Below are 57,671 nucleotides of genomic sequence, written 5' to 3' on the forward strand. Positions count from 1 at the left end.
GTTGTTCGTGTCATGGGCGAAAACGGTCAAGAAGCAACGGGCTCAATGGGTGATGACACCCCATTTGCCGTGCTGTCTGAAGGGCACCGTTCATTATTTGATTACTTCCGTCAAAAGTTTGCACAAGTAACCAATCCACCGATTGATCCTCTGCGTGAGAATCATGTTATGTCACTTGCCACGTGTATTGGTAGTGAGCAAAACGTGTTCAATGAAACCACGGGTCATGCGAAACGTCTGCAATTTGAAACACCGATTTTGATGTACGCAGACATGAAACAGCTGTTAAGTGCTGACCAAGCGCATTACAGCTACTGCAAAATTGATATTACTTACACAGCCGAAGAAGGCCTTGAAAAAGCGATCACACGTATTTGTGACGAAGCGCAAGAAAAAGCCGCATCAGGGTGTGTGATGTTAGTCTTGAGTGACCGTAACTTTAGTGAAACGCACCTACCCATTCCTGCTGCAATGGCGGTAGGCTCAATTCAAAAACGATTAGTTGATAATAACTTACGTTGTGAATCAAACATCATTATTGAATCAGGTAGCGTGCGAGATGCTCATCAATTTGCTGTGTTATTAGGCTTTGGTGCGACGGCGATTTACCCTTATTTGGCCTATGAATCGCTGGTTGCAATGAGCGATAAAAAAATTATCAACAAGAGCTATTGTGAAGTCACGTTGGCGTATCGTAATGCGATCAACAAAGGCCTTTACAAAATCATGTCGAAAATGGGGATCAGTACGGTTGCCTCATATCGTTGCTCGATGCTGTTTGAAGCGGTTGGTTTGTCAGAAGCGGTTATTGAAACCTGTTTCAATGGTGTAGCAAGCCGTATTAAAGGCGCGTGTTTTACTGACTTTGATGATGATCAACGTAAGCTTCATAAGCTCGCATTTAGTAAGCGCAAGTTATTAAGCCATGGTGGTTTATTAAAGTATGTTCACGGTGGTGAATATCATGCTTACAACCCTGATGTGATCCAAACCCTGCAAAAAGCAGTGCGTTCGGGTGAGTACAGTGATTACGTTGCCTACGCTGATTTAGTTAATAACCGCCCAATCACAAATTTACGTGACATGTTGGCGCTTAAAATTCCTGATGCCGGAATCAGTATCGATGATGTTGAACCAGCAACAGAGCTGTATAAGCGTTTTGACTCGGCGGCAATGAGTATTGGTGCACTATCACCTGAAGCACATGAAGCATTGGCTATTGCCATGAACCGCTTAGGAGGGTGTTCTAACTCAGGTGAAGGGGGTGAAGATAAACTTCGCTATGGCACCGAGAAAAATTCACGTATTAAACAGGTCGCCTCAGGCCGATTTGGTGTAACACCGCATTATTTACGCAGTGCTGATGTGATTCAAATTAAAGTAGCACAAGGTGCAAAGCCCGGTGAAGGAGGTCAGTTACCGGGTGAAAAAGTAACGCCTTATATCGCTAAACTGCGTTACTCAGTACCGGGTGTAACGTTGATTTCACCGCCACCGCATCATGATATTTACTCTATTGAAGATTTAGCCCAGCTAATTTTTGATTTGAAACAAGTGAATCCTGAAGCTCTAATTTCAGTGAAATTAGTGTCTGAACCCGGTGTCGGTACGATTGCAACGGGTGTAGCAAAAGCCTATGCAGACCTCATTACGATTGCGGGTTATGACGGTGGTACAGGTGCAAGCCCGCTTACTTCTGTTAAATATGCAGGCAGTCCTTGGGAGTTGGGCCTAGCTGAGACACAACAAGCTTTGGTTGAAAATGGCTTACGCCACCGTATTAGATTACAAACGGATGGTGGTTTGAAAACCGGTCTCGATATTATTAAAGCCGCTATTTTAGGTGCTGAAAGCTTTGGCTTTGGTACGGGTCCTATGGTGGCACTGGGTTGTAAATACTTGCGTATATGTCATTTAAATAACTGTGCGACTGGTGTAGCAACGCAGGACGATACACTTCGTCAGAAGCACTACCATGGCTTACCAGAAATGGCGATGAACTACTTTAAGTTTATTGCACAAGAAGCGCGTCTAATCATGGCAAGCTTAGGGGTAACCCATTTAACCGATTTAATTGGTCGCTTAGATTTACTTGAGGCGATTGAAGGTAAAACGCCGAAGCAAAAGAAAATTGATTTATCGTCAGTTGTGGCTGTGCCGAACAACCCAACCGGTGAAACCTTGTATTGCAGTGCGCCAAACAGCTCGCACTATTTAGGTCAGCTTAATGAAACCTTGCTTGATAAAGCCAAGCAAGCAATTGATGAAAAATCGGGTATTTCATTAGTGAGCCGCGTGTGTAATACAGACCGCTCTGTGGGGGCGATGCTATCAGGATACATTGCATCTAAGCACGGTAACCAAGGTATGGCTGCCGATCCTGTATCTATAGAGTTACACGGCACTGCAGGTCAGTCGTTTGGTGTATGGAATGCTGGAGGCCTAGAAATGACGTTGGTGGGTGACGCTAACGATTATGTTGGTAAAGGCATGGCAGGGGGCAAACTTGTCATTCGCCCACCAATGGGATCATCATTTGAAAGCCACAAAGCAACCATTGCAGGTAATACGTGCTTGTACGGTGCTACTGGCGGCAAATTGTTTGCAGCAGGATGTGCGGGTGAGCGTTTTGCTGTTCGTAACTCAGGTGTGCAAGCGGTTGTAGAAGGTGTGGGCGATAACGGCTGTGAATACATGACAGGCGGTGTTGTGTGTGTCCTTGGCAAAGTCGGTATTAACTTTGGTGCGGGGATGACGGGCGGTTTTGCTTATATTCTTGATGAAAGCAATGACTTTGAAAAACGCATTAACCCTGAGCTTGTTGAAATTGTTACGCTGGAAGATTTAGCGTCTCATCAAGAGCATCTTCGTGGTCTTATTGCAGAGCATTTAGAGCTAACGGGGTCTAACCGCGCTGAGCAGATTTTAGCGAACTTTGATTTATACATTCCGATGTTTAAATTGGTGAAGCCAAAATCAAGTGATGTAAAAAGTTTACTCGGACACCGAGCACGCAGTAGTGCAGAGCTTCGTGTTCAGGCTCAGTAAGGGGGTAGTATGAGCGAAAATGTATACCAGTTTATCGATGTACAACGTGTTGACCCGCGTAAAAAACCGATTTCGGCACGTAAACAATCATTCGTGGAAATTTACGAGCCGTTTTCTGAGACGCAAGTAAATTCACAAGCGGACCGTTGCTTAGATTGTGGTAACCCGTATTGTGAGTGGAAATGCCCAGTACATAACTATATACCGCAATGGTTAAAGCTAATTCGTACAGGCCGTATATTAGAAGCGGCTGAGCTGTCACATCGTACAAATAGTTTACCTGAGGTCTGCGGTCGAGTGTGTCCACAAGACCGCTTATGCGAAGGCTCATGTACACTTGACGAAGAGTTTGGTGCTGTAACAATTGGTAATATTGAAAAATATATTACAGACACTGCTTTTAAAATGGGCTGGAAACCAGATATGTCTTATGTGGTTTGGTCTGATAAAAAAGTGGCGATTATTGGTGCAGGTCCAGCCGGGTTAGGTTGTGCTGATATTCTAGTGCGTAATGGTGTTAAACCGGTGGTATTTGACCGTCACCCTGAGATAGGGGGGTTACTTACTTTCGGTATTCCTTCATTTAAGCTTGAAAAAGAAGTGATGCAGAAGCGTCGTGAAATTTTCACTGAAATGGGGGTTGAGTTTAAACTAAACACGGAAGTCGGTGTTGATATTACCCTAGATGAAATTCTTGCTGAATATGATGCAGTCTTTTTAGGCGTAGGGACCTATCAAAGTATGCGCGCAGGATTTGAAAATGAAGATGCCGATGGCGTACATGATGCTTTACCGTTCTTAATTGGTAACACAAATCGTGTTATGGGCTACGCTGAAGACAAGCAAGCTTATATTGATATGGCCAACGAAAAAGTGGTTGTATTGGGCGGGGGTGACACCGCAATGGACTGCGTAAGAACGTCAATTCGCCAAGGTGCAAGCAAAGTAACATGTGCTTATCGCCGTGATGAAGAAAACATGCCAGGCTCTAAACGTGAAGTTAAAAATGCCCGCGAAGAAGGGGTTGAGTTTACTTTTAACGTGCAACCTAAAGGCATTGTAGTTGACGAGCAAGGTAAAGTTGCAGGCGTAAGAATGGTCAAAACGCAACTGGGTGAACCAGATGAAAATGGCCGCCGTCGTGCTGAAGAAGTGGCTGGTTCAGAGCATGTGATAGAAGCCACTAAAGTGTTAATGGCATTTGGTTTTAAACCGCACAAAATGGATTGGCTTGAACCATATGGCGTTGAAATTAACCATTGGGGTGGTATTAATGCACCTGAACAAGGTGAATTTACCCACCAGACAACGAACCCTAAAATCTTCGCTGGTGGCGATATTGTTCGCGGCTCAGATTTGGTGGTAACGGCTATTTTTGAAGGTCGCAATGCGGCAGAAGGAATTATGGATTACCTAGAGGTGTAATAGCTATCTGCAATACTCCCCATTCATAATTTTGTATAGATATTAAAGCAAGCCTGCGGGCTTGCTTTTTTTGTGCTTGTAAAATATTGATTGCGTACGCAGGGGCTATTCCTAAAGCCTTATGAGGGTTTTCCCCTATATCGGTGAGTGTCACTCGCTGCGAGTATATGTTCTGTAGTTACAAAAAAGTAACAAACTAATCCAGGAGATAAACCAATGCGAACTAAACTTTCTAGTATACTCATCGGTCTTGGCATGGTTGGCAGCTTTGCCACTCAAGCACAAGCCTTACTAGGCCCAGAATTAGCAGAAAAATTATCAACAACAAGCCTAACTCAAAGCCTTACTGAACCAAGTATCAAAGTCATTATAAGCTTTAAAGATAAACAGCAGGTTTATAATGTAATGCAGTCACTCGGTGTGCCGTACTTAGCCTTAAAAGAATTACCCATGGTTGGCGCTACGCTGACTCCTTCACTCGTCACACAGTTACAAAATAACCCTGCCATTGAAAGTATTTATTATGATGCGCCACTGCGCTATTACAACTATAACTCGGGTGAGATCACTGGCGGTCATTTTGTACATGATAACTATTTATTTACAGGCAAAGGTGGCGTTGTGGCTGTACTCGATTCAGGAGTCGATGCGACACATCCCGATTTAGCTTACGGTGATAAAACCATTCAAAATGTAAAACTAATAAACGATCTTGATTTATACGGTTTGACCGCCGATATCGAAGGGTTACCAAACACCGATACATCATCAGGACATGGCACCCATGTTGCTGGCACTGTTGCGGGCAGTGGCACTGCTTCTGCGAATGATCCTACACGTGCTAATTTGCATGATGGCATTGCCCCAGATGCAAAGATTGTCGGTATTTCTGCTGGTGAAGCCATTTCAATTTTACATTCTTTAAAAGGCTTTGATTATGCATTAGCTAACCAGCACAAATACGATATTGATGTTATTACGAATAGTTGGGGAGGGGGAGCAGGAAGTAACTTCGACCCTAATAACCCTGTAAACAAAGCATCATTCGAAGCATACAAACGCGGCATGATTGTCACTTTTGCTGCGGGTAACGATGGCGACGGTGATGATACCCTCAATGTGTATGCCGTCGCTCCTTGGGTTATTGACGTCGCAGCAGGCACGCCGAATAGAATGCTGGCTGATTTTTCTAGCCGTGGTGTGCCAGGTGATGCGATTAAAACACCCGACATTACAGCACCTGGCTCAAGCATATATTCGACGCGAGCACTCAATACCCCTTTGCCCGCTTTAGGACCGGTCATCGATTTAGATAACCCTGATTATTATGTTTACTATGCGACGATGAGTGGCACGTCGATGGCAACCCCTTTTGTTGCAGGTGCTGCCACTGTGCTGCTTGAAGCAAACCCGCATTTATCGCCTGATCAAATTGACGAAATTTTAAAAGCCAGTGCCGATGACATGTTTGATGAAACAGGGCGACAGTACTTACCGCACGAAGTAGGGGCGGGTCATATTAATGTGAAAAAAGCAGTTGAGCTTGCATTACAAACTGAAGGTAATATGCGCCAGTTTTTAGCTGGAGACACTGAATTTTCGAGTCAAGGTGCTTGGCAGCAAGCAGACAACACTGCTGATAAAGTTTACTTTGCCGGCAAGTGGTCAGAAACAACGGATAGCAGTGCTTATAACGGCACACTGGCAAAAGCAAAAGGGCCTGGAAATATTGCTTATGTTGGCTTTAAAGGTGAGCGTGCGAAAATACACTTTGCGGCAACTAACCGAGGAGAGGTCAGTATATTAGTGGATGGAGTCGAGTATGAATCGTTGAGCGTCAGTGGTGAAAAAGGCGAAGCCATTACCGTGGCAATTAACCAATTAGACGACTCAGCACATACACTTGAAGTGCGCACTATATCAGGACAAGTCGCATTAGATCGATTCGAATTTGACGGTATTGTCACCCAGCCCGGTGTGTCATTTACTACACAGTTAATGCCAAGTATTGAGGGTACAATGGGACCATCAGTAAGTTTAGATCTTGCTGGGCTTGGTGTTGACCCAGCCTATAGCATTATTGAGCATTTAGTTTCAGTACCAGATAATGTTGTGGGCGTGACTGCAGTATTAAGTTGGCAACCATTTGCAGACCTTGATTTTTCAATAGCAAACAGTCAGGGAGAAGACCTCGCAAGCTCTGCGACACTTGATAACCCCGAAACAGCACAGTTATCGGTTACACAAGCTGGAGACTATATTTTCAAAGTAAAAGGGTATACCAGCGTCGTGACTAATTATCGTATCGACTGGCAGTTAGTCACTCAAGACTAATATAAACAGCGGGTAAACATTACGCTTACCCGCTAATTTCTTTAACTACGTTACCAATATTATAATTGCTTATTCTTATTAACCGACCCTGTTTAAAGCTATGTGTAACGATGGCTAAAAATCAGTAGGTTTTTTTTAAAATCAGAGAAAAAGCCCGACAAGTTAGAACAGACTACCAGCAGCCTGATAACGTGTTTTTTACTTTATTACTGTGTTGTTTTAGTAAAAAGTAAGCAAGGCTTACAACGATAAAATGACAAATCATTACAACAACAGACCAAACAGAAATTGTCTCTGATTGCTGGCTCACTATTACAAACAGTATGAGCATCATAGCTGCAGAAGCATATAAATATGTTTGTAAACGTTGTTTAAACCTTAGGTGCTTCCATCGGCTCCATAGCACCAAAAGCAGCGCCACGATAGGAAACGCAAATAAAGTGCATTGTAGTAGAGCGAACATATAATTTTGTGACACGACAGGTGTATATGACACAGAGGCGTGCAGTAAAGGTGAGCTTAAGCTCAATAATAACCCGCTTGCCAAGCCAAACTTACGTTGTTTATTCATTGTATAATCCGGTCAAAGGCTATGCACAATAGCCTTAATTACTTACTAAAACGTTAATGTCATTAAGTGCGAGAGTGGTTATGCATGCGCACTAATCAGCTCTTTCGCATTTGCTCTGGCCATTTTGCTAATATTATCGCCAGCGAGTAGACGGGCAATTTCATCTATTCGTCCATCTTTACTGAGCTTATTCATTTGTGTGTAGGTTTCACCATTTGCAATTTCTTTCGCAACAAAAAATTGCTGATGCCCAGAGCTAGCAACCTGTGGCAAGTGCGTAACACAAATAACTTGGGTTGATTTGCCAAGCTGGCGCAATAACTTGCCAACCGCTGAGGCCGTTGGGCCAGAAATACCCACATCGACTTCGTCGAATATGAGTGTTGGCGTTGTCACGCGCTGGGCGATAATGACTTGTATCGCTAAACTGATACGCGAAAGCTCGCCACCCGATGCAACTTTCGATAAAGCTTGCATTGGTTGCCCAGGGTTGGTCGATACCAAAAACGCCACGGTATCAAATCCCATTGCACTGGGGGCTTTATCACTCGTTTGTTGAATATCAATCGCAAACTGGCCATTTTCCATTGATAAGTTAGCCATGCTATCGCTGATCAATGTGTTGAGTGTTTCGGCATAACGCTGGCGGCTATCACTTAAAACCTGTGCAGCGTCTTTATATTCATCAAGGGCTGTATTTATCTCGGTTTCTAGTGATGCTAAGCGGTCACTATTGTAGCTAATTGAAGCAAGCTCTTTCGCAATTGATTGGTGAAATTCTACCAGCTCTTCCGGTTTTATATGGTGCTTGCGTGCTAAATCCATTGCCCCAGTTAAACGAGTTTCTACTTCGTCGAGGCGAGCAGGATCTAAATCTGTTATATCTACGTAGCTGCGAATTTCACGGCTTGCTTCTTCAACTTGAACAGCGGCTTCACTTAAAAGCGCAGCAATGCTAGATAGGCTATCATCGTAGCCAGCAAGTTCAGCAAATTGCTGTGCACTGTGTTGCAGCATTGAGCATGCACTTTGCTCATCACTTTCGTATAAGTGCTGAAGTTCACGCTGGCACGACTCTAAAATAGTTTGGCTGTGGCTTAACTTATGGTGCTCAGCTTCTATTTCTTCAAACTCACCGGGTTGTAAGGCAAACTCGTCTAATTCAGCAACTTGGTATTCAAGTAGCTGTTTTTGAGCCGCTTGTTGCGCTTGTTGTTGTTCTAAGTGGTTAAACTCTTTTACTAGCGCCTGATAGGCTTTAAAGCGTTCTTTAACATTGGAAAGCAGGTTTGTATGGCCAGCATATGCATCCAGTAAATGCAGCTGATGCTCGGCTTTTAATAAATGCTGATGCGCGTGTTGACCATGAATAGAAATGAGGTATTGCCCAAGCTCTTTAAGCTGCGCAGCAGTGACAGGGCTGCCATTAATATAGCTTTTACTCCGGCCATTTTTACAAATAATACGGCGCAGTAAGCATTCACCTTCTGCATTAGACAGTAAGTGATGCTCTAAAAACTGTTGTGCAAGGGGTAATTGGGTAATATCGAATTGCGCGCAGATTTCTGCACGCTCAGTTCCTGGACGAACAGCACCCGCATCGGCGCGTTCGCCTAAACATAACGATAGGGCATCAATAGCAATTGATTTCCCAGCACCTGTTTCACCTGTAATGGCTGTCATGCCATTGTGCCACTCAGTACTCAAGTTACTTACAATGGCAAAGTTTTTAATTTCTAACCCGATTAACATACTGTTTATCCATCCAGCTAATTAACTGTTAATTTATACAGTGTTTTCGGGTTTTGCAAATTAAATTTTTATGCTTTTGTTAATTCTGATATCTGTTTTTCGTGATTTAATTCATCAGGCATTGATGGACTCTGGCTTTGCGCTGGGTCATCATGTTGATTAATAGGTGGCGCGTATTTAATAACTTCAATTAATGAGGGTAATACTTCTTGATAAAACGCTTTATTGTATTCAATGCCATTATAAGGAAGTTGTGCCATAAAGTATTGTAATCTATCGGCAAGTTGGTCATGTTCATGCGGGCTTTGTGCTTTGTTTGCTTCCATGATTATGGTGCTGATAAACAACTCACTAATAAACTCTAAATGCGTTAGATTTTCTTCGTTGTGAGCTTGAACGACAAAGTAATTACTGGTGATTTGGTTCAAACGTGCAACATTTTTAGGGCGAATGAGCTTTGCTTCACTAAATTCGATTAATTTAATTTTGAAGTCGTTATTGATCTCTTTTACACGTTGATGAAAGCGTTTTTTTTCGGCTTCTATCGCTTTGCGACGGTTGCTTTCGATGATCCAATAGCAGCCTAGTAGAGTGATCAACAATAAAAGAGCAAGAAAAACTATATAGCTCATTTTTGCTTAGGTTCCTTAAATGTGTACTACGGTAAAGTGAATTATTTTGCGCTAATAGATTTCACTTGGCAATTATTTAAGAAGAAAATTGCTGTTTAAAATAAGCGGCTACCCCAGTTCAGTTTTTTTCGCAGTACATTGTAATAAGAATATTCTTTTGGATGAATTAAGCGTAACCGTTTGTCAGCTTTTTTGATAACCACTTCATCGCCAGGTAAAACAGCCAAAACAACGTGGCTGTCACAGCTCACTTGTAAGCTGTCGGTATTTTCTAAGCTGAGTTTAAGGCGTACCTCGTTATCGGCATCAACGACTAAAGGGCGACTCGAAAGAGTATGAGGAAACATGGGTACTAACGAAATAGCATTCAGTTCTGGTGTCAAAATAGGCCCGCCACCAGAGAGAGAATAGGCCGTTGACCCCGTCGGTGTAGATACGATTAAACCATCAGAGCGTTGTGAAAATACAAAATCATTATTTATGAAGGCTTCGAACTCAATCATGTGAGCGACTTTATCGGCATGGAGTACCGCTTCATTAACCGCTGAATTTGCGCTTTTAAGTTCAGCATGTCGGTATACTTCTACTTCTAGCAGGAAGCGTTTTTCTTCAATGAATTGACCGCTTAGTACCTGCTCTAAACTTGCTTCAAAACCTTCTGGGTTTAAGTCGGTTAAAAATCCGAGGTTACCACGGTTTACGCCAATCACTGCAACGTCAAAACGCGCTAAAACACGTGCAGCACCTAACATGTTGCCATCGCCACCGACAACGATGGCTAAATCAGCACGCTCGCCTAACTCAACGAGTTTAACGAGGTTGTTTGCAGGCACATCTTCTAATTGCCGACCCGTTCGTTGCTCAACGAGCACCTCAAAACCTAACGCTCGTAAAAAGGTGTGTAATCGCTGTAGCGTTGTAGCCGCGGCGCTGTGGTTAGGTTTACCAATTAAACCTATGGTTTTAAACGGTGAGTCCATGGTACGTGCACTTAACTATTTCATAGGGATAGATTACATTAAAAATTAATGCTTTGAAAATAACTTGAAATAAACTTGCAGTGCCCAAATATCTTAGGGCAAGAGTCAAGATGTAAGAATTATGAAATTAAACCCCCGCGATCAACAAATTTTTTCAGCCGTAATGAGCCTATATTGTAATGGCGAGGGCCAACCAGTGGCTTCAACGCGCATAGCAAAGCAAAAGGGCATGGCTGTGTGCTCTGCCACAGTGCGAAATGCAATGGCAAGGCTTGAAAAAGAAGGGTTGCTTTATTCGCCACATACCTCGGCAGGCCGCGTGCCAACAAATGCTGGGTTTGACTATTGGTTAACCGAATTTTTCTCTTTGCCCGAAATTGCGACGTATTGGCAACCTCAACAAGCACAACTTGTTGAGCTGGCCCATGGCTTGAGCCAACGTTATAAAGTATGTTGTTGTGTTGGTTTACCGCAAGTGAGTTCGCAATTGGTTTTTAGGGTTGAAGTGCTTGACTTTGATGGCAGTGATTGGCTTATTTTACTGATTGATAGAGCAGGGCAAAGTCACAATATTTGTATTAGTAAACCTGAGGACGCCAGTGATTCGGTTCGCTATCAGTTTGCAACGTGGCTTAATACGGTGTTCAGTCAACAAACTCTGATGGAAGGTCTTTACCGTATGCAGGCAATGGCGAATACTGCACCGCGCAACTGCCATGACTCGTTGACCCAATGGACTCGCCAATTGAGCCAGAAACTGGGATCTGATAACAGTATTGTGGTAGGTGAAAACTATTTATATAAGCAAGTAGACTGTCAAACGAGCTTAAATATAGGCGTCTCTTTTTTAAATTTTGTTGAAGATAAGCTCGCATTTAGAAACGGTTTGTCGGTATTAAACACAGAACAACTTCCATTTACCGATTGTGATGAGTTAATGGTGATCAGCCTTCCTTACTTTAATAACCTCGAATATCAGAGTCGTTTTTGTGTTATTTGTCCAAAATCAGCACAAATTGAAGCAATCATCCAAGAATTTGAGTTAATCGGGTCATCAACCTCTTGAATCTTTTTATTCAATCCCCATAATTACCGCAGTTGTAAAGAATTGGAGCATTTAAGCTATGTCTGAGCAGACAAAATCACCAGAGCAAGAAGTTGAACTAAACGAAGAATTTGAACAAATGCAAGCGGATGTTGACGCAGCCGTTGAAGCAGCAGAGCAAGTTGAAGGCGAAGAACTAAGCCCTGAAGCTGAAATTGCACTACTTTATAGTGAACTAGAAGCTGCGAAGCAAACTATAAATGATCAAAAAGACAGTGTTGTACGTGCCGCAGCAGATGTTGAAAACATGCGTCGCCGTGCCGCACAAGATGTTGAAAAAGCTCACAAGTTTGCACTTGAGAAGTTTGCTAACGAATTATTACCCGTGATTGACAATTTAGAGCGTGCGATTGAGTTTTCTGACAAAGAAAATGAGCAGCTTAAGCCTGTACTTGAAGGTATCGAGATGACGGTAAAAAGCTTCAACGATGCCGTGTCTAAGTTTGGTGTAGAAATTGTTAACCCACAAGGTGAGCAGTTTAATCCAGAATTCCATCAAGCGATGTCAATTCAACCAAGCAATGATGTAGCAGCTAATACGGTACTTGCAGTTATGCAAAAAGGGTACACGTTGAACGGTCGTTTACTGCGTCCTGCTATGGTAATGGTATCGAAAGAAGCTGAATAAACGCTTTTTAGAGAAAAATGCCTGTCATAGACAGGCATTTTTTTTGTCTAATTTTCGATGCCAAAGCTGCACAAGTAGTATAAGGATAAGCGCACTGAACATCATGGCTGAAAATGGCACCGCACTTTGTGGGTGAATAAACGCGAGGATAGGTCCTACGAGTGCGCCACTGCCAAAACGTAACGTACCAATTACCGCCGTTGCAGTCCCTGATTTTTCCTCGAATTGCATTAAAATCAATGAGTCGGCATTACTTGCCACAATCCCCAAACTCATCATTAAAGGCGCTATGCTTGCGACGATAAAATACAGCGACAAATGCATTAAACTAAACAGCAGTAATGCTGAGCCCGATGCAAAGCCAATACCTAAGCCTATAAACAGTAATTTGCGCGATCCTAAGCGTGGTACAAGTCGGGTATTCATAAAGTTACCGAACATCAAGGCAAGTACGTTAAAGGCAAATAAAATACCGAAGAGTTGTTCATCTACTTTAAAAAAGTCCAAATAAACGTAAGGCACAGACGTTAAAAAGCAGAAAAATGCGAACGAGGCAAACATAGAGCTAGCGATGTCGGCACGCGCACTTTGACGTGAAAAGACGGTTTTATAGCTGTTAAAAAATAACGCTAAACCACGTTGCTGACTTTTGAAAATAGGGATATCAATTAAGTAAAGCTGCACAAGTGCTAAAATCGCAAAGCTATACGCAGCTAACACTAAAAATATAACCTGCCATGTCGAAATGCCCATAATTAAAGAGCCAAGCGTGGGGGCGATAAGGGGCGCTACCATCATGATCATCGATACATACGACATCCCCTTTGCCGTATTCTCACGGTAAATATGACGAATAATACCCGGTACAACCACGGTTGCCGCGGCACCAGTGAAAGCCTGTACTGCCCTAAGTGACCAAAAAAGCTCTATGTTATGGCAAAATGCCAGTGCTAACGAACTTAAACCAAACAGCGCTAAGCCTACTTTAGCCAGTAATCGTCTACCAAGCTCATCGGCAATAGGGCCAAAAAATAGCATACCCAGTGCATAGCCAGCTAAATAGATACTCAATGAAATTTGTACATTTGGCATGGTTGTTTGTAAGTCATTGGCAATGACCAACATCGCAGGTAGATACAAATCAATTGCCAGCGGAGTAATGGCGACAATACTTGCCAGTAACGGCAATAAAATGCGTTTATTTAATGTGTCGGGGGAAGGCATTGGAAACTCATTTATCAATCAATAGACCCCTATTGTAGCAGCGAGTCGTTCGTTGGTGAACTTAGTTTGCCTGCTAACTAAAAGATTTAACTGAAAAATCACATTTGCACGGTGGGAAATGTATTTTCATATAAAATTAATGAATGCTTTGCTATATTAGCAACAATTGCACTAATAGTATTTGTAAGGATTCACATGAAAAAGTTAATGATGGTCGTGTTAGCCACCGCTGTTTTAGCAGGGTGTAAAACGTCTCCAACGGGACGTACACAGATCGCGCTCTACTCAGATCAACAAATGAGTCAAATGGGCCAAGCAAGTTTTGCTGAAATGAAGAAAACACAGCCGATTAACTCCGACCCAAAAGTTAATGCGTATGTAAAATGCATCGCAGACGATGTGATTTCTGTTTTGCCGCGTGAATATGCTCAACAAGCATGGGAAGTGGTGGTGTTCGAAGAAGATTCCGCGAATGCGTTTGCATTACCAGGCGGCTACATTGGCGTACATACAGGATTATTAAAAGTAGCGGTTAACAGGGATCAACTAGCGACCGTGTTAGGCCATGAAGTTGCACACGTTATTGCTGAGCACTCGAATGAACGTGTATCGCAAAACTCCTTGATTCAAACAGGTTTACAAGTCGGTGGTGCTGCGCTTGATATGGGTAATGTGCAATATCGCGGTGAAATTATGCAAGCACTTGGACTCGGCGCACAATTTGGTGTGGTGTTACCTTTTAGCCGCTCACATGAATCTGAAGCTGATATTGTAGGTTTAGACTTAATGGCAAAGGCCGGCTTTAACCCAGAGCAGTCAGTGTCATTATGGCAAAACATGAGTGCAGCTGGCAGCAGCGGCACACCCGAATTCATGTCGACTCACCCAGCACCGGGTAATCGAATTAAAGAGCTACAAAAACACATGCCAACGGCTTTAAAAGCACAACAAGCGGCAAAAGCGCAGGGCAGAAACCCACAGTGTAAACTGTAATAAAATCTTACCAGAGCTGCTTATGCAGCTCTTTTTAATTCCATTTTGCACTTGGAGTTGAAGCAGGTAAAGTTCAACGTGATTGTGTCATGCTTGATAAATTAGCTAGTTCAATGACTGACTTGGCAAAAAAATATTCAGTAACATTACTTGAACAACAGCAAGATAAATCCAAAGCAGAGTATTTCATAGAAGCAAAATATATTGAAATTAACTCCATAGATGGGTTTTCCCATCGGTTAGACCAAGCTCATCAGCAACATTACATGTGCAACTAAAAAAGTGATGAGATTATAGCGAAAACAACGAATGAAATTGGTTCTGGAGTAGCCTTTGACGCTTGTGACCGCTTAGAGAAAATAGCCGTTGCGGGTGGTCGCTATGTGGCTAAATGGACTTCTAATCAATTTAATTAAAAAAAGCCTGTAGTCTAGCTGACTGCAGGCTTGAATATTGATAACTCGCAGCTCGCTAGAACGTCCACTCAACATGAAGTTGTGGGACTGATTCAGTGGTATCTGTGCCTAGTTTGTTATGCCAGTATTGCCACTCAAGGCCAAGTAACAGGGTATTCTCTTTCATGCTGATTGCATGACCTAAATCCCATGTAATAATAGGCTGTGCTAAAATCCATGCTTTAACGTCTTGACCGAATTCGTTTTCACGCTCTGCAATGTACTCAACATGGCCCGTCACATTAAATTTTTGTGAGCCAATAGTGAATGGGTAGCCCCATGCTACATCAATCATCCAGCTGTTTGTTTCAGTAGGAGCACCACCACGAGCAACACCTTCACTGTCATCAATGTAGGCTGTAAACAACGTTGATAAAAAGCTAAAACCTGGTGCTTGCCAGCTTAGTTTTACGCCGGGTAAATATTTTAGAACCTTTGAGTCTCCAGCAGCGTTAAAGCCCGCAGTTAAACCTACGTCAGCAATTGCACCATATGAAAAATCGTTGCCTGAGATTTTTGACAGGCTAAAGGTTGAATACCATTCACCATAGAAGTCTTTATCTTGATATCCATCTTGTAAATCATCATCACTGTAGTCAATAAAAAAGAAGTTATCGCCATAGTCATAACCAGATGCATGCTGTAATGACACAACCGTTGTGTTTGATTTAGCCAAAGAAAACGGATTTTTGTGCTCACCGTTATTGATGTGTAATTGCGTTGAGCTCCAATTAGCCGCATAGCTCGAAGTACTCGCTGCACATAGCGCAGCAATAGAAAGGATCTTTTTCAAGTTCATATCTCAATATTGATGTAGTCATAACAATTCACTTGATTAAGCGAATTAGTATATAAAGGGGGATACAAAGTGAGGATTATAGCAGATACGTCCTTAAAATGACGTATCTGCTCAAAAATATTTAACTTAGGCTTTATTACGGCGTAAGCATATTACCGCAATCGCAGTAAACGCGAGAATAAAACAATAATATGACGATGTAGATACTTGCCAAGGGCTGATTTTAAACGTTGCACCTAACAATAAGGCTTGTGCGCCGTAGGGCAAAGAGCCTTGTGTTACACAGGCAAAAATATCTAATAAACTGGCTGAGCGCTTGCCAGTGATTTCACCGTCATCGGCCAGTTTTTTCGCAATAGGGCCTGCAACAATAATAGACACCGTATTATTAGCAATACATACGTTACTCGTCATTACGAGTGCTGCAATACCTAATTGATCAGCAACTTTACGATGCCATTTAGCAATAATTTTCGTGATTGCCTGAATTTTGTTAGCAATGTAATCAAGGCCACCGTTTATACGAATAAATTCTGACAGGCCGCCAATAAACATAGATAACAAGAAAATTTCCTGCATATCGGTAAAGCCTTTGTAGATATCTTTTACAAAGCTTGCGCCTTCATAACTGCCTGTAAAGCCCATTAGTGCTGCGAAAATAATCCCGCTAAACAGCACCACAAATACATTAAATCCCATCACCGCTAGCACTAAAATAAAGGCATACGGAAGCACGAGTAATATATCGTAATCCTGTGTTTCAACCGCTTCAGCTGCCGGTGTTAAAAAGAACAATAATGCTATGGTGAGTGCAGCAGCAGGCAGAGCAATCTTTAGATTCTCGCGAAATTTATCTTTCATTTCACAACCTTGTGTACGGGTAGCCGCAATTGTTGTGTCAGAAATGATTGATAGGTTATCGCCAAACATTGCACCCGATACAATTGTACCGGCCATCAATGCAGGATCGATACCCGTTTTTTGCGCTACGGCGTAGGCAATAGGGCCAATCGCGCCGATGGTGCCCATTGATGTGCCCATGGCAGTTGAAACCACGGCAGCGATTAAAAATAAGCCCGGAAGTAATAAAGCTGGGGGAATAAGAGATAAACCGGCATTCACGACGGCATCAACACCCCCCGTTGCGCCTGCGACGGCAGAAAACGCACCTGCAAGAAGGTAAATCAAGCACATAGTAATGATATTGCTATGACCTGCACCTTTTATAAACGTTTCAACACTGTGGTTAATCGTGTTTCTATTTAAAATAAAGGCCAACATAATGGCAGGTAAAATAGCGACCGGTGCCGGTAGTTGATAAAAGGCGTAATCAACACCTTGAGATTGTAAGTATAAGCCTGCGCCTAAAAATAAGCCGACAAACACCAAAAGCGGCAACAAAGAAAGTTTTGCTTTTGTTTTATTAAATGATGGCTGCATCATATTCCTCGTTAGATAACCAAAAACACAGCCAAAAACTTCTTTTAGCTGTATTTAGTTGTTGTTTTATGAAAGTAAAAACAACAACAGCGCCCGCAAGCCAAAGACCAAATCGGCGCAAAGGAAGAAGTTTAAATGTATAGATGGCTAAATGCAAAGGCTATCTGTTATTATTGTTGTTATTTTATAAATCCAAAAAATTAGCGCTGTATTTTTTATAAGCTAACCTGACTATTACATGAGTTTTCGATAAAATCTAGCCAGCTAATAAGAATAGATAAGGTAAAAGTATGAACCGTATAGGTGTATTTGGTGCCAATGGCCGCATGGGGCTTGCACTATTAGAGGCTGTTACAAAAAATGAGCACTCTGTGTTAACGGGGGCGTATGTCCGTGAAAATTCACCGCTTATTAATTTAGCTGTTAATCAATTAAACAGTGCCGCTGATGCGGATGTGCAATTTAGCAAAGAAACTGATGTAAAAGAGACTGACGTACTTATTGATTTTACTTTACCTGCGGGGATGCGTAATCACCTCAAAACAGCGGTAGAAAAAAATATAGCCATGGTGATCGGCACGACAGGCTTAACCCACGACGACCTTGAAGCGTTAAACGATGCAGCAAAGCATATCCCGATTGTTTTTGCTCGTAACTATAGCGTAGGCGTTAATTTACTGCTTAACTTAGTGCAGACTGCAGCTGTGAAATTTGGCGATGACATGGACATAGAGATTTTTGAAGCGCACCATCGTCATAAAATTGATGCGCCCTCGGGCACGGCTTTAGCTATTGGTGAGGCTATTGCAGAGGCAAAAGGCTGGCAACATGATGACGTTGCACGTTTCGATAGAAGCCACGATGAACAAGCAAAATCGCAAAATGAAATCGGTTATTCGGTCATGCGAGGCGGAGATATAGTAGGTGAACACACCGCATATTTCGCAACTTCTGGCGAAAGACTAGAATTAACTCATAAAGCAAGTTCTAGAATGACCTTTGCCTTAGGTGCTGTAAGAGCTGCGGGCTGGTTGAAAAATAAGCCGGCTGGACTTTATGACATGCAAGATGTGCTTGACTTGAAGTAGTTTAGTTTCTTTTTTGGCAGTTTCAGTGAAAATTAAGTTAATAACGCTTATTTTTACTATTTTATTAATTATGATTAGATCTGAAAAGCAAATTACTGTAAAATAGCGCCAATTTGCCAAAAATTCATAAATGCGTGTTTCCAATCGCTTTAAACGGGCAGTAGAGCAAATGACTTTACTCCCGTTTTTTACTGTTAGGAGGTTAACTTGACTAAATCCGCTCTGTTAGTCCTAGAAGACGGCACAGTGTTTCGCGGTACTGCAATCGGCGCTGACGGCATGTCAGTCGGTGAAGTAGTATTCAATACGTCTATGACTGGTTATCAAGAAATTTTGACTGACCCTTCATACGCGGAACAAATCGTAACTTTGACGTACCCACATATCGGTAATACGGGTACTAACAGCGAAGACGAAGAAGCGGGTCAAATCTGGGCTAAAGGCCTAGTGATCCGTGATTTGCCACTGCTAGCAAGTAATTTCCGTAACGAGCAATCGTTAAGTGATTACTTAAAAGAACGCAATATCCTAGGTATTGCTGACATCGACACTCGTAAATTAACACGTATCTTACGTGATAAAGGCGCTCAAAATGGTTGTATCATTGCAGGCGACGAGTTAGATGAGAATAAAGCGCTCGAAGCTGCGCAAGCCTTCCCAGGCTTAAAAGGCATGGATTTAGCAAAAGTTGTCTCAACCAAGGAAAATTTTGAGTGGCGTGAATCAAGCTGGACATTAGGTGAAGGCTTTAAAACGCTAGAAGCAGCAGACGAGAAATTCCACGTTGTTGCTTATGACTTCGGTGTTAAACGTAATATCTTACGCATGTTAGTTGACCGCGGTTGTAAATTAACCGTTGTGCCGGCACAAACATCTGCTGAAGACGTACTCGCACTTAACCCAGACGGTATTTTCTTATCGAACGGACCTGGTGACCCTGAGCCATGTACCTACGCCATTGACGCAATTAAGGCCTTTTTAGAAACAGATACGCCAATTTTTGGTATTTGTTTAGGTCACCAATTACTTGCGCTTGCCTCTGGTGCAAAAACAGTAAAAATGAAGTTTGGTCATCACGGTGGTAACCACCCAGTTAAAGACCTTGACCGCAATGTGGTTATGATCACTGCGCAAAACCATGGTTTCGCAGCGGATGAAGCGACATTACCAGCGAATTTACGTGCAACTCACGTTTCATTATTCGATGGTACGCTACAAGGTATTCACCGTACTGATAAGCCTGCGTTTAGCTTCCAAGGTCACCCTGAAGCAAGCCCAGGTCCACACGATGCAGCACCTTTATTCGACCACTTCATCGACTTGATGCAAGCTCGTTCTAACTAATTTAACCGGAGTAACAATGCCAAAACGTACCGACATAAAAAGCATTCTTATCTTAGGCGCGGGCCCGATCGTTATCGGTCAAGCTTGTGAATTTGACTACTCTGGTGCACAAGCGTGTAAAGCACTACGAGAAGAAGGCTATCGAGTTATTCTTGTAAACTCGAACCCTGCAACTATCATGACTGACCCTGAAATGGCTGATGCGACGTACATCGAACCAATTCACTGGGAAGTGGTAGAAAAAATTATTGAAAAAGAAAAGCCAGATGCTGTACTCCCAACAATGGGTGGTCAAACAGCATTAAACTGTGCGCTTGACCTAGACAAGCACGGTGTGTTGGCTAAACACGGTGTTGAGCTAATCGGTGCAACTGCGGATGCCATCGATAAAGCAGAAAACCGTGAGCGTTTTGACGCTGCAATGAAAAATATTGGCCTTGAGTGTCCGCGTGCTGAAATCGCTCACTCAATGGACGAAGCACACGATGTACTTACTCGTATCGGCTTCCCATGTATTATCCGTCCATCATTCACCATGGGTGGTACTGGTGGTGGTGTTGCATACAACCAAGAAGAATTTGATGAAATTTGTGAGCGTGGTTTAGATTTATCACCAACAAATGAGCTTCTAATTGATGAATCATTAATCGGTTGGAAAGAGTACGAAATGGAAGTTGTTCGTGACAAAAACGACAACTGTATCATCGTATGTTCTATCGAAAACTTTGACCCAATGGGCGTTCACACGGGTGACTCAATCACCGTTGCACCAGCACAAACGTTGACGGATAAAGAATACCAAATCATGCGTAATGCATCGATGGCGGTACTTCGCGAAATCGGCGTTGAAACAGGTGGTTCAAACGTACAGTTTGGTGTGAATCCAGTTGATGGCCGTATGGTTATCATTGAAATGAACCCTCGTGTATCTCGTTCATCGGCTCTAGCGTCTAAAGCAACGGGTTTCCCAATTGCTAAAATCGCTGCGAAACTAGCTGTAGGTTATACGCTTGACGAGCTTCAAAATGATATCACGGGTGGTAAAACACCTGCTTCATTCGAGCCTTCAATCGATTACGTTGTGACTAAGATCCCACGTTTTAACTTCGAAAAATTCGCAGGTTCAAACGACCGTCTTACTACACAGATGAAATCAGTGGGTGAGGTTATGGCTATTGGTCGTAACCAACAAGAATCACTACACAAAGCATTACGTGGTCTTGAAGTGGGTGCAACAGGCTTTAACCCAATTGTTGCGCTTGATGACCCGAAAGCGAAAGAGAAAATCATTCGTGAATTGCGTGAGCCAGGTGCCGAGCGTATTTGGTATGTTGCTGATGCAATGCGTCATGGTATGAGCGTTGAAGATGTATTCGAATTGACTAAAATCGATCCATGGTACTTAGTACAAATCGAAGATATCTTAAAAGACGAAGAAACAATCAGCGAAGTAGGTATGGCTGGTTTAAATGCCGAGTTCTTACGCAAGCTTAAACGCAAAGGTTTTGCTGATGCACGTATCGCTGAAATTGCGGGTGTATCTGAAGCTGAAATTCGCAAAAAACGTCACCAATTAAATATCGTGCCAGTCTACAAACGCGTTGATACGTGTGCGGCAGAATTTAGTTCAGACACAGCTTACATGTACTCAACGTATGACGAAGAGTGTGAAGCGAACCCGTCTGACAAAGATAAAATCATGGTAATTGGTGGTGGTCCTAACCGAATTGGTCAAGGTATCGAATTCGATTACTGCTGTGTTCACGCGGCATTAGCGCTACGTGAAGACGGTTACGAAACAATCATGGTTAACTGTAACCCTGAAACTGTTTCTACAGACTACGACACATCTGACCGTCTATTCTTCGAGCCAATTACGCTTGAAGATGTATTAGAAATCGTTCGTGTTGAAAAACCAAAAGGCGTAATCGTTCAGTACGGTGGTCAAACTCCACTTAAACTGGCTCGTGCACTTGAAGCGAATGGTGTGCCAGTTATTGGTACGTCACCTGATGCAATCGACCGTGCTGAAGACCGTGAGCGTTTCCAACAACTTGTAGAGCGTTTAAACCTTCTTCAACCTGAAAATGCAACAGTAACGTCTCTAGAAGAAGCGATTGTAAAATCGGCTGAAATCGGTTTCCCTCTGGTTGTACGTCCTTCATATGTACTTGGTGGTCGTGCGATGGAAATCGTTTACGATGAAGATGACTTACGTCGTTACATGACTGAAGCGGTATCTGCATCAAATGAAGCCCCAGTATTGCTTGACCGTTTCTTAGATAACGCAATCGAAGTTGACGTTGATGCTATCTGTGACGGTGAGCAAGTTATTATCGGTGGTATCATGGAGCATATCGAGCAAGCAGGTGTTCACTCAGGTGACTCAGCATGTTCATTACCGGCTCATTCATTAACTGCTGAAGTACAAGACGTAATGCGTAAGCAAGTGACAGACATGGCACTTGAGCTTGGCGTAGTGGGTCTTATGAATACACAGTTTGCAGTGAAAGACGGCCAAGTTTACTTAATCGAAGTAAACCCTCGTGCAGCGCGTACAGTACCGTTTGTATCAAAAGCAACGGGTGTAGCACTTGCTAAAGTAGCAGCGCGTTGTATGGCAGGTCAGTCATTGGCAAGCCAAGGTATCACCAAAGAAGTGATTCCTCCTTACTACAGCGTTAAAGAAGTTGTATTACCGTTTGCTAAGTTCCAAGGTGTTGACCCAATGCGTGGCCCAGAAATGCGCTCAACGGGTGAGGTAATGGGTGTTGGCGAAACATTCGCCGAAGCGTTCGCTAAAGCACAATTAGGTGCAAGCAACACTTTACCACGCGGTGGTCGCGCGTTACTATCGGTACGCAACAGTGACAAACCACGTATTGTTGAACTTGCTAAAACTATGACAGAACTTGGTTTTGAGCTAGATGCAACCGGTGGTACTGCCAAAGCACTTGAAGACGCTGGTATTGCAGTTCGTCGCGTAAACAAAGTATTCGAAGGTCGTCCTCATATTCTTGATAGAATTAAAAATGGTGAATACAGCTACATTGTAAACACTACTGAAGGTCGCCAAGCGATTGAAGATTCGAAGGTGTTGCGTCGTGGTGCGTTACAGCACAAGACTAACTACACAACGACACTGAACGCGGCATTTGCTAACTGTACTGCTAACCAAGCAGACGACCGTAGCAAAGTGACGTCAGTTCAGGAACTACACCAGCGAATGAACTAAGGAAATGTGCCAAGGGCGAGTTATTCGCCCTTGGGATTAAGTGAGAATAATATGCAATCAATTCCGATGACGGTTCGTGGTGCAGCATTACTGCGCGAAGAACTTAACGAATTAAAAACAGTTACCCGTCCAAAAATCATTGCTGATATTGCTGACGCACGTGAGCATGGTGATTTGAAAGAAAACGCTGAATACCATGCTGCTCGCGAGCAACAAGGTTTTTGTGAAGGTCGTATTCAAGAAATTGAAGCGAAGCTTTCAAATGTACAAATCATCGATGTAACTAAAATGCCTCAGACAGGTAAAGTTATTTTTGGTACAACGGTGACTATCGTTAATGTTGAAACCGACGCTGAGGTTAAATACCAAATCGTGGGTGATGATGAAGCAGATATCAAAAATAACCTGATCTCTGTAAACTCGCCAATCGCGCGTGGTTTAATTGGTAAAGAGGTTGATGACGCCGTTACCATTAAAACACCTAATGGTGAAGTTGAATACGAAATCATTGAAGTTGAGTATATTTAATAGCTTAACCAAGCATTGATGAAGCCGCGGTTTTATACCGCGGTTTTTTTATGCCTGTTTACAGCCACCCAATTATTCGTTACGTTGGCGTTCTATTAACGATTATATAGAGGTGACAATGGCAAAAATTCACTACCCTAAAGCGCTTTCAAAAGGCGATAAAATAGCCATTTGCGCTTTTTCATCAGGGGTTGATCAAGCATATCACGCACGTTTAGATCTTGTGTTGGCGGGCTTAAAAGCAAAAGGCTTTCAAGTTATAGAAGGGGCATGCTTACGCGAAGCCCATAGTCCTGCAAAACAGCGTGCAGATGAATTAATGCAGTTTTTAACAGATGACTCAATTGCCGCTATCATGCCGCCATGGGGCGGCGATCTCACCATGGAAATTTTATCTTTACTTGATTTTAATGCGATAAGCCAAGCACAACCGAAGTGGTTAGTGGGATTTTCAGATATCAGTACATTTGCATGTGCTTTAACGACACGATGTGGTTGGGCAACACTGCACGCAGCAAATTTAATGCAAATTCACCCAGACGATCCTGATGAATACTTAGCAAACATTTTCAAAGCACTACAATTAGGTGAAAAAGGTCAATTAAATCAAGTGGCCTCACCTTATTACCAGCAGTCTGTTATAGATTATTCGCACCAGCCGCAGGCACAGTTTGATTTAACTGCACCGAGCCAATGGCGTTGTATAAACTACAAAGACACACGTAAAATTGAAGTGTCAGGGCGCTTGATAGGCGGCTGTTTGGATACGTTAGGTTTACTATTACCTTCTAATTACTACGCATTACATGAATTTAAAAAACAGTATGCACCTGAAGGACTTATTTTATATTTAGAAAATGCAGAGCTCAGCCCGATGGCACTTGCACGCTGTTTGTTATCGTTAAAATTGAATGATGTTTTTACCGATGTAAATGCCGTTGTGTTTGGTCGCAGCCCTGCAATAAATAACGACTGCTACTTTGATGAATACCAAGCAATTGAGCTCGCATTTAAAGGCAACTTATTTCCGGTTATTGTCGATGCAGACATTGGACATGTTGCGCCAAATTTAGCGCTTATAAATGGTGGTTTTGCAACGATTACTGCTGACTTAAGTGAAGGTATGGCGCGTAATGTGAAGGTCAATACAACGTTAAATTAAATATTACGCCTACGAGAGTAGGCGTAATAGAGGGCATGTAGCGCTTAAATCACTGAAATAATAGTATCTTTATCTAAACGCGATTTTGGTAATGCAGCATTATAATCTTGCTCAGGTTCGTGATAGCCAATTGCCAAAGCAACTTCACAGACATACCCATCTAGCTCATCAGCGAAAAGCTCACCGAGTAAATCTTTATCAACCCCTTCCATCGGAGTAGAGTCAATGCCTAAACGAGCCACGGCATGCATGGTATTGCCTAACGCAATATACGTTTGTGACTTAGTCCACTGTGCATTATTGCCTTGTTCATCGGTATTTAAATCAACAAAAGCAAAGGCACCAAAAGCGCTTTCTTTGTTTTCTGCTTTTGTACGTCCATTAGCAATGTCTGCCTCTATGACTTTTTCATAATCTTCACGTTTGTAGCGAGGGTTATAAGCAAATAATATAGTGTGTGAGGCGGCCTTCGCATGTAATTGATTAAACTGAAACTTGTTTGCAAAGCTGTCGTGTAAACGCTGTTTTGCTTGGTCTGATTCAATTACTACGAATTTCCATGGTTGCGAGTTAATCGATGAAGGAGTTAAGCGCAGTGCTTCTAAAATAACGGCCAAATCATCTTGGCTAATGCGTTTAGTTGCATCGTAGCGCTTGCTTGTATAACGGCGTTGTAAGTCTGAAATAATAGGGTGTGTCATGTAATTGCTCCCGCATGTATAACAATATGACTGAGTGTACGCCTTGCATACTTAGCGATAAAGCGCATAATTCAATAAACATTATCAAAAAATTTTAGTTAATATGTTGGTTGAAGATCTGAAATTAATCCTCAAGGTCGCTGAATTCCGCAGCATTACTACCGCTGCTGCAAAACTAGATATGCGCTCAGCAACAGCGAGTGCAGCAATAAAGCGTGTTGAGGCAGCTCTCGGTACTGAGTTATTTGTGCGAACAACGCGTCACTTGCGTTTATCAGCAGCTGGTGAGCGCTTTTTGCCTCAATGTCAGCAGGCAATTGCCATGCTTGAGCAAGCAACTCTTGCATTAAAAGGCGAGCATGATGAAATTGAAGGGGAGCTTAGAGTGGCGTTATCATCTGATCTGGGCCGTAATATGATTATTCCTTGGCTTGATGAATTATTAGATGAGTACCCCAAACTCAGCTTGAGACCGCATATCAGTGATAGTAATGTTGACTTTTACCGTGATTCAGTCGATTTTGCACTGCGCTATGGCTCGCCATCAGATTCCAATCTTTATGGTTTCAAAATTTGTAATGTGCCACGTATATTATGTGCAACCCCAGACTATTTAGCCAAGCATGGTATGCCTAAGCACCCGCATGAGTTAAAACAACATCAGGGGCTTTTTTATCAACTGCAAGATATCATTAATAATGTCTGGGATTTTACTGACGGCACAGAACGTTTTAAGGTAAAAATGCAAGGTCGCCGTGCCTCGAATGATGGTGATTTAGTCAGACGATGGTGTGTTGCAGGGAAAGGCCTTGCAGTTAAATCATGCATTGATATCAGTGATGATTTGCTTAATGAACGTGTAATACCTGTTATGCAAGATTATCCGCATTTATGTGCAGAGCTGTGGCTTATCTGTCCAAGTCGGCAATCAATTACACCTGCTGTTCGTTTAGTTCGGGATATATGCCGCGAAAAAACCAAAGCTATACTCAATCAACTGATTAAAAAGGGTATTTTAGATAAGCGGGTACTCGATAACTAATTATTTTAAGTATAGAATAACGAGGCTTATTCATCTTTATGGCTAAGCAACATTCTCAGGGTGGGGTGAAATTCCCCTCAGGCTTTATACTTTAAATTAAAGTGAGCCCGCGAGCGCTTTAGCCATGCTAAAAGTAAAAAGAAGCCACGTGGCGTGGCTTCTTTTGTTATTGCAGTTTTTCAATCGCGTCGTGTGCGCTGTTACTTTCTGGGTCTAGCTTGAGCGCTTTTTTGTAACTTGCTAATGCTTTTTGTTTATCACCGGCTGCTAAATATGCTTCACCTAAACTGTCAAACGTATTTGCGGAATCTGGATAAGATTGATTGTTGAGTTCAAACACCGTGATTGCGGCGTCTAGCTCACCCATCTGCATTAATTCATAGCCAAAGTAGTTTAGCGACCTTTCTCTTGGCGTATTACCATCACTCACCATTTGCTGATAGGTTTTCTTTAGCCCTTCAATACCTTCACGTTTAAATACGTTATAAAGTTTGCTATCTACATGCTCTGTCGCTTTTTCGTAGGGTTTGTCATAGTAGATTGCAAGTAAGCCATTAGTCATGGGGGTGAGTGGCGCACCACCGGTATTATTTAAAATGATAACCAGTAATTTGTCTTCGATTATCCTACTTATAAATGCATTAAAACCATTGATGCCACCGCCATGTTGAATACGTGTCAGGGGTTTTCCATAGGTGCTTTTATCAAGGTTAGTTACTTCCCAACCAAGCGCATAATTTCTTTGCTCAGACACGTGATACATCTGCTTTTTATATTCTTTGTTCAATAACTTATCTGAGTAAAGGGCTTGATCCCATTTTAGTAAATCTCGTGCTGTTGAATACATAGACCCAGCAGCATACGGGATAGACATATCTAAGTAGTCTGTATTGCTGTAGCCAGTTAGGCCATTGTCGTAACCCGATACGCGAAATTTAATTATTTTATTGTGAGAATCATAGCCAGTGTCGTTCATTCCGAGTGGATCTAAAATATTCTTCTGTAATACGTCTTTGTATTTTTGACCCGTTATCTTTTCAATTACTGCACCTAAAATAAAGTAGCCTGAGTTGCTATAACGAAATTCAGTGCCGGGTTCGAACAATAGATCATCACTGCACAATAAGCGGATAAATTCATCAACGCTGTAGTTGTTTTTACTATATTCGTCGCGAAATGTTTTTAATTGAGTGTAATTACTAAGCCCAGAAGTATGGTTGAGTATTTGTCGAAGAGTAATTTTTGCTGCGATATCTTGCCTGTAATCAGGAAGGTACGTTGCCAGAGGTTTATCAAGTTTGAGCTTACCTTGTTGCGCAAGTTGTAAAATGAGCATGGCAGTAAATTGTTTTGTAATCGAACCTATTCTAAATTTACTTTTCTCGCTGTGCTCAATATCCCATTCAAAGTTTGCGTAGCCATAACTTTTTTCAAACAGTACTTTTCCATCTTTAGCGACTAGTACATTGCCATTGAACTGCTTGTAGTCATGAAAACCTTGAATAAAGTGAGCCATCTCAGTTTGCGTATCTTGGCTGCGGGCAAGGCTTGTAAAAATAATTATTGAAATGATAAAGAGCAGTTTTATGTAATTTATAAATGTTTTCATTGCTGTCCTTATGATGAATCTAATCCATTCTAATTCCAAAAGAGGCAGTCTCATTTTAGCCGTGACACTATGTGAGCGATGGATTTTCTATTTAGTGTGATTTTTGTACTAATTCACAATAGCTTAATCATTATCTCATTGGAATATAATAGAAACATTCTATTACAATTCATTTATTAATAGAGTGTCTTACCACCTTGCGGTAAAGCCACGGTTGTCTATGTGTACAAAACCACCATGATGAGACGCAGGTTTATAACGGCCAATACCGCCAGTGTAGCGGCTTTGCTTTTGAAATTTTTCGAACAGTTTATAAAGTACATCGACATCGGCAATGGTGAGCTTGCCATCACCGTTTAAATCGTCCATGCGGCCATCGCCGTTTTCATCGATGTATAAATCAAATGCATCACCATATTGATGACGACTGTGTCGTCCATTACCAATAGAGCGATTGTAATGAGGTGTACGATAGCCACTGATAAAGGCAAATTTAGTTACTTTAATTCCTTCACGTTGCACAAATTTAAGTAAATCTTCGAGCATCATTAACCCGTCGTTATTAACATAAAGGTATTTTGGGAAACCACTCACTTGTTTACAAATCACATTTCTAACTTGCACATGAGGTGTTAATTGGCGTGTTAAATCCTGCTCTGTTATTTCAATAAGCCCTGATGGGGCATTGTACTGTGGGTTGTTTTTGTATGGAGCAGGGTACGTGCCAATTTGGTAATTATTCAGTACTTTGTTTTTGGCGTTAAACGGCTTTTTTACAATAACCATTAAGGTGCGTTCAGCGTGTGAATTTGCCAGTACTAAAGAATAAAACCCTGCTTTTTCAGGAGCATAAACGGCGAGGCTTGCTGGGCCTAACCGTTCTGTTTTTACATCTGACACATCGGTAGCAGAAAAGTCAGCCGTGTTATCAAGGGTGAGCACTTCATTCGCATCCATTACAATACTGTGCAGCGAGTTGTTGAGCTCAAGTGCACTGATAGGCAGCGTTATGCATGCAAACAACGTACTGATAACCACTAGGCTAAATTTCATAGATACCTCTAGATTGAATCATTTGAAAGTGGCTTAGTGAGTTTTTTTAGTAACACAGGATCGCGATTATACACATCAGAGTAAAAATGCAGTCCATCATCTGTATTTGCAGCCACGGTCCAATACATTAAAAAGACATCAAGCGGATTTGACAGGGTTACTTTTTGTGTCTCTTTAGCTGAGATAGCGTCATCAATTTTACTGCGAGACCAACCATCCGAGGTTCCTAATATTTTTTCAGCGAGTGTGAGTGGCTCATCAACCCGCACACAACCATGACTGAATGCACGTTGGTCTTGCTGGAATAAACTTTTTGCAGGAGTGTCGTGCAAATAAATTGAGTATTCATTTGGGAACATGAATTTGATTTGTCCCAGTGAATTATTTTCTGAAGGTTGCTGTACAAACCAATACGGGAAGTTTTTGCGGCTCGCATTAGCCCAGTCAATGCTCTTGCTATCTACGGGGTTACGGCGGCTATCTACTACCACAAAGTCCTTTTCATTCAGATAGTTGGGGTTATCTTTCATTTTCTTAATAATCCCTCCAGAAATACTCCGTGGTACTGTCCAAGTCGGGTTCATTACTATGTAACTCATTTGCCCTTTGAATATGGGGGTTTTTGTGTAGTTTTGGCCTACAACTACATTGGTTTTCCATTGAAGTTTGTTATCTTCGAACAGATAAAGCATATACCCCGCAATATTAACGATTAAAAAACGCTCGGTAATGGTGTTGTCTACCCAGCGAATGCGCTCTAAATTAACTAAGATATCATTAACATATTCACTGTAATCTCTATTGAGCAGCTTTATGGTTTCATTTCCTATTACACCATCGTCAGCAACTTGATGTAAATATTGGAATTTTTTAACAGCCTCAACAAGTTCATTGTCGTAACTGGTTTCATCTGAAATTCCAGAAGAGTAGTAGTTTAAGCGTTGTAGTTTTTGTTTTAATAGTGGCACAGCGGGGTCTGATTGACCGGGTTTTAATACCTTATTTTGTAATGTGATATTTGCAAGCTCACCTTTGGTGTCAAGTTCGCGATAAAAAACCAATGCATCTTTCAAGGTTTTATAGTGGGGCAGAGTGGGTTTTAAATCATTAAGGCCTTTTTCGAGGCTTTTTGATTTTACATGTTTAAGCAGCGCTTTTGCAGCGGCATCTGGGGTGACATCAGACTGCTCGTAATTCCATGTGTCGGATAGTAGTTTAGGGTTCACTTTACCGCGAATCAGGTGTTTTGCGTAAGTCATGATGGCATCGGTCATCAGCACATCGAATTGTGCTTCGACGGCTTGCGTGCCGCGCTTGTCAATTTCTTTTGCCAATGCCATCAGCGTGTCAAAGTGGTAATCGTTAGGGAAAAGTCCTTCAAGCTCAGCTTGTGCAATTAAATTAAGAGCTTGTTTTGTGTACGCAAAATCAGACCAAACACGTTCAAAGTTATTTGCTTTGTAGGTGGCAACAGTCATTTCAGGGGAGTGGATTAGTTCGCTTTCTACAGAATGAGATTCGCCAATTAAAATAGGTTCAAGCTGTTGTTGTAAATATGGGTTTTCAGCCAGCGCAGGAATACAAAAAGATAAACAACTAACCAAGGCAGTGTAGCGAATAAATTTCATAGCTATGTCCTTATAACGTGTTTGTAAGAGTGACACTAATTAGCATTAATACTTAATTATTCAGAGGGGTAAAACCTGATGCTGACAGCGTTAAAAATTTCTGATTTTGAACAACGAAATTTTGCAGTGCTCGCGACGAGGGTTTTCGCCTAAAAATAACTCTTAGAATATGCAAATTAGTATTCTTTGAATTTGTTTCTTTTTTACACACTTAAGCTTAGCAAAGTTATGAAAATTTTAGGAACATATTTGTTTATTTTTTTAACAAAAAACGCTTGGTAAGAAAGCTTACCAAGCGCTTGGTTGGGATAAGGAGAGGGCTTAGTTACTCGATGTCTGTAGTGGAGCATCAGGCGTTGTTTTTTTGCCTCTTAGTTTAGCAATTAAACGCTTGAAGTCTTCTAATGCTACGTACTGACATGGAATTAAAATTAATGTAATCACGGTCGCAAATAACACACCAAACGCCAGCGATACAGCCATTGGGATAACTATTTTGGCTTGTAAACTGGTTTCCATAATTATTGGCAATACACCTATAAATGTAGTGATCGACGTTAATAAAATGGCTCTAAAGCGGCGTGCCCCTGCTTGCATTACTGCCTCTTTAATTGCGACTCCTTCTGCTCGGGCTTTATTAACAAAATCGACCATTACGAGTGAATCATTCACAACTACACCTGCAACCGCAATAATGCCGAACACCGACAGGCTGCTCATGGTCATCCCTAAAATCATGTGACCAAACATGGCACCAATCACACCAAATGGAATAACCGACATGATAATAAATGGCTGAGAATATGAGCGAAGTGGAATCGCTAATAATGCAAAAATAATCATCATCGACAGAGCAAAATCACGTACTTGCTCAGCCACACTGTCCATTTCTTCTTGAATACGTCCTGCTACATTACTTTCTACACCTGGGTAGTTTTTAAGTAGGCTGGGTAAATACTCATCACGAATTTCTTTTGCGATTGCAAATGGTTCTGCTTGCTCGGTATTAACCGCAGCCCACACATTAACAGTACGCTTTGCATTTTCTCGGCGAATACGGTTAACCCCATCTACGATATTTACTTTAGCAACTTCTGCCAGCGGCACTTCAACACCCGTTGGCGTAATGATACGTGCATCGGTAATGTCGCTCACAGCATTGCGTGATTCTCGTGGATAGCGAATCATGACTTTGATCTCTTCACCTTCGCGAAGAATACGTTGTGCCTCTAATCCGTAGTAACTAAAACTCACTTGTGAAGCAACATCAGACAGTGTAAGACCTAAGCTATACGCAAGAGGTTTCAGTTCTAGCTGTACTTCATCGGTCGCCGATTGTAGTGAGTCATTAACGTCACCAACACCTTCCATGCTGTTAAGTTTCTCTTTAAGTTTTGCTGCGACTTCTTTTAGTTTGTTAATGTCTTTGCCTTCTAAGCGAAAACTTACATCGCCATCATCACGGCCGCCATTCATTATGCTGTCTTGAATGTTAAGTGTTTTTACACCAGGCAGTGGCGGCATTTGTTCACGCCATAACGCACTTAACTGAAATGTATCGATAGGGCGTAAGTCAGGCTCAACTAAAATAGCCATAATATTGGCATTGGTGCGACCTCGTAAGCTGACTGATAAGTCACGGATCATCGATTGACCATACTGCTCTTGCAGTTGCTTATCGACATTTAATATGACGTTTTCAATTGTTTTTGCTGTCTCAAGCGTTGCTTGCTCAGATGACGATAAGTTCATTTCGACTGAGATGCGCGGAAAGTCATGCGGAATTTTAGGGTTCGCAACAAACTTCACTAAACCACCTGCAAACATACCACCGCTCACAATAAGGACACAAATAAAGCCAACAATAACGGTATATCGATAGTGAATACAGTGACCAATAAATGGCGTGTAATAATTATCGACAAAGTTTTTCAAACCGTTATCCATACCTAAACGCAAACGATGTAAAGGGTTTTTAGGGTTGGCAGGTTTATTTTTCATTGCCGCTAGGTGAGCTGGTAAAATAAGTTTCGATTCAATCAAAGAGAAAATTAAACATAAAATAATTACCCCACCAATGGCTTTAGAGAACGCAGAACCAGGTCCCGACGCCAGTGTTTGCGGTAAGAATGCAGCAATGGTTGTTAGTACACCAAATGTAGCAGGAATGGCAACGCGTTTTACACCACGCACAACGTTATCAAGGCTATGGCCGTGTTTTTCAATTTCAGCACTGGCCGACTCACCGACCACAATGGCATCATCAACGACGATCCCCAGAACTAATATGAAGGCAAACAAGGATGCAAGGTTAACGGTGATATCTAAAAAGCCCATTGGCATCATTAAAAAAGCACCTAGGAAAGACACAGGCAACCCCATCATGACCCAAAATGCTAATCGCAATGGCAAGAATAGGGCGAGTACCACCATCACCAAAATACCCCCCCAAATCATATTATCGATCATCATATTTAGACGACCTTCAAGGTAGTAAGTTAAATCGACAATAGGCGATAATTTTACACCCTCTGGTAAGAGTGGGGCTTTATCAGCAAGGTACTGTTTAAGAACCGCTGCAACTTTGGTGATATCTTGATCTTTAGAGGCATTAACTTCAAACGTTAATGAGTTTTTGCCATTGTATTTTGAGTATTGCAGACCCTCTTCAAAGCCATCGTTCACGGTGGCTACATCGCCAAGTAGCACTTGTGCGCCATCGGGTAGGTGCAATAACGGGAGGTTTTCAAACTCTTTACCACGGTAAGCTTGGTTTTCAACACGCATTGAAATATAACCATTTTCAGAGCGAATTTGACCCGCCGACATATTTGCCGAAAAGCTACGCACGGCAGTCGCAATATCCCGGAACGTTAAACCATACTCGCGAAGTTTATCAGGGCTTATTTCAATGCCAATTTCATAATTTAGGCCACTGTGAAATTCAACTAAGTTGATTTGCGGTAACGCTTGAAGTTCATCTTTTATGTCGTTACCCAGCTCTTTTAGTTGGTAATTGCTCATATCGCCATAAAGCGCCAAGATCATGACTTCTTGCTCGTACTTATCACGGCGAACAATAGGCCGTTCCATCTCTGCAGGAAAGGTATTAATTGAGTCAACTTGCATCTTGATTTCGTCAAGCACTGCTTGCGGATCGTATTGTTCTTCAATTTCGATCCAGGCTTGTGAAAACCCGCGATTCGAATAGGTAATTAAGCGTTTAATACCTTCGAGTCCTTCAAGTGACTCTTCGACTTTTATGGTGATGCCTTCTTCGACTTCTTGTGGAGCAGCACCCGGATAAACAGCTTGAATGCTGATCCAGTTACTTTCAAACTGTGGGAACATCTGTTTACGAACAGACATAGCTGTTAGTAAACCGCCCACTAAAATAAAGATCATGAGGAGATTTGCTGCAACAGGGTTGCGAGCAAACCACGCGATTAAACCTTTTTCTCTTTGCGTGGTCATGGCTTAGTCCTCTTTTAACGCGAGTTGCGTGGTTGGCGCGCTTAACTCAGCGTTATCTAACTTTACTGCCATCCCCTCAGTGGGGTACTCAAGGGCTGAGGTAATGAGTTTTTCACCATTCGCAAGGCCGTTATCCGCGATCACCATACCATTTTGTTCACGCACGATATGAAGGGTTTTAAATGTCAGTGTTTCGCCTTCTTGTAAAACGGCGATTTTGTTGTCTTTTACTAAGTGGTGTGGCACAACAATGGCATTATCTAAAGCGCGACCTTGAATAGTCGCGTTGATGTATGAGCCAAAACGTAATGGATTTTTTTGCTGGTAGGGCGTAGCAACTTGGGCAACTAAATAATTCATTCGACTGCGTTGGTCTACCACACCTTCAGTGCGAACAATCGTAGCTTGCCATGTGGTTTGTTTACCAGCAAACTCGGCGCTAATAGAAACGTTTGCACCAATACCTTGATTATCCAGATACTGTAAGTCTTTATCGGCAACGGGTAAGCGGATTTCAGCAAGTGAGGTAGAACTTAAACTGCCAAAGCTGTTACCCGGGTTAACAACACTGCCTAAACTAATTAAGCGTTCTTCGATAATGGCATCGTAAGGGGCTTTAATATAAGTACGTTCTAAGTTGCGTTTAGCGCGCTTAACGCTTGCTTGCGCTGCACGGTAATTAGCAAGTTTTTCAGCGAGTTGTGGTTTACGTAGGTAAAGTTCAGAGGGAATAACTTGATGAGAGTCGCCTTTGATACGATCCCACTCAGCTTGCGCAACAGAAACTTGTGCACGTTCAATCTCCAGTGCAGAACTTGCTTGTGCAAGCCCAGCTTCGGCTTCGATAAGTGCTGCTTCGTAATCATTTGGGTCAATTCGTGCTAGAATGTCGCCTTGCTTAACAAATCCGCCTTGTACAAACTGATCAGAAAGCGATACAACTTGGCCGCTAACTTGCGCTACAAGCTCGGTGTGATTCTTTGGCTTAACAATGCCGTACGATTTTACATCGAGAGTAATCGTATCGAAGCTCAATGGTTTAATCGATACAAGCGGACGCGTATCTTGTTCTGGTTTTTCGACAGGGGCTTGCTTCATTGAGGCAAACGCAAAAGCCATTCCTAAGCCGCCGACTAAAACGGCAATAGGGAGAATGATTTGTTTTTTACTAGCCACGGGATATTCCCTCACGGTTGACGGTAATGATTAAATTTAAAATTTGTTAGGCTAAGCATACGCAATAAAGTGTTTACAAGGCGTTTGAAGATGTAACAAACCATTACACATATTACAAAGACGCGATAAAGGTTCTTAAAGAGGTACGTGATGACAGATAAAATGGCATGTAGATTAGGCTGTGGCGCCTGTTGTATTGCACCTAGTATTAGCTCACCCATTCCAGGGATGCCAAACGGCAAAGCGGCCGGAGAGCGCTGTATTCAGCTTGATGAGAATAATTTGTGTAAATTATTTGGTGATGCCTCAAGGCCAAAGGTGTGTAGCGACTTTTCTGCCACGATAGATGTGTGTGGCACGACTAACGAACAAGCATTGTATCTAATTACCGAACTTGAACAGATGACATAAATTTGGCTGTTGTTTCTGAAAAGCTTTAAACAATATTTATCATAAAACATTTAGCAAGCTGGTTCTATTTTAGTTACGATACACTGATTTTGTAATTAAGGAAGAATATGAGACACACATCCAATGAAGCGTGGTTATTTTTGTTGTTAGTTGTATTAGCTATTGTCATGCCATTCATTATCGGTTTAGTGGTGGTAAAAACTTACCGAAGATTTAAACCCATAGAACAGGCTGATACGGATTCTGTATCGATTATGAGTTCGATTGAAAGCAAAGATAGTTTTTTTAAAATATTATTTGTGGGTTTTTTAGTTAGCTCTCCGATATTTTATGGCTTATACCATTCATTTTTAGCTTAAGAATGTAACCGAAAATACCAGTCTTATTGACTGGCATTTTTGGTTTGTGAACTACCAACTATACGTAGCGCTTAGTGTGTATTGCTCGCCACGTCCTGGAGTGCCGGGGACTTCTTCGAATGATTCATCCCATATGTTGTCTGCTGCTAAAGTAATAAACACATTTTCAAGCTGAGCCGGAGTGAATTTTAGCGTCAGTTGCGTAAAGAAGGCTTCATCGCTTGAGCGTCTCAGGCGATTGCTGTGCTGTTTACGCCATTCATTATCAATACGCAGTTCAAGTACGTCCATTGGTTGCCAAACTGCACCGAGTGTTACACGGTGATCTGGATAGTTTAGGGCGTAAAAACTCGCATCAATATCCGCTGCGCCATAATCTTCGGACTTTTCTAAATAAGTGTAGCTGGCAATAAGCTCGGTGGTGTCAAACGACTTATTAGCTAGGAACTCAACCCCTAAAGTATCAATATCAACAGGGTTGGCAAAACGCGCTGAGGTTGCATCAAAGCGGTAGGTCCAGTCAGTGAGGTTTTTATCTTTACGATAAAATATCGCTGAATCTAAGCGCCATGTTTGCTCTTCAATTAGTAAGCCTAACTCGAGGTTGTCGGTCGTTTCGCGCTCAAGGTTGTAGTTACTTCTGAATAAACCACCTGTTTCGCTGCCACCAATCGCTGTATAACCTGGTACTTGAGTTGCCTCTGCGTATGACGCATACCACGTGTGTTCACTGCCATTTTGATTGACAACTTTAAGGCTCGCATCAGCAATGAAGGAGGTATCTGAACTATCACGATTTGTGTTATCAAATACTACACCCGCACGCACGGTAAGCTGTTTGTCAGTAGCAAGTGCTGTTGTGTATTCTGGCAATACGCTTAACTTTGTGTAATTGCGTGAAGTAAAGTTGTTTTCAAGAGAAGTAGACTCAATAGAATCTGCAATAAATTGCCCTGAGTAGTTAATTGCATATGCCGTGTTGAGTGCGTGGCGGCCCGATAACCCCAGTGATTTTACCGTTGTTTCGTGAAATGCTTCAAAAATAGCGGGGTTTTCACGTGATAATACATAGTGATCGTTATGTTTACGATAATAACCAGTCACTTCAAATGTATTGCTCGCACCGTACAAGTGTTTGTGGTTTAACATTACCAATGTGGTTTCAAGATCTTCGGTTTCATTAAAATTAAACGGCGTGTATAAGTTGGGCCAACCAAAAAACTTTGCTTGTTTACCGAACATTAAATCAGTTTGTGAAGTGTCACTTGCCAGTTGAATGCGTGCCGATGCGCGTTCAAAATCATGGTCACCATTCTTAATAGAACCATCACTTTTTGAATGCGAATACTCACCTTCAAAGCCTAAGCGCCAATCAGGCATGCTCTCAAGCTTTTGGCTGTGCGCTGCATGAATACTCTGTAAGTTAAAGCCATTGCTACCAACCCCTAACGAAGCACTCCCTGTGCTTGTAATAGGTCGCCAGCCAAATGAAACGGTCCCTACAGAGCTATTCATGCCATATAGAGCGTTATCAGCACCGGTTAGAACCGCTGGGCCTGCTAGCATCTGCGGTGCAATAGGAATTTCTGCAAAGTAATGCCCTGACTGTGGATCGAATAAGGTGCTGCTGCCAACACGAAAGCCGGTATTTTCAAAAATACCACCCCGTATCGTCACATCGGCTTGTGCCTCAGCCATATTACGTGATTGTAAGTCGACACGTGGGTCGTATTCTAAATTTGAAACGGGCGCATCAAAGGTGCCAACAGGTTCTTTATTGGCTGTTGCTGATACTTCAACGGTGATTTGTTCAATGTTGTTTGCTTCTTCTGCAAACAGTGAGCAAGTGACGAATAATGCAGGAAGTGTGAAGTGTACCGCTCGTACCATCTAAAACTCTCTTATGATTACTGTGTTGAGAGCAGTGGGGTTAATTACCGTATAAACATGGCAAACCACTGCAAAATTGCGGCTATTGTATCTGAATCACTGAGTTATACCACTCCAACCAGCATTGATTTAGGCATAAAAAAACCGCGAATTAATCGCGGTCTTTTATCGAAACATGTAATTATTGCTTCACTGACTGTGGCGGAAAGTTACTTAAAATATTCGCGACAGTTTCTTTGATCACTTCAGTACGTTTTTCTGGTGACTGGTTCTTTTGTAAACGACCTTCTTTAGCTCCACGCCAAACAAGTTGGTTAGAAGCGCGGTCGACAACATCTAAAATTAATGTGCCTACTTCGTACTCACGCGTTGTTGTTTGCGTGTTGTAGCCCATGCCCCAATAATTCCAGCGTGCGCCATAACCAACATTAAACGTATCTACATCGATTTTAGTATCAACAGATGCATGGTAGTTAATAAGTACATCAGCTTGTGCAACGTCAACCAGTTGCATACCACTTTTTTCAAGTTCAGCATTTACCGCTTCGCGGACACGCTTTTCCATTAATGGACTGATTTGGTAGTTTGCAACATTCTTTGTTAGGCTCGCGTTAGGAACCCACGAGAAAGTTTTATAGTTGCTAAAGTCAGCTGATTTATCGTAATCCCAATCAGGGGTTTTAGCACAAGCCGCTAAAAATAAAACAGCCGTTGCGATTAATAAGTTCTTCATACTGTTTGCTCCTTGGCAAAAATTTCCACTACTTGATTGATAACATAACACAAAAATAATTCAACTGAATGATTATTTAGTTACTATGGCACATTTCAAAAAAAGTAATGTAATAGAATGTAAATATAGTCATCCTTGACTGAATCATTTATTAATTTATGTGATTAGGCGCTGTGTTCGACCTCAATCCAGTCTTTTTCATCAACCCAGTTTTGTGCCCCATCTTTTACTGTCCGAATAGGCACAATGTAGTCACAACTCACTTGTGGCTTAACAGATGCAAAAATTGGCACAAAGCCAAAACTCAATGCGGTTTCTATTATTGCTTTTTGGTTTTGTGGGTCGATATCCGCTGCTTCATCAATATAAATAGGGATACGGTATAAGTTTTGTTCTTGATCACTTAACAGGTAGCGAATAAACAGCATGCCACATAGTAACTTAATTGTTATACGTGTGCCGTTAGAGCCCGCGGAGTCAATTTTTTCGAAGTGCTCTGTTTCACCTGCACGGTTTACTACCTCAAAGCGAATATCAAATAAATCGGTCAGTGTTAATCCCGCTTTATCTGAAGCGAGCTTAATTAAATGATCTTTTGCTTCGTTTACTGCCGACTCACTGTACGGCTCTTGGCTTAATAAATCGAGAGTATCACCTTGCTCAAACTGGTTTGAGGTACTGATAATGGTGTCGATGCTATCAACCAACATTTTTCGCGGGATCACATTGATCTTAAAGGCTTGTAAGTTTGAAATACGATGCTGACTAATGCCTTTGTTAAAGCTATTCATTTCGCGGCGAAGGCGATCTAGGTCTTCACGCAGGCCTTTAATGGTGGCGGCTACTTCGGTAAGGGCAACTCGGCCTTGGCGCTCAACCGCATCGCGTTCGTTATCAATATTGTGAAACGCGCTTATTAGTTTTTCGTACTTAGTGAACTCATCGTTTTCGTTATCGAACTTTGTAATTCCTGCATTGTAAATATGCATGTAGGTATTGCGCACGTTGATATCAAAGTTTCTCAGCTCTTGGCAATCTTTATTAAAATGATGAATGAGATCACTTAAGTTATCAAAATCAATGCTGATTTCGATCATGTACGGCGTTACTTTGCCCGAGTAAAAATCGAGAGTATGGTCAATTCGCTCCGACTTAACTTGGCGTAAGCGGTCAGCTTGGCGGGCGAGTAGATCTTTTTTCGATTTGATAATTGAACGACGATCACTAATTGACCCACTGTTTTTTTGGATATCTTGCAGGTAGTCGTCCACTTGTTCGCGTTCAGCATTTAGCTGCTCTTTAAGCAGGGTTTGCGCATCAACAGATTGTTGCATGATTTCAAATTGCTCAAAGCGTTTTAACGCCTCTTCAGAGGCCATTAGCTCATCATAAAGCGCGTCTTTCTCTTTTTGCTTTTGGGCGACATTGGCAGCAACTTCGCGCTGTTGTTTAAACTCTTTTAATGAGTTTTCAAGTGCGGCTAATTGTGCGGTTAATTGCTCTTTGTTTTCGCCAGTTTGCATTTGCACTGGGCTAAGCTTTTTGAGCTTAATCGTTGCACCCGGTAGGGTAAGAATACCGCCTTTTACGTTGGCTGATAATTGCTCTAAAAATTCCCCAAAGGCATCTTCGTCAGTAATCTCGACATCCCCATTGCTGGTGGTCGCAAACGAGAGAATATCGGGATTGAGAATACGCGAGATTTCTTCAACCTCTTTTAAAGACAAGTCTTCACGCATACGAGTAAAGAGGTTGAACTCTAAGTTTTTCAGCTGCAGCTTTAAGCTTTTAATTTGCTTTTGTGTTTCGCTGATGCGGTAATCAAGCGTGTGTAAGCTTTGCCCTTGTGCGCTGTTTAATGAATGCGACAGCGACTCATAGTCCTGCTTAAGCTGGGTAAGGCTAACTTTTAAAGTGGCTTTATTAACCAGTTCAAACTCAGATTTTAATGCTCGGTAGTCTAAAAACCATTGCTCAATTTGCGTTTGTTTGCGTTCAATATCGCGAGACTGTTGAATGTATAACTGTTGCTTTTGTTCAAATTCGTGTTTTTCGTGCTCGATATCTTCAAGGGCAATATTGAGCTCTGCTAGCTGCTCTTGTTGATAGCTTTCAAAGTCAATTAAAGCTTGGTCAATCTTAGGTGCGTACGCAGCCAGTTTACCTTTTAATACGGTTTGATTTTCAAGCATAGATTCAAGGGCTGCAATAGGCTCTTGCATTGATTCTAGGGCTTTTAACTCGCGTTTGGCACGGTTTACTTTGTCGAATGAGCGACGCCATACTTCATAAAAGTCTACCCGAGAGTTTGACATATGACGCTCAAACACACGCAGCATAAAGCGTTTAACATCACTGGCACCGAGCTTGTGCAAGTTAAGAATACGGCGGAAGATTTCTTTGTAAATTGCCGAGTCTTGTACGTTATTCAGCGGGATCATTTTTAAATTGATATCGCCATCAAACGGCGTCGCACCACCAGTTAAAAGGGCGTTGAGCTCTTGTGCTTTAAGTTCAATAGGATTGAATCCTTGCTCTTTTAAATGATTAAACAGCTTAGTGAACTTAACAATAGTTTTGCCTTGGGTGTAATGGTCAAGGTGTAGTTTGCCCTGATAGCAAAAAAACTGATGTGCGAACCCTGCAATTTTACCCAAACCAGCAACCCCAATGACCACTGGGCCGTTTGGTAAGTCGGCTTCAAGTAATATATATGATTGGTCGGATGAAAAATAAAACTTTCGGGTTTCATCTAAATCGTGACCATCCCACTCGGTAAGGCGTAAATCATTAATTAGCGGAAACTGCAGGGCATTAATAACAGAGCTTTTTCCGGTATTGTTAGGGGCACAAATCGAGCTACTTTTATCAAGCGGGATCACGCATTTTGCATAGCCAGCGGTATTTAATAGCGCAAGCTTACTGAGTCCGTATAGGCTTTGGCTTTGCATTATTCGTCATCTCCTAGATAGGTTTCTTCGTTTACTTCCATTAATGCATCGATGTAACGATAAATAGGGGCTTGTAGCATAAAGCCGTTTTCAACTTCGCGGGCAAGTCCTAAGCGCACCATACGTAGATACACATCTTTACGTAAATCTGAGCCAGAGAAAATTTCAAGTTGATCAAACAAATGTTTATTAATTTGCACAAGGGTTTGCATGAGCTCTAAGTCATTAACCTCGTCGAACAAAGCGCGCATCGGGTCTTTACCTGTGTTGGCATAGTGTTCAATCAAAATGTAAATAGTCAGTGCAATAGCGCGCGAGATCTTGCCCATATTAGGTGTGCTTTCATCGCTGCCAAAGTAGTAATAGCCACGGCTATCGTGTTGTAAATCATGACCGAGTGCATTGAATAGGGCGCGATAAGCATCAATGTGTTGATCAAGCTCTTGCCACATTAAGGTGTCTTGCTCGCTAATGTGATAGCCTGAGGTGAGCTTTTTATTAATCGCTTGTAGATGTGTTAAATCATCTAAATTAATATCTGTCATAGTTATTGCTCTGTTGCTTGTTTGTCATCAGCAGGCGATGAATTAAACGGGTAGAGTGAAAAGTGCTGCTGGGCAATCTTTATTTTTACTTTTTCTTGGCTTTGGCTGATTTCAAGGTCGCCATCGCTAATGAGTTTTTGATATAAAAACAGCATTTCGTCAGCGTCAAGGTCGGGGTAGCTTTCATCTAAGAAACTAAGCAGCGGTTGTGACTTTTTGGTGGCCTTTTTGAAGCGCTTTTTAAACTGTGATTTTACATCGTTGTAATCGGGGATATTAGGGCTTTGGTACGCCGGCACATCTTGATGCTCTGGTAGCTCGTATTCATCGTGCTCAAAGTCAACTAAACCTGCCATATAGGCGATAATATGGCGTTGTTGACCAAGTGAAAAGCGTTGTGAATCAGAAACAAAATTAGGTTGCACGGCGCTCAGCATGTTATCAACGCCATTTTTACGCACAAGCCCAAGTACTTTCGCTGCTTGGCGGGTGATTAAGTTATTACGGCGCAGCTCTTCACGCAGTGGCATTAGCATATCAGCACTTTTACGCAGGCTTTCGCGACCCACTAAATGCATTTCTAAAATACGCGTTCGAAGTTGCTCAAGCATGCGTTTGTCTTGGTATGACTTTCCGAGCCGATCAATTTGTTCAATCTGAAGGCTTATTTGCGTTTCAATGGTGTTAAAACAAGCATGGAAATCGCCGCGTATATCAACCATTTCAAGCATTGGCTCTATGTATTCGTCAAATGCTTCTATAACAGCTTGATAGCGTTTTTGTAGCGATTGTACTGCGTTATTAGCTTTAGCTTGTTCAACAATATTTAAAATAGCGTTTTCGTTATGGCTAAACAGTTTCATTATTTTGCGAACCCGATCATCCATAATTCGGCTAAAGCGACGCAGCTCGTCGTAATCTTCAATTTCTCCGGCTTTTGCTAAGCGGTTGCCCAAGCGTGCTAAGTCATCAACTAATACGTTGATCTCTTGTGCTAAACCCAAATGTTCTTCTTGCAATAAAAAGGTTGCAAAGTCAGCAATTGCGCGGTTGATTTCTAATTGCGAAGATTTTGCCAGTGGAATAATAATATCTTGATTCAATAAACGATTTGTTTCTTTATAAATGCGTTCATTTGACCAGCTTGGCTGTTTTTGTTTTATCGCATTTTGCACGTCTTTTAAGCTGAAATCAGCCATCTTAAAACGTTTAAATAAGAGTTCTAACACCCCCCAATGCTCTGTAAGGGTATTTAATAACTTTTTAGCTGGGATCATACGGCTCCAGTAAATCAAAATTTTGGTGTTAGCGTTTAGTAGTAATTTATGTAATTGAGAATAGTTTTATGACTTAGATGCTGCTAGAATCCGCGCCGAAACACTCGACTTACAATTTTTACATTTTTATAAAGGTTGTTCAAACACCATGGTAACCCCACTTATCCTAACCCTGATAGCGGTGGCATTTTTGCTTATCGTTATAGAGGATATTATCCATGTAAACAAGGCCAAAACGACGCTTTTTTTTGGCACTTTATGCTGGATTATCTTGTTTATCTCTCCAATTCATGGGCAAAGCCCAGAAACCATACAACATCAACTTGATCACAATATTTTAGAAATTGCTACTTTGTGGTTATTCCTAATGGCTGCTATGACCTTTGTTGCTTATTTAAACTCGAAAGGGTTTATTCAAAATATTGTTCACAAAATTATGCCAAATCAAATCAGTGAACGAAAGCTGATGTTTTTGATTGGTGGTTTTGCGTTTTTGTTTTCTTCTATTTCCGACAATATCACAGCAACATTAATTTCGCTTGCAGTTGTGATGTCGCTAAAGCTTGATCCAAAAAAATTAATAAAATACGCGACCCTCATTGTATTCAGTGTGAACTCTGGTGGGGTATCACTTATTACGGGTGATGTAACGACCTTAATGATTTTCCTTGATGAGAAAGTCACTATCGGTAACTTGTTATTGCTTATTGTGCCTTCACTTGCAAGTGTGGCGCTATTGGCTGTTATGCTATCTACGGGGATGTCAGGGAATGTCGTATTCGAAAAACAAGCGGCCCGCCGCATAGAAAAGACCGACATCACCATTGCGGTGATCTTTTTCTCGACGATTATCGCAACCCTAACACTCAGTGTGCTTTATAGTGTGCCACCACTATTAACCTTTTTATTTGGTTTGTCGTTAATGTTTTTAGTGGCGCAATTTTTAATGCGCAAGAAAGACGTTAACAAAAAAATTATTGATTATATTCGTGAAATTGAATACGACACGCTCTTATTCTTCGTGGGTGTATTGCTACTCGTAGGTGCGCTTAAAGAAGTGGGTATGCTGTCTAAATTTACGCACTTATATGAGCTTATGGCGCCTGAGTATGCAAACTACTTAATGGGCTTGTTGTCGGCTGCGGTTGATAACGTGCCGCTAACGGCTGCATTACTGAAAGCCGATATTGTCATGAGCCCTCAGCAATGGTTATCGTTTACCTATGCAACAGGTGTCGGAGGCTCAATGCTTATTATCGGCTCTGCAGCGGGTATTATCGCAATGAGTAAAGTAAAAGCATTAACGTTTATGAGTTATTTAAAAATGTCGCTGTATTTATTAATAGCTTATACAACGGGTTATTATGGCTCATACCTAGCGGGAAGTTTTATTTAGTACTTGACAGCTAGACGTCTAAACGATAAGTTTCAAAGCCTGCTTTTTATAGCAGGCTTTGTTATTTTAACCAGGTGTTAACTTAACATTCAGAAGAGGTGCGATACTTAGGTATTTAATGTGAGGTGACGATTGCCAATGACCATTAAAGAGGGAAGTACTCGCCGAGGAAAGTAATCGGTCGTCGCGGTTATTTTTCGGTTTATGGGGCTGAATCCTCAAAACTGTCACCAAACTAGGTGGAGAGCTTCTGGCAGTGGACTACTCTTTTTTATCAAAGCACCCCTTGCCGAGTTCTTCTTGAATTAATGTGGATTGTTACCCACAAAAGGAGACGACATGAATACCCAATTAGCCGCCAACTCGAAATCAGATTATGTAGTTGCAAAATTTGGTGGCACCAGTGTAGCTAACTTTGACGCCATGAGTCGTTGTGCAGAAATTGTCTGCGCAGATAATCAAGTACGCGTTGTTGCAGTGAGTGCAAGTGCGGGCGTAACCAATCATTTAGTTGCACTGTGTAAAGGTGATTTAAGCGCAGCACAGCGCGATGAACACATCACAGGTGTTATTGCTATTCAAGAAAATATTTTAGCCGAGCTGTCGCTGGATGCTGATTTAGCTCATGGCTTTGATGAAACCTTAAAAGCATTTCAAACGCTTGCAGCAGCAGGGGCTAAATCGGCCGCAGAGCAAGATGAACTGCTGAGCTTTGGTGAGCGCTTGTCATCTTATTTATTTACTCAAGTACTGCGTGGTCAGGGCTTAGATGCTGTGCGATTTGATGTGCGTAAAGTCTTAAAAACAGATAGTCAATTTGCAAAAGCTACCCCAAACATTGCTGCAACAGCCGCGGCAGCACAAAAACATTTAGTGCCCTTATTAGCAGAACAAGTTGTGGTAACCCAAGGCTTTATTGGCAGTGATGAGCACAACCAAACAACCACGTTAGGCCGAGGTGGTTCTGACTACAGCGCGGCATTGCTTGCAGAAGCAATTAACGCTAAAAGTGTGCATATTTGGACTGATGTAGTGGGTATTTTCAGTACTGATCCGCGTTTATGTGTAAAAGCCACGCCTATTGCACGACTAAGCTTTGACGAAGCAGCTGAAATGGCAACATTTGGGGCAAAAGTATTGCACCCCGCGACTATTTTACCGGCAAGTCGCAGCCATATTAGCGTGTTTGTTGGCTCAAGCCGTGAACCGCAATTAGGGGGCACATGGATTGAAAAAGAAAAGTCAGAGCAGCCTGGTATTCGAGCAGTCACACAGCGTAAAAATCAAATTCTTTTAACGGTTAAAAGCCCAGAAATGCTTTTAGCCAGTGGTTTCTTAGCGCGTGTTTTCACTATTTTAAGTGAGTTTAATATCTCGGTTGATTTAGTAACAACCTCTGAAATTAGTGTGGCAATTACCTTAGATAACGCACCTAACGCATCACGCCCAGAGCTTGATCAAGCCTGTTTAGATAAACTCTCTGAGTTTTGTCATGTATCGGTTGAGAATAACTTAACGCTGGTAGCATTAATTGGTTCAGAAATTCAATTACGTCAGCAAGAAACTAACTTAATGCAGGTATTGAGTGATTTTAATATTCGCTTAATCTGCCATGGTGCAAGTAAACATAACCTGTGCTTTTTAGTTGAGCAGAGTGAGTCTGACCTTGTTGTTCAAGCTATTCATAGTCGTTTATTAGAAAGCCAAAACGCGGCGTAAGTCGTCAAATGTCATAAAAGAGCACTGCCAGTCAGTGCTTTTTTGTGCCACCACGCTAATATCAAAATCATTTACGGTTCGGCTTGATGCGGTCAAGCTATGTTTTTCAATTTCCTCAAACACATTTGGGCTCAAGAGCTTAGCGATAGGCTGTGCAGTTGCTTTGGCCAACGCTTCTTTGAGTGTCCAAATTCTAAAAAAACACCCAGCTTGCTCGTTTATATCGTTAAAGGCGCTAATTAGGTTGACTTCCTCTTGGTGATAAAAGTGTTTGGCAAGTTTTACAAAGGGACGTGTTTTTGTGCAGTGTTCAATATCGAAACCAAATTTATGTTGCTCAGGGTTGAGTGCTGCGCCGATAAAACCACGCGAATGCGATAAACAGGCCCAAATGGGCTCACCCTCAGGCGTGTGTAGTTTAAGCTTGCTGTCTGCGTCATCAAATTGGCTTGAAATGTCGCAAAGAGGTGTGTTTTTAAATGCTGGAACGCTGAGTTTTAATAAATACTTAAGTGTTAACCGTGTGGCAATGTACTCTTGTTTTGCTGCTTGTACTTTGCGCTTTGCAAGTACGCTTTGCTCAAACTGGCTGAGTAATTTACTAACCGGCAGGGTACTAATATCGATATGTGAAGCATCCACAAGTACGATTTGTTTATCAGCTGAACTTACTGCTGAATCAATTTTTAAAGTGTTAGAAAAATAGTGACTGCTCATGGTTTGCGGCTTTCGCATATACTCAGAATTAGATTTGTTTATTTTTACAGCAAATGCACGGTTGCAGGCACACACAAACGCAAATTGTTTACGCAGTTGACTGTAATTATGGTTTAATGAGGAAAAATAATAACAGAAATGTAGATGTATGGCACAAGTTCGTGACGGCTTCCAAAGTCGTATTGGTTTTGTTCTCGCCGCTTCTGGTGCGGCAGTAGGTTTAGGTAATATTTGGGGGTTCCCAACGCAAGCGGCAAACCATGGCGGCGGTGCATTTTTACTTGTTTATTTTATTGTTATTTTCTTATTAGCGCTTCCAGCCTTGTACACGGAACTGTATTTAGGTCATCAAGCGCAAGCAAATCCTGTTAAAGCGTTATCAAGTGCATGGCAAGATACCTCGCCAAAAGTCGGTGCCGCAGCGGGTTACATAGGCCTATTTGGCGCCATTGTGATGCTAAGTTTTTATTCGATTGTTGCAGGTTGGATGCTCGCATATGCGCTTGAACCAATCGCTAGCTTTTTTGGTTTAGCTAAGCTCAGTGACTTTTTACACAGTGATTCAATGGCGCGCAATTTTGTGTTTACGCCACTCATGCTTATCTTAACAGCCAGTATTATTTTAAAAGGGGTTAAATCGGGTATCGAGACCTGGTCACGCCGCTTAATGCCACTATTGTTAGTGTTGCTGGTGGCTTTAATTGCTTATATTGCCACCCTTGATGGCGCAATGGATGGCTTTGCTGCTTATTTAGTCCCTGATTTTAGTCAAATTTTCGATGCAAACTTAATTATTGCCGCGATGGGGCAAGCGTTCTTTTCATTGTCGTTAGGTGTGGGGTGTATGATGGTATATGGCTCATATTTAAAGCCAGACGCCAACTTACCAAAACTTACAGGCACGGTTGCATTGCTTGATACGGGTGTGGCATTTTTAGCAGGGTTATTAATTATTCCTGCCATTTTTGTTGCTCAGCACAACGGCGTTGAGGTATTCAGTAATGGTAAGCTAGTCGGTGAGGGGCAATTAATTTTTGCAATATTACCTGAGCTTTTTAGCACTATGGGGCAAGTAGGCTTACTGGTTGGCTTGTTGTTTTTTGTGTTGATGTCGATTGCATCGGTGACCTCAACTATTTCATCAACTGAAATCCCTGTCGCATTTTTAGTTGAAAATCACAGCATTGAGCGTAAACAAGCCACGTTATTTGTGACCTTAGTTGTGTTTGTTGCTTCATCTTTGATCATTCTTAACTTTGATTGGTTATTTGGCTTAGTGATTATGGTATTAACACAATACCAATTACCGCTGATGGGGCTGTTTTATTTCATTACTGTAGGTTGGTTATGGAAACGTGGTAACAAATTACACCAAGTGTCGAGTGGCCCACATTATTGGTTCGCTCAGTACATTCGTTTTGTGTGTCCGTTACTGATGACCGCAGTGTTCGTGAATGTGGCACTGTTGAAATAAAACGATCAGCTTTAATTCGAGAGTCACTTGTTTAAAAGGCGTAGGGCGCAAACCTTACGCCCTTATTGTTTAAGTGCATAGAGTTATTTTAAGAGCATAGAACTATTTTAAGCGCATAGAATTATTTTAAGCGCATAGAGTTAAGCGCATTTAAATAACTTCATTAGTCAGTGGCAAGCCTTGGCTTAACTCATTAGCACTTTGCAGTGTGGTGCAAGCTATTTCGTTAAGGGCTTCTTGAGTGAAAAAACCTTGGTGGCCTGTAACAAGTACGTTTGGGAAACTGACTAAGCGAGAAAAAATGTCATCCTGCATAATTTCTTCACGGTGATCTTTAAAGAACAGTTCTGATTCTTGTTCGTAAACATCAAGCCCCAGATAGCCAATTTTTTTTGATTTTAGCGCATTGATACAGGCTTTACTGTCTAGTAGCGCACCGCGTGAGGTGTTGATTAACATGACACCTTCTTTCATTTTTTCAAATGCAGCTTCATTAATTAAGTGATGGGTGTGCTCATTTAGTGGACAGTGCAAAGAAATGACATCACTTTGCGTGAGTAGGGTATCTAAGTCACATAACGTAAATGGCCCTGCTTTTACTTTAGGATCACACACTAAAACGTTAGCGCCAAAACCATTTAAAATATTTACCAGTGCTAAGCCAATTTTACCACAGCCAATAATGCCAATGGTTTTTTTAAATAGGTTAAAGCCGAGTAAGCCATTTAAATCAAAGTTGCCTTCGCGAACGCGATTAAATGCTTTATGTGTTTTGCGATTAAGTGTCAACATGAGCGCAATACAATGCTCTGCAACTGCTTCTGGGCTGTAAGCGGGTACGCGGCAAACTTTTATTCCATGCTCTTTGGCGGCTTCAAGGTCAACATTATTAAAGCCAGCACAGCGTAATAAAATGGCTTTAACACCATCGTTCGCTAAAGCAGAAATGACGTGTTTATCAACGGTATCGTTAACAAACACGCATACAGCATCAAAACCTTTGCTTAATGGTGCGGTTGTTATATTCAGTGATTGCTCAATGAAGCTCAGAGAAACAGACTCACTGTAATTAGTTGAGTTATTGTCAAAGAAGGGTTTCTCATATTTTTGCGCACTGAATAAGGCCAGCTTTATCATTTAAATTACTCTCTATCACCATTTTGAGGGTTTCAGGTTTGGTACGCGGGGCGTACCGTGCAATGAGTTGACCTTCTGAGTTTATAAGAAATTTGGTGAAATTCCATTTAATTGCGCGGTTTTGCGCAATTCCACGTGTATGGCATTTTAAATAATTAAATAACGGATGCGCCTCAGGCCCATTAACGAGCACTTTATTAAAAAGAGGAAAGCTTACATTAAAGTGTTGCTGGTAATACGCTAATAATTCTCCACCTTCGAGTGGCTCATTATGACCAAATTGGTTACAGGCAAAACCCAGCACAGTAAAATTATGGTCTTTATATGTGTTGTAGAGTTTTTCGAGACTTGCCATTTGCATCGAAAAATTACATTTACTGGCAATGTTAACAATAAGAGCTGTTTTGCCTTGTAGCGACGCAAGGCTAAAATTTTCACCAGACGCAAGCTGGGCATTAAAACGATATATACTATCCATGTTTTACCTGTGTGTTTTTAACTTACTTAAAATTAATGAACGCTTTTTCATTCGCTTTTTAGTTATTCGATTGAGATAATGAAATTGTTACTAATTTATCACTCAAATAGGTCAGTTTTATGTCAATGAAAGTCGCCTTCATCGGATTAGGTGTCATGGGTTACCCTATGGCGGGTCATCTTGCTAACGCAGGTCATCACGTGACTGTTTATAACCGCACGACAGCGAAAGCACAAAAGTGGGTATCAGAATATCAAGGTCACTACAGCGAAACGCCAAAAGAAGCGGCAAAAGACGCTGACATTGTGTTTATGTGTGTTGGTAACGACGATGATTTACGCTCAGTGGTGTACGGCGAAAATGGTGTACTGGCTAGCATGCAAGCCGGTAGCTATTTAGTTGACCATACAACGACCTCAGCAGAAGTCGCTCGTGAAGTGGGTGCTAAAGCTAAGCAACAAGGTATTGCGTTTTTAGATGCCCCTGTGTCTGGTGGTCAGGCTGGTGCAGAGAATGGTGTTCTCACGGTGATGGTGGGTGGCGCAGAGGCTGACTTTGGCGTTGTGCAACCTGTCATGGCTGCTTTTAGTCGTTTTAGCCAACTATTAGGTGAAGTAGGTTCAGGTCAGCTTTGCAAAATGGTGAACCAAATTTGTATTGCCGGTGTAGTGCAGGGCTTAGCAGAAGGACTTCACTTTGCTAAACAAGCTGGTCTTGATGGTGAAAAAGTGATTGAAACAATTTCTAAAGGTGCCGCAGGTTCATGGCAAATGGAAAACCGCTACAAAACAATGTGGGCAGGTGAGTACGAATTTGGCTTTGCAGTCGATTGGATGCGTAAAGATTTAGGCATTGCTCTTGATGAGGCAAAAGCGAACGGCGCAACGTTGCCTATGACGGCAACAGTTGACCAGTATTATGCCGATGTACAAGCCTTAGGCGGCGGCCGATACGACACCTCTAGTTTATTAGCACGTATTGAGGCGTTGCATAAAAAGTAATGGGGTATTGGTCATAAATAGTGCCTAGCATTGCTAGGCACATGTGAACTCTTATAAAAACTATTTTAATAGCAGCTAACTTGCGAGACTAATCTTTGCTCATTTTCAGCTTTCGTAAAGGCAATTTTACAATGAGTGCCTATATTAAGTGAGCCCCCATAGACAATATCTACAAAAGGTTGTGTATTACTGGTACTTAGGTTTGCATTGAAGAGTGTTGAACCATCTGAGTTCTTAACTGTTTTCGTTAAATCTGCGACTAAGCTATATTTGCCATTTTTTATCTCTATTAGTGCAAAAGGTTCGCCGCGACTGTCTTTTACTAAGACGATATTTTGGTCTCCACTATCAAACAAGGATGCAAATACATCTTTGAAATCTATAGTTCCGCTTGCAAAGTTTTTGAAGTCTTCACTGAAACTTGTTCCATTGTTTTGCACACTTGGCTCTGAGGTATTGCGGTTATTTCTGGTTACAACTGTGGAAGTAAATGCGCTATGTAATGCACTTGATTCAAAAGCTTTTTTAAAGCGAGTGAAGGCACTGAAAGTATCAGAAACACTTGTTGGTGCTGAGCAAGCATTACAATTAATTATAAAGTCATGGTGGAACTGTTTAAATATAACTGCCCTAGATTTAATGACATTTGTAGAAAATGAGATTGAATCATTATTTTCAGAATAAAGTGTTGTATCAATCTTCTCGTAATCTACTCCCATCTCATTACACTGACCCATATAGCTAGCATCAGGTTTATATATACAAGCGCGTATGTAAGTTTCGAAATCCATTTTGGATTCAAAAGAGTAGGCATGGCTTATGCCAATGAATAAAATGACAAATAGGGTAAAATGCATACTTTTTTTCATAAATATTCCTTTATTTATATAATGTTAGAGCATTGCTTTTTGTATAAACGGTTTAATCTTATAAGGTGCCATTTTTACAAAAAGCATGGTAATTGATGGTTATATTACATACTTTGTGCGTAGTTATACAGTGCTTTTAAAATGTGCAGATTTTTTTCATTATCGTCGTGCTCATGAGCTAAATTTTCGAGCGTAATCATAAAATCGTGTGCGCTAATAGAAGGACTGTCATCGCCGTGCATTAATTTATTTTGGCAATACATACGCCACTGTGCAAGTTCGTCTTGGCTTAAGGTGTGTGGCCAGTTGCGAGCACGGTATCTAAACAACAAGGTATTAAACTTTTTGTCCTCAAAATCTAACTGCATTGTGGCCAGTTGCTCAGGGCTTGCATCGCGAATAATGGCAAATTTGGCTTTATCTGCATGACTCGTAAAGCCATCATAAAGTTGATAGTCAGGGTTATGTGTTTCACCGTAGTCACGTTGTTCGTTAAATACTTCGGTTACTTTGTCGCGAAGTTCAGTATTGGCTTTTAAAATAGCAAGGTTTTGCAAACACTTTTCGCGGTCTATCCCTAGGCGTGCGGCATTTTCTGGTAATAGTGTTTTAGCGGGCGCAAGAATAGGGCACTTATTTAAGTGAACTAGCTTTAAGCCGACAGGGGCCTCGTTTTCGCCAAGGTCGGTGTGTTTGGTGTAAAGGCGTGTCCGTAACTCTTCAACCGATAAATCTAATAACACCTGCGGATCATCTGTTAAATTAAAGCAGATGATGGCGTTTTTGTTGACTGGATGAAAACTCATTGGCGCTATCCAGCTAGTACAGCCTTGGCTTGCCGGTATGCGTGATGAAGTATGTACCAGCGGTGTCATGTTGAACACATCAACTAAATCAGCCAGCGCTTTTTTAGAGCGTAAACCAAAAAAGAATTGATACAGCTTGGGTTGTTTTTCTTTTATAAGCTTTGCAAGCGCAATGGTTGCAGTAACATCACTTAACGCGTCGTGAGCTGCGGCATGTTCTATGCCGTTAGCAACAGTTAAATGCTCAAGTTTAAAGCTGGGTGTGCCATCATCTTTTAATGGCCACTCAATACCTTCTGGTCGCAACGCATAACAAGCACGAACAAGGTCAATAATATCCCAACGGCTATTATTGTTTTTATACTCTCGCTCGTAAGGGTCATAAAAATTACGATATAGACTGTAACGTGTTACTTCATCGTCAAAGCGAATACTGTTATAGCCAGCTACACAGGTGTTAGGCTGACTAAACTCGGCATGAATTTTTGCCATAAATTCGGCTTCAGGCAGTCCTTTTTGCATGGCTATTTGTGGTGTAATGCCGGTTATTAAACACGCCTCTGGGTGCGGTAAATAGTCTGCCGCGGGTTTACAATATTCAATAAGCGGCTCACCAATAATATTTAAATCAAGATCGGTACGTATGCCAGCAAATTGACTCGGGCGGTCTTTTTGCGGACTGGCGCCAAAGGTCTCGTAGTCATGCCAGTATATCGTAGGTTGGTTTTCGTAATATGTTGGTTCGCTCATTCTGTCTCTTAGCCCTTTATTTATGCGGTTTTTTACTGCGATTTTATTTTTTCTTGTATTTTCGAGTATGTTGCAATCTGCGCATTGTGTGTATAGTATCGTGTATAAATTTTTTGCTAACTGTGTATAAAAAATTAAATGGCGATCAGCGACACCAAATTAAGAAAGCTGCTAGATAAAAATCAAACACCTTGCGTATTATCGCACAGAGATAGTTTAAGTGTAAGGGTATCAGCTAAAGGCACAATCACATGGCAATACCGTTGTCGTGTTGATGGCAAGCAGGTAATTATCTCGCTTGGCCGTTATCCTGGTTTAACCATTAAACAAGCACAAGACTACATACCCCATTTTCAAAACTGGCTCAGCCAAGGAAAAGACCCACGCATAGAGCTAAAGCTCATGCGCAATGAAGCCAAAGGTTTACCAACCATGGCTAAAGTAGCAGCTGATTGGTTAGAGAAAAAAGTACCTGACCTAAAAGATAAAACCCAAACCCTTTATACACATCAAGTCAGCAAATGGGTTGTGCCATTTTTAAATGATGAAGCCAAGCCACTTGATCTAATGACCATAAAAGATTGGATAAAATACTTTGATGATGTAAAAGCAAAGGGCAGCGCTAAAACCGCAGGTGCTATATTAGTACGTATAAAATCTATAATAGGGTGGGCTGAAAAACGCGGTGATATAAAACCATTTAACCCAGTGTTAACCTTAAACGTAAACGATATTGGCGAGCAATCATCGGTAGGCCAGCGAGTAATGCGCTTTGACGAAATTGCAAAACTTTGGATTCAAATCGAAAGCTCAAAAGCCACCCCAGCAACCAAAGCATGTTTGCAGCTAATTTATATAACAGGTGCACGGCAATCAGAGGTTCGCTTAGCCAAGTGGGAACACTTCGACTTTGACAACAACATTTGGACAGTACCGCCCGAAAACTCAAAAACAAATAAAGCCATCCGCCGGCCAATATCAACCAAAATGAAAAGCATCTTAGACACCCTTGCCATGGTATATGGTCGCAGCGGGTATTTAATACCGGGCAGTAAACCAAACAAACCAATGACCACCCACAGCATTAACCGCTATTGCTGTCGAATGTGGGATCACCTATTTGAAAAATACAAAACGCCCAAGTTCCTACCGCACGACGCCCGCCGATCAATATCAACATTGCTTAGTGAAAATGGCGTAGCGCCACACGTAACCGAAAAAATGCTAGGTCATACCATGCGCGGCGTAATGGCCGTATACAACTAACACGATTGGATAAAAGAGCAAGCAGAAGGGTACGAGTTATATTACCAGCTTATAGAAGATGCAATAAAAGTGGAGTTACAAAAAACAACAAAGACCATTAATTAACAGTCTTTTTCTCCTAGTAAAATGGAGCTTGCCAGTCCTTACGTAAGTAAATTATGGATTGATCGTTAAAGAAGTGGGTGTTATCTTAAATGGATGTTAATAAAGTAATTTATTGAATGATTTTAACATTTTTATTTTAATTACTACCTATTACATGGAGAGTATTTTTATATGAAAGCCATGTATCATCATGGGTCCCTAAAGTCTTGATTTTATATAATCTTATTTAGGGTGGGCTGGTCTGACTAGGAGTGACTTTACCTAGTACAGGCCTGTATTATATTTATTAGTGAGAAAGTATGAACTATCGTTCAGATATACAAATATTAAGAGGGATCGCAGTATTATTGGTGGTTCTCTTTCATCTTGGGTTTAGCTCGTTAAAAAGCGGTTTTTTAGGCGTAGATGTTTTTTTTGTCATTAGTGGCTTTTTAATGGCTGTCTTATATGACGAAGATAATAAATCAGGTTTCTATCTTCGAAGAGCACGAAGATTACTCCCTCCTTACTATGTAGTGATATTATTCACTTTAATTGCATCATTTTTGTTCACAACAATGAATGAGGCTTCTCAAGTAATAAATCAAACTATATACGCTACTGCATTCGCATCTAACATAGGCTTTTGGATGGAGGCATCCTATTTTAGTAAATCTCACTTCAATCCACTTCTCCACTTATGGTCTTTAGGTGTTGAAATTCAATTTTATATTATTGTCCCAATAATTTTTTGGTTGTTAAAAAAAAGTAAAATAAACTACTTTTTAATTATGAGCATGAGCTTTATATTATGTTTGGTCGTTGTGGGTATATCACCTAAAACATCTTTTTTTATGATGCCTTTAAGATTGTGGGAGTTTTTAATAGGTTATGGTGCGGCATACTATTTTACAAATAATGGCAGCTTAAAGTTTTATAAATATAACTGGTTAGGTTTATTTGGTTTGACATTCCTATTAATGATTCCATTTATTTCGGTTGATGGTGATGCATTAAGTGCTCTATATGGACACCCAGGTATTTTAGCTTTGCTAGTAAGCTTAGCAACTGCATCTGTACTAGTTTTTGGTTTACCATCAATAGTTGAAAAGTTCATGATTTCTAAGCTATTAGAACGGCTAGGAAAATATTCCTACTCTATTTATTTAATCCATTTCCCGGTAATAGTTATATATTTATCAGAGCCATTTTCAGGAACAAAATTAGGAGCTGATAGCTTCGTAGATGGCTTAATTATAAGCGTATTAATAATCATAGCATCAATGCTTTTATATTATTTTATTGAATCTAGGAAATTTAAATATAGCGTTAGAAAGCTTGTTATTATTCCTTCAATCGTTTTGATGGGAGTTATCTTAGTCTTGTTATTTGCTCAAAATATATACATACCTAAAGGGGAGCAGCTTATATTTGAAGCATCTACCGATAGAAGTACATACCGCTGTGGTAAATTAATTAGAGTCATAGAGCCTAGAGCTATATCTTGTGATTTAACTTCTGAAATAAATAGTCCAAATCAAAAAATTATGTTGGTAGGTAATAGCCATGCAGACTCAATTAAGGAAGCACTAAGAGAAACTTCAATAGAACATCAAACAAAAGTTTTCTTTATAGTTCAAAATACTCCATTAATGAAGAATGGTATTACACCTGAAAAAATCATTGAAGATGCTGTAAGTAAAAAAATAGATAAGTTAATTCTACATTTTAAATCACACTCAATATCTAATGAAGTACTACAAAACTTCATTGAACTTGCAAAGTTTGAAGGAATAAAAGTGTATTTTATTGAGCCCGTTCCAATGTGGAAGCATCATATACCTAGTGGTATGTATAGTTTGATGGTGAATAATGAAGATAAAATAGGGGTAATGACGAAAGCTGATTATTTAGAGGAAAACCTAGAGCAAATTAAATACATTAGAGAGATCGATGATGAAAATTTTACATCATTACCTATAGTTGATTTATTTTGCAAGCCTACTTGTGAATATTCTACAAATAAAGGCGTGCCATTATATTTTGATACTGACCATTTAACTATCACAGGTAGTAAAAGAATCAATGATGTTTTTGAGGTCATTTTAAAAAACTAAGCTGAGGGAGCTGCATTGCGAATAGGGTAATTTTAATTACCCTATTATTTTTAAAGCGATTTACCCGTAAATATCACTTTACCCACTAACGTGCAATTGCCATTAATAGGAATTAGTTGTTCAGGCCAGTTGGGGTTGGCGGCTTTTAGGAATTTGTGGCCGCTTTCGATAATGAGCTGTTTAAACGTGGCTTGGTTGTCGTCGTCTAGGCGGGCTACTACGTACGAACCGTGGATGCATTCGGCTTCAGGGTCTACAAAAATCA

45 protein-coding genes and 1 riboswitch (2 of these 46 cut by a window edge) are annotated in these 57,671 nt (G+C 41.3%); of the genes, 21 read left to right on the top strand and 24 right to left on the bottom strand.

What is annotated here, in order from left to right; translation table 11 throughout:
- The 3 genes from gltB to JIG41_RS18385 all read left to right on the top strand — a co-directional run.
- Positions 1-3,048, top strand: the 3' portion of a protein-coding gene (gltB, locus tag JIG41_RS18375; protein ID WP_036967633.1) for a glutamate synthase large subunit. 1,410 nt of this gene lie to the left of the window's left edge; only the last 3,048 of its 4,458 coding nucleotides appear in the window; its start codon lies beyond the left edge, outside the window; its stop codon occupies positions 3,046-3,048.
- Positions 3,049-3,057: 9 nt separating this feature from the next.
- Positions 3,058-4,473, top strand: a complete 1,416-nt coding sequence (locus JIG41_RS18380) for an FAD-dependent oxidoreductase (RefSeq protein WP_065978706.1) — start codon at positions 3,058-3,060, stop codon at positions 4,471-4,473.
- Positions 4,474-4,689: 216 nt separating this feature from the next.
- Positions 4,690-6,807 carry a S8 family serine peptidase gene (locus JIG41_RS18385; RefSeq protein ID WP_199525218.1) on the top strand — a complete coding sequence of 706 codons (2,118 nt, stop codon included), beginning with the start codon at positions 4,690-4,692 and terminating at the stop codon, positions 6,805-6,807.
- A 172-nt stretch (positions 6,808-6,979) separates the two neighbouring features.
- On the opposite strand, the gene JIG41_RS18390 is transcribed toward JIG41_RS18385, so the two are convergent.
- From JIG41_RS18390 to nadK, 4 genes are all read right to left on the bottom strand, one after another.
- A complete protein-coding gene (locus JIG41_RS18390) occupies positions 6,980-7,378 on the bottom strand; it encodes a hypothetical protein (protein WP_036967641.1) in 399 nt (132 codons plus the stop codon).
- A 78-nt stretch (positions 7,379-7,456) separates the two neighbouring features.
- Positions 7,457-9,130: a DNA repair protein RecN gene (gene recN / locus JIG41_RS18395; protein ID WP_199525219.1), complete on the bottom strand. Its 1,674-nt coding sequence runs from the start codon at positions 9,128-9,130 to the stop codon at positions 7,457-7,459.
- A gap of 68 nt (positions 9,131-9,198) precedes the next feature.
- Complete coding sequence (locus tag JIG41_RS18400; RefSeq protein ID WP_036967646.1) at positions 9,199-9,762, bottom strand: hypothetical protein; 564 nt, start codon at positions 9,760-9,762, stop codon at positions 9,199-9,201.
- 95 nt (positions 9,763-9,857) lie between these two features.
- Positions 9,858-10,742 carry an NAD(+) kinase gene (gene nadK / locus JIG41_RS18405; RefSeq protein WP_036967648.1) on the bottom strand — a complete coding sequence of 295 codons (885 nt, stop codon included), beginning with the start codon at positions 10,740-10,742 and terminating at the stop codon, positions 9,858-9,860.
- 121 nt (positions 10,743-10,863) lie between these two features.
- On the opposite strand from nadK, the gene JIG41_RS18410 reads away from it, so the two are divergent.
- Complete coding sequence (locus tag JIG41_RS18410; protein WP_036967651.1) at positions 10,864-11,808, top strand: HrcA family transcriptional regulator; 945 nt, start codon at positions 10,864-10,866, stop codon at positions 11,806-11,808.
- 58 nt (positions 11,809-11,866) lie between these two features.
- Positions 11,867-12,475, top strand: a complete 609-nt coding sequence (grpE, locus tag JIG41_RS18415) for a nucleotide exchange factor GrpE (RefSeq protein WP_199525220.1) — start codon at positions 11,867-11,869, stop codon at positions 12,473-12,475.
- 24 nt (positions 12,476-12,499) lie between these two features.
- Here grpE and JIG41_RS18420 read toward each other — a convergent pair whose 3' ends face one another.
- Positions 12,500-13,699, bottom strand: coding sequence for a multidrug effflux MFS transporter (locus JIG41_RS18420; protein WP_036967656.1), 1,200 nt, complete (start codon positions 13,697-13,699; stop codon positions 12,500-12,502).
- 195 nt (positions 13,700-13,894) lie between these two features.
- On the opposite strand from JIG41_RS18420, the gene JIG41_RS18425 reads away from it, so the two are divergent.
- Together JIG41_RS18425 and JIG41_RS18430 are read left to right on the top strand one after the other, a co-directional pair.
- Positions 13,895-14,692 carry a M48 family metallopeptidase gene (locus tag JIG41_RS18425; RefSeq protein WP_065978701.1) on the top strand — a complete coding sequence of 266 codons (798 nt, stop codon included), beginning with the start codon at positions 13,895-13,897 and terminating at the stop codon, positions 14,690-14,692.
- 89 nt (positions 14,693-14,781) lie between these two features.
- Positions 14,782-14,970 (top strand): hypothetical protein, encoded by a 189-nt coding sequence (locus tag JIG41_RS18430; RefSeq protein ID WP_075594372.1) that lies wholly within the window; start codon positions 14,782-14,784, stop codon positions 14,968-14,970.
- A gap of 193 nt (positions 14,971-15,163) precedes the next feature.
- Here the strand turns inward: JIG41_RS18430 and JIG41_RS18435 are convergent, their stop codons facing one another.
- Positions 15,164-15,946, bottom strand: a complete 783-nt coding sequence (locus tag JIG41_RS18435; RefSeq protein WP_065978699.1) for a nucleoside-binding protein — start codon at positions 15,944-15,946, stop codon at positions 15,164-15,166.
- A gap of 126 nt (positions 15,947-16,072) precedes the next feature.
- Positions 16,073-17,386: a Na+/H+ antiporter NhaC family protein gene (locus JIG41_RS18440; protein ID WP_036967666.1), complete on the bottom strand. Its 1,314-nt coding sequence runs from the start codon at positions 17,384-17,386 to the stop codon at positions 16,073-16,075.
- 290 nt (positions 17,387-17,676) lie between these two features.
- Between JIG41_RS18440 and dapB the strand changes: the two genes are divergently transcribed.
- From dapB to JIG41_RS18465, 5 genes are all read left to right on the top strand, one after another.
- Positions 17,677-18,474 carry a 4-hydroxy-tetrahydrodipicolinate reductase gene (gene dapB / locus JIG41_RS18445; RefSeq protein ID WP_036967669.1) on the top strand — a complete coding sequence of 266 codons (798 nt, stop codon included), beginning with the start codon at positions 17,677-17,679 and terminating at the stop codon, positions 18,472-18,474.
- Positions 18,475-18,681: 207 nt separating this feature from the next.
- Complete coding sequence (carA, locus tag JIG41_RS18450; RefSeq protein WP_199525221.1) at positions 18,682-19,818, top strand: glutamine-hydrolyzing carbamoyl-phosphate synthase small subunit; 1,137 nt, start codon at positions 18,682-18,684, stop codon at positions 19,816-19,818.
- A 16-nt stretch (positions 19,819-19,834) separates the two neighbouring features.
- Entirely contained in the window at positions 19,835-23,053 is a 3,219-nt protein-coding gene (carB, locus tag JIG41_RS18455) for a carbamoyl-phosphate synthase large subunit (protein WP_036967675.1), read from the top strand.
- Between the two features lie 51 nt (positions 23,054-23,104).
- Positions 23,105-23,581, top strand: a complete 477-nt coding sequence (gene greA, locus JIG41_RS18460) for a transcription elongation factor GreA (protein WP_199525222.1) — start codon at positions 23,105-23,107, stop codon at positions 23,579-23,581.
- Between the two features lie 118 nt (positions 23,582-23,699).
- Complete coding sequence (locus tag JIG41_RS18465) at positions 23,700-24,743, top strand: S66 peptidase family protein (RefSeq protein WP_065978695.1); 1,044 nt, start codon at positions 23,700-23,702, stop codon at positions 24,741-24,743.
- A 44-nt stretch (positions 24,744-24,787) separates the two neighbouring features.
- Here JIG41_RS18465 and JIG41_RS18470 read toward each other — a convergent pair whose 3' ends face one another.
- Positions 24,788-25,444 carry a nitroreductase family protein gene (locus JIG41_RS18470; protein ID WP_074989299.1) on the bottom strand — a complete coding sequence of 219 codons (657 nt, stop codon included), beginning with the start codon at positions 25,442-25,444 and terminating at the stop codon, positions 24,788-24,790.
- A 103-nt stretch (positions 25,445-25,547) separates the two neighbouring features.
- On the opposite strand from JIG41_RS18470, the gene JIG41_RS18475 reads away from it, so the two are divergent.
- Entirely contained in the window at positions 25,548-26,486 is a 939-nt protein-coding gene (locus JIG41_RS18475; RefSeq protein ID WP_065978693.1) for a LysR family transcriptional regulator, read from the top strand.
- Between the two features lie 166 nt (positions 26,487-26,652).
- Here JIG41_RS18475 and JIG41_RS18480 read toward each other — a convergent pair whose 3' ends face one another.
- From JIG41_RS18480 to JIG41_RS18500, 5 genes are all read right to left on the bottom strand, one after another.
- Positions 26,653-28,095, bottom strand: coding sequence for a serine hydrolase domain-containing protein (locus tag JIG41_RS18480; protein WP_199525223.1), 1,443 nt, complete (start codon positions 28,093-28,095; stop codon positions 26,653-26,655).
- Between the two features lie 189 nt (positions 28,096-28,284).
- Entirely contained in the window at positions 28,285-29,148 is an 864-nt protein-coding gene (locus JIG41_RS18485) for a D-Ala-D-Ala carboxypeptidase family metallohydrolase (RefSeq protein ID WP_199525224.1), read from the bottom strand.
- An 8-nt stretch (positions 29,149-29,156) separates the two neighbouring features.
- Complete coding sequence (locus tag JIG41_RS18490) at positions 29,157-30,776, bottom strand: murein L,D-transpeptidase (protein ID WP_199525225.1); 1,620 nt, start codon at positions 30,774-30,776, stop codon at positions 29,157-29,159.
- A gap of 321 nt (positions 30,777-31,097) precedes the next feature.
- Positions 31,098-34,250 carry an efflux RND transporter permease subunit gene (locus tag JIG41_RS18495; RefSeq protein WP_074989306.1) on the bottom strand — a complete coding sequence of 1,051 codons (3,153 nt, stop codon included), beginning with the start codon at positions 34,248-34,250 and terminating at the stop codon, positions 31,098-31,100.
- 3 nt (positions 34,251-34,253) lie between these two features.
- A complete protein-coding gene (locus JIG41_RS18500) occupies positions 34,254-35,426 on the bottom strand; it encodes an efflux RND transporter periplasmic adaptor subunit (protein WP_036967700.1) in 1,173 nt (390 codons plus the stop codon).
- 162 nt (positions 35,427-35,588) lie between these two features.
- Here JIG41_RS18500 and JIG41_RS18505 point away from each other — a divergent pair, with 162 nt between their 5' ends.
- On the top strand, positions 35,589-35,837 hold the full coding sequence (locus JIG41_RS18505; RefSeq protein ID WP_180311637.1) for a YkgJ family cysteine cluster protein: 249 nt from the start codon (positions 35,589-35,591) through the stop codon (positions 35,835-35,837).
- 107 nt (positions 35,838-35,944) lie between these two features.
- Positions 35,945-36,196 (top strand): hypothetical protein, encoded by a 252-nt coding sequence (locus tag JIG41_RS18510; protein ID WP_065978689.1) that lies wholly within the window; start codon positions 35,945-35,947, stop codon positions 36,194-36,196.
- A gap of 51 nt (positions 36,197-36,247) precedes the next feature.
- On the opposite strand, the gene JIG41_RS18515 is transcribed toward JIG41_RS18510, so the two are convergent.
- The 5 genes from JIG41_RS18515 to JIG41_RS18535 form a co-directional block, all read right to left on the bottom strand.
- Positions 36,248-38,086 (bottom strand): TonB-dependent siderophore receptor, encoded by a 1,839-nt coding sequence (locus JIG41_RS18515; protein ID WP_199525226.1) that lies wholly within the window; start codon positions 38,084-38,086, stop codon positions 36,248-36,250.
- 181 nt (positions 38,087-38,267) lie between these two features.
- Positions 38,268-38,819 carry a DUF4136 domain-containing protein gene (locus JIG41_RS18520; RefSeq protein ID WP_036967710.1) on the bottom strand — a complete coding sequence of 184 codons (552 nt, stop codon included), beginning with the start codon at positions 38,817-38,819 and terminating at the stop codon, positions 38,268-38,270.
- Positions 38,820-38,983: 164 nt separating this feature from the next.
- A complete protein-coding gene (locus JIG41_RS18525; RefSeq protein WP_199525227.1) occupies positions 38,984-41,770 on the bottom strand; it encodes an ATPase in 2,787 nt (928 codons plus the stop codon).
- Positions 41,770-42,315, bottom strand: coding sequence for a condensin complex protein MksE (locus JIG41_RS18530; protein ID WP_062564547.1), 546 nt, complete (start codon positions 42,313-42,315; stop codon positions 41,770-41,772). Before JIG41_RS18530 ends, JIG41_RS18525 begins: the two co-directional genes overlap by 1 nt.
- Positions 42,316-42,317: 2 nt before the next feature.
- On the bottom strand, positions 42,318-43,592 hold the full coding sequence (locus JIG41_RS18535) for a hypothetical protein (protein WP_036967717.1): 1,275 nt from the start codon (positions 43,590-43,592) through the stop codon (positions 42,318-42,320).
- Between the two features lie 148 nt (positions 43,593-43,740).
- Between JIG41_RS18535 and nhaD the strand changes: the two genes are divergently transcribed.
- Together nhaD and lysC are read left to right on the top strand one after the other, a co-directional pair.
- Positions 43,741-44,988 (top strand): sodium:proton antiporter NhaD, encoded by a 1,248-nt coding sequence (gene nhaD / locus JIG41_RS18540; RefSeq protein ID WP_074989311.1) that lies wholly within the window; start codon positions 43,741-43,743, stop codon positions 44,986-44,988.
- Positions 44,989-45,073: 85 nt separating this feature from the next.
- Positions 45,074-45,246: riboswitch (Lysine riboswitch) on the top strand.
- A gap of 81 nt (positions 45,247-45,327) precedes the next feature.
- On the top strand, positions 45,328-46,707 hold the full coding sequence (gene lysC, locus JIG41_RS18545; protein ID WP_065978684.1) for a lysine-sensitive aspartokinase 3: 1,380 nt from the start codon (positions 45,328-45,330) through the stop codon (positions 46,705-46,707).
- On the opposite strand, the gene JIG41_RS18550 is transcribed toward lysC, so the two are convergent.
- Positions 46,684-47,424 (bottom strand): 4'-phosphopantetheinyl transferase superfamily protein, encoded by a 741-nt coding sequence (locus tag JIG41_RS18550; RefSeq protein WP_074989314.1) that lies wholly within the window; start codon positions 47,422-47,424, stop codon positions 46,684-46,686. The two genes, lysC and JIG41_RS18550, sit on opposite strands and share 24 nt — an antisense overlap.
- A gap of 148 nt (positions 47,425-47,572) precedes the next feature.
- On the opposite strand from JIG41_RS18550, the gene JIG41_RS18555 reads away from it, so the two are divergent.
- Complete coding sequence (locus tag JIG41_RS18555) at positions 47,573-48,898, top strand: sodium-dependent transporter (RefSeq protein ID WP_036967729.1); 1,326 nt, start codon at positions 47,573-47,575, stop codon at positions 48,896-48,898.
- A 150-nt stretch (positions 48,899-49,048) separates the two neighbouring features.
- Here the strand turns inward: JIG41_RS18555 and JIG41_RS18560 are convergent, their stop codons facing one another.
- A complete protein-coding gene (locus tag JIG41_RS18560) occupies positions 49,049-50,032 on the bottom strand; it encodes a 2-hydroxyacid dehydrogenase (RefSeq protein ID WP_180311636.1) in 984 nt (327 codons plus the stop codon).
- A complete protein-coding gene (locus tag JIG41_RS18565) occupies positions 49,998-50,513 on the bottom strand; it encodes a glutathione peroxidase (protein ID WP_036967730.1) in 516 nt (171 codons plus the stop codon). Before JIG41_RS18565 ends, JIG41_RS18560 begins: the two co-directional genes overlap by 35 nt.
- Positions 50,514-50,632: 119 nt before the next feature.
- Between JIG41_RS18565 and JIG41_RS18570 the strand changes: the two genes are divergently transcribed.
- Complete coding sequence (locus tag JIG41_RS18570; RefSeq protein ID WP_036967732.1) at positions 50,633-51,514, top strand: NAD(P)-dependent oxidoreductase; 882 nt, start codon at positions 50,633-50,635, stop codon at positions 51,512-51,514.
- A 65-nt stretch (positions 51,515-51,579) separates the two neighbouring features.
- On the opposite strand, the gene JIG41_RS18575 is transcribed toward JIG41_RS18570, so the two are convergent.
- Together JIG41_RS18575 and sbcB are read right to left on the bottom strand one after the other, a co-directional pair.
- Complete coding sequence (locus JIG41_RS18575; protein ID WP_199525228.1) at positions 51,580-52,383, bottom strand: hypothetical protein; 804 nt, start codon at positions 52,381-52,383, stop codon at positions 51,580-51,582.
- A 104-nt stretch (positions 52,384-52,487) separates the two neighbouring features.
- A complete protein-coding gene (sbcB, locus tag JIG41_RS18580) occupies positions 52,488-53,939 on the bottom strand; it encodes an exodeoxyribonuclease I (protein WP_199525229.1) in 1,452 nt (483 codons plus the stop codon).
- A gap of 138 nt (positions 53,940-54,077) precedes the next feature.
- On the opposite strand from sbcB, the gene JIG41_RS18585 reads away from it, so the two are divergent.
- Together JIG41_RS18585 and JIG41_RS18590 are read left to right on the top strand one after the other, a co-directional pair.
- Positions 54,078-55,205, top strand: coding sequence for a site-specific integrase (locus JIG41_RS18585; protein ID WP_249406714.1), 1,128 nt, complete (start codon positions 54,078-54,080; stop codon positions 55,203-55,205).
- Positions 55,206-55,609: 404 nt separating this feature from the next.
- The gene (locus JIG41_RS18590; RefSeq protein ID WP_199525230.1) at positions 55,610-57,406 is read left to right on the top strand and encodes an acyltransferase family protein; all 1,797 of its coding nucleotides are present in this window, start codon (positions 55,610-55,612) and stop codon (positions 57,404-57,406) included.
- 50 nt (positions 57,407-57,456) lie between these two features.
- Here JIG41_RS18590 and JIG41_RS18595 read toward each other — a convergent pair whose 3' ends face one another.
- A protein-coding gene (locus tag JIG41_RS18595) for a LexA family transcriptional regulator (RefSeq protein ID WP_199525231.1) crosses the window boundary here: on the bottom strand, positions 57,457-57,671 show its end. It continues 412 nt past the right edge of the window; the window shows 215 of its 627 coding nt (coding positions 413-627); the start codon falls outside the window, past its right edge; its stop codon occupies positions 57,457-57,459.

It is taken from the genome of Pseudoalteromonas sp. bablab_jr011, from assembly GCF_016464045.1.
GTDB classification, from domain to species: domain Bacteria; phylum Pseudomonadota; class Gammaproteobacteria; order Enterobacterales; family Alteromonadaceae; genus Pseudoalteromonas; species Pseudoalteromonas lipolytica.

What these genes read in the sequence shown, in the direction of transcription:
- JIG41_RS18505 (WP_180311637.1), top strand. Translation starts at nt 35,589, where the DNA reads ATGGCATGTAGATTAGGCTGTGGCGCCTGTTGTATTGCACCTAGTATT.
- JIG41_RS18480 (WP_199525223.1), bottom strand. Translation starts at nt 28,095, where the DNA reads ATGAAAACATTTATAAATTACATAAAACTGCTCTTTATCATTTCAATA.
- JIG41_RS18490 (WP_199525225.1), bottom strand. Translation starts at nt 30,776, where the DNA reads ATGAAATTTATTCGCTACACTGCCTTGGTTAGTTGTTTATCTTTTTGT.
- carB (WP_036967675.1), top strand. Translation starts at nt 19,835, where the DNA reads ATGCCAAAACGTACCGACATAAAAAGCATTCTTATCTTAGGCGCGGGC.
- JIG41_RS18535 (WP_036967717.1), bottom strand. Translation starts at nt 43,592, where the DNA reads ATGATCCCAGCTAAAAAGTTATTAAATACCCTTACAGAGCATTGGGGG.
- JIG41_RS18510 (WP_065978689.1), top strand. Translation starts at nt 35,945, where the DNA reads ATGAGACACACATCCAATGAAGCGTGGTTATTTTTGTTGTTAGTTGTA.
- greA (WP_199525222.1), top strand. Translation starts at nt 23,105, where the DNA reads ATGCAATCAATTCCGATGACGGTTCGTGGTGCAGCATTACTGCGCGAA.
- JIG41_RS18425 (WP_065978701.1), top strand. Translation starts at nt 13,895, where the DNA reads ATGAAAAAGTTAATGATGGTCGTGTTAGCCACCGCTGTTTTAGCAGGG.
- JIG41_RS18400 (WP_036967646.1), bottom strand. Translation starts at nt 9,762, where the DNA reads ATGAGCTATATAGTTTTTCTTGCTCTTTTATTGTTGATCACTCTACTA.
- sbcB (WP_199525229.1), bottom strand. Translation starts at nt 53,939, where the DNA reads ATGAGCGAACCAACATATTACGAAAACCAACCTACGATATACTGGCAT.
- JIG41_RS18385 (WP_199525218.1), top strand. Translation starts at nt 4,690, where the DNA reads ATGCGAACTAAACTTTCTAGTATACTCATCGGTCTTGGCATGGTTGGC.
- JIG41_RS18470 (WP_074989299.1), bottom strand. Translation starts at nt 25,444, where the DNA reads ATGACACACCCTATTATTTCAGACTTACAACGCCGTTATACAAGCAAG.
- JIG41_RS18585 (WP_249406714.1), top strand. Translation starts at nt 54,078, where the DNA reads ATGGCGATCAGCGACACCAAATTAAGAAAGCTGCTAGATAAAAATCAA.
- JIG41_RS18565 (WP_036967730.1), bottom strand. Translation starts at nt 50,513, where the DNA reads ATGGATAGTATATATCGTTTTAATGCCCAGCTTGCGTCTGGTGAAAAT.
- JIG41_RS18390 (WP_036967641.1), bottom strand. Translation starts at nt 7,378, where the DNA reads ATGAATAAACAACGTAAGTTTGGCTTGGCAAGCGGGTTATTATTGAGC.
- JIG41_RS18435 (WP_065978699.1), bottom strand. Translation starts at nt 15,946, where the DNA reads ATGAACTTGAAAAAGATCCTTTCTATTGCTGCGCTATGTGCAGCGAGT.
- dapB (WP_036967669.1), top strand. Translation starts at nt 17,677, where the DNA reads ATGAACCGTATAGGTGTATTTGGTGCCAATGGCCGCATGGGGCTTGCA.
- JIG41_RS18575 (WP_199525228.1), bottom strand. Translation starts at nt 52,383, where the DNA reads ATGAAAAAAAGTATGCATTTTACCCTATTTGTCATTTTATTCATTGGC.
- JIG41_RS18495 (WP_074989306.1), bottom strand. Translation starts at nt 34,250, where the DNA reads ATGACCACGCAAAGAGAAAAAGGTTTAATCGCGTGGTTTGCTCGCAAC.
- JIG41_RS18380 (WP_065978706.1), top strand. Translation starts at nt 3,058, where the DNA reads ATGAGCGAAAATGTATACCAGTTTATCGATGTACAACGTGTTGACCCG.
- JIG41_RS18590 (WP_199525230.1), top strand. Translation starts at nt 55,610, where the DNA reads ATGAACTATCGTTCAGATATACAAATATTAAGAGGGATCGCAGTATTA.
- JIG41_RS18525 (WP_199525227.1), bottom strand. Translation starts at nt 41,770, where the DNA reads ATGCAAAGCCAAAGCCTATACGGACTCAGTAAGCTTGCGCTATTAAAT.
- JIG41_RS18420 (WP_036967656.1), bottom strand. Translation starts at nt 13,699, where the DNA reads ATGCCTTCCCCCGACACATTAAATAAACGCATTTTATTGCCGTTACTG.
- JIG41_RS18430 (WP_075594372.1), top strand. Translation starts at nt 14,782, where the DNA reads ATGCTTGATAAATTAGCTAGTTCAATGACTGACTTGGCAAAAAAATAT.
- recN (WP_199525219.1), bottom strand. Translation starts at nt 9,130, where the DNA reads ATGTTAATCGGGTTAGAAATTAAAAACTTTGCCATTGTAAGTAACTTG.
- nhaD (WP_074989311.1), top strand. Translation starts at nt 43,741, where the DNA reads ATGGTAACCCCACTTATCCTAACCCTGATAGCGGTGGCATTTTTGCTT.
- lysC (WP_065978684.1), top strand. Translation starts at nt 45,328, where the DNA reads ATGAATACCCAATTAGCCGCCAACTCGAAATCAGATTATGTAGTTGCA.
- JIG41_RS18555 (WP_036967729.1), top strand. Translation starts at nt 47,573, where the DNA reads ATGGCACAAGTTCGTGACGGCTTCCAAAGTCGTATTGGTTTTGTTCTC.
- JIG41_RS18465 (WP_065978695.1), top strand. Translation starts at nt 23,700, where the DNA reads ATGGCAAAAATTCACTACCCTAAAGCGCTTTCAAAAGGCGATAAAATA.
- nadK (WP_036967648.1), bottom strand. Translation starts at nt 10,742, where the DNA reads ATGGACTCACCGTTTAAAACCATAGGTTTAATTGGTAAACCTAACCAC.
- JIG41_RS18530 (WP_062564547.1), bottom strand. Translation starts at nt 42,315, where the DNA reads ATGACAGATATTAATTTAGATGATTTAACACATCTACAAGCGATTAAT.
- JIG41_RS18515 (WP_199525226.1), bottom strand. Translation starts at nt 38,086, where the DNA reads ATGGTACGAGCGGTACACTTCACACTTCCTGCATTATTCGTCACTTGC.
- JIG41_RS18440 (WP_036967666.1), bottom strand. Translation starts at nt 17,386, where the DNA reads ATGCAGCCATCATTTAATAAAACAAAAGCAAAACTTTCTTTGTTGCCG.
- JIG41_RS18570 (WP_036967732.1), top strand. Translation starts at nt 50,633, where the DNA reads ATGTCAATGAAAGTCGCCTTCATCGGATTAGGTGTCATGGGTTACCCT.
- JIG41_RS18410 (WP_036967651.1), top strand. Translation starts at nt 10,864, where the DNA reads ATGAAATTAAACCCCCGCGATCAACAAATTTTTTCAGCCGTAATGAGC.
- JIG41_RS18550 (WP_074989314.1), bottom strand. Translation starts at nt 47,424, where the DNA reads ATGAGCAGTCACTATTTTTCTAACACTTTAAAAATTGATTCAGCAGTA.
- JIG41_RS18485 (WP_199525224.1), bottom strand. Translation starts at nt 29,148, where the DNA reads ATGAAATTTAGCCTAGTGGTTATCAGTACGTTGTTTGCATGCATAACG.
- grpE (WP_199525220.1), top strand. Translation starts at nt 11,867, where the DNA reads ATGTCTGAGCAGACAAAATCACCAGAGCAAGAAGTTGAACTAAACGAA.
- JIG41_RS18520 (WP_036967710.1), bottom strand. Translation starts at nt 38,819, where the DNA reads ATGAAGAACTTATTAATCGCAACGGCTGTTTTATTTTTAGCGGCTTGT.
- JIG41_RS18475 (WP_065978693.1), top strand. Translation starts at nt 25,548, where the DNA reads ATGTTGGTTGAAGATCTGAAATTAATCCTCAAGGTCGCTGAATTCCGC.